The following is a 56,244-nucleotide window of genomic DNA, read 5'->3' on the forward strand; positions in this document are numbered from 1 at the left end:
AACCGCGGCACCTTGACGACCACGTAGTCCAGGCTCGGCTCGAAGCTGGCCGGCGTCTCCTCGGTGATGTCGTTGGGGATCTCGTCGAGGGTGTAGCCGATCGCGACCTTGGCCGCGATCTTGGCGATCGGGAAGCCGGTCGCCTTCGACGCCAGCGCGCTGGACCGCGACACCCGCGGGTTCATCTCGATCACGATCACGCGGCCGTCGACAGGGTTGACGGCGTACTGGATGTTGCAGCCGCCGGTGTCGACGCCGACCTCGCGGATGATCGCGATGGCCAGGTCGCGCAGGTGCTGGTACTCGCGGTCGGTGAGCGTCATCGCCGGCGCGACGGTGATCGAGTCACCGGTGTGGACGCCCATCGGGTCGAAGTTCTCGATCGAGCAGATGATCACGACGTTGTCGGCCTTGTCGCGCATCACCTCCAGCTCGTACTCCTTCCACCCGATGATCGACTCCTCGATCAACACCTCGGTGGTCGGCGACGCGTCGAGACCCGCGCCCGCGATGCGGGTCAGGTCCTCAGCGTCGTAGGCGATGCCGGAGCCGGTGCCGCCCATCGTGAACGACGGACGTACGACGACCGGGAAGCCGAGCTCTCCGGCGGCCTTCTCGCAGTCGTCGAGCGTGTGGCACACGAAGCTGCGCGCCACCTCGCCGCCGACCTTGTTGACGATCGCGTTGAAGAGCTCGCGGTTCTCGCCGCGGTGGATGGCGTCGAAGCTGGCGCCGATCATCTCGACGCCGTACTTCTCGAGCACGCCGTTCTCGTGCAGCGCGATGGCCGCGTTGAGCGCGGTTTGACCGCCCAGGGTCGGGAGCACCGCGTCGATCGGGTGGCCGTTGGCCGCTTCCCGCTCGATCACCTTCTCGACGAACTCCGGGGTGATCGGCTCGATGTAGGTCGCGTCGGCGAACTCCGGGTCGGTCATGATCGTGGCCGGGTTGCTGTTGACCAGCACCACCCGCAGGCCCTCGTCCTTCAGGACACGGCACGCCTGGGTGCCGGAGTAGTCGAACTCGCAGGCCTGGCCGATGATGATCGGCCCCGACCCGATGACGAGGACCGACTTGATGTCGTCGCGCTTGGGCATCAGGCGTTCGCCCCTTCAGCAGATCCGGCCATGAGGTCGATGAACCGGTCGAACAGGTAGGCCGCGTCGTGCGGACCGGCCGCGGCTTCTGGGTGGTATTGGACCGAGAAGGCCTTCAGCGTGCCGTCGGCCGAGCGGAGCTCGAGACCCTCGACCACGTCGTCGTTGAGGCACACGTGGCTCACCGTTGCCGAGCCGTACGGCGTCTCGCTGGCCTTGTCGAGAGGAGCGTCGACCGCGAACCCGTGGTTGTGGGCGGTCACCTCGACCTTGCCGGTCGTGCGATCCATGACCGGCTGGTTGATGCCGCGGTGGCCGTAGGTCAGCTTGTAGGTGCCGAACCCGAGCGCGCGCCCGAAGAGCTGGTTGCCGAAGCAGATGCCGAAGTAGGGGATCCCCCGCTCGAGCACCGCTTGGAGGGTGGTGACGTCGGCCGTGGCCGGGTCACCGGGTCCGTTGGAGAAGAACACGCCGTCGGGCCCGACCGCCAGCACGTCGTCGATCGACGCCGTCGAGGGCAGCACGTGGACCTCGATCCCGCGCTGCGCCATCAGGGCAGGCGTCATCCCCTTGATCCCGAGGTCGACCGCCGCGACAACGAAGGGCTTCTCCCCCGGTGCCAGATTCTGGGCCGGCACGACGTAGGCGTCCTTCGTGGACACCTCGCCCGCCAGGTCGGCGCCCTTCATCTGCGGCTGCTCGAGCACCCGGGCCAGCAGCGCCTCGGGGTCGGTCTCCGTCGTGGAGATGCCGCAGCGCATGGCGCCGCGGTCGCGCAGGTGCCGGGTCAGGGCGCGGGTGTCGATGCCGCTGATGCCGACGACTCCCTGCGCACGCAGCTCGTCGTCGAGCGAGCGGCGACTGCGCCAGTTGCTGGCGCGACGGGCAGGGTCGCGGACGACGTAGCCGGCCACCCAGATGCGGGTCGACTCCGGGTCCTCGTCGTTGACCCCGGTGTTGCCGATGTGCGGCGCGGTCATCACGACGACCTGCCGGTGGTAGGAGGGGTCGGTCAGCGTCTCCTGGTAGCCCGTCATGCCGGTGTTGAAGACCGCCTCGCCGTAGGTCTCCCCTTCGGCGCCGTAGGTCTCACCGTGGAAGGTGCGCCCGTCCTCGAGAACAAGAATGGCCATCAGGCGGTGCCTTCCCAGAGCTTGCCGTCCAGAACAGTGGGTCGTCCCCGCAGGAACGTCGCCTCGATCCTTCCAGGGAGCTCCATGCCGGCGTACGGCGTGTTCCTGGAGAGAGACGCGGACGCGGAGGCCTCGATGGTTCTGGTAGCCGCCGGGTCGTAGAGCGCGATGTTGGCGGGGTTGCCCACCGCGATCGGCTGCCCGTGGTCGGCGACGCGGCCGATCCGCGCGGGCGCGGAGGACATCCGCTCGGCGACACCGGCCCAGTCGAGCAGCCCGGCGTCGACCATCGTGTGCTGGACGATCGAGAGCGCGGTCTCCAGACCGAGCATCCCGAACGCCGCGGCGGCCCACTCGCAGTCCTTGTCCTCGTGCGGGTGCGGGGCGTGGTCGGTGGCGACGATGTCGATCGTGCCGTCGGCGAGGCCGGCGCGCAGCGCCTCGACATCCGCCGCCGAGCGCAGCGGCGGGTTGACCTTGTAGATCGGGTCATAGGTCGCCGCGAGCTCGTCGGTGAGGATCAGGTGGTGAGGGCACGCCTCGGCGGTGACGTTCCAGCCCTTGCGCTTGGCGTCGCGGACGATCTCGACGGAGCCGGCGGTCGAGACGTGGCAGACGTGCAGGCGCGAGCCGACGTGGGCGGTCAGCAGGCAGTCGCGGGCGATGATCGCCTCCTCGGCGACCGCCGGCCACCCGGCTAGGCCGAGGCGCCCGGAGAGCTCGCTCTCGTTCATCTGCGCGCCCTCGGTGAGGCGCGGGTCCTGGGCGTGCTGGGCGACGACGCCGTCGAACGCCTTGACGTACTCGAGAGCCCGGCGCATCAGCAGCGGGTCGCTGACGCAGTGCCCGTCGTCGGAGAAGACGCGGACCCGGGCGGCCGAGTCGGCCATGGCGCCGAGCTCGGCGAGCTGCTCGCCCTTGAGCCCGACGGTGACGGCGCCGACCGGGTAGACGTCGCAGTAGCCGGCCTCGCGACCCAGGCGCCAGACCTGCTCGACGACGCCGGCGGTGTCGGCCACCGGGTTGGTGTTGGCCATCGCGTGCACCGCGGTGAAGCCGCCCATCGCGGCCGCCCGGGTGCCGGTCTCGACCGTCTCGGCGTCCTCACGACCCGGCTCGCGCAGGTGCGTGTGCAGGTCGACCAGACCCGGAAGCGCGATCAGGCCCTCGGCCTCGACGACCTCGGCACCCTCGGCCGACAGCCCGACCCCGATCTCGGCGATCACGCCGTCCTTGATCAGGATGTCGGTCGGCTCGCCCCCGAGGATCCGCACGTTCTTGAGGAGATAGGGCGTGGTCATTCAGTGCTCTCGCTTTCGGATCCTCCGAGGAGGAGGTAGAGGACGGCCATCCGGACGGCGACGCCGTTGGTGACCTGCTCGACGATGACCGACCGGTCGGAGTCGGCGACGTCGGCAGTGATCTCCATGCCGCGCACCATCGGACCGGGGTGCATCACGATCGTGTGGTCCTGGAGGGTCGCCATCCGGCGACCGTCGAGGCCGTAGCGCCGCGAATACTCCCGCGGCGTCGGGAAGAAGCCGCCCTGCATCCGCTCGCGCTGGACGCGCAGCATCATCACGGCGTCGACCTTCGGGATCACCGCGTCGAGGTCGTACGAGGTCTCGACCCCCCACGACTCCACGCCGACCGGCAGCAGGGTCGGCGGGCCGACCAGCGTGACGTCGACGCCGAGGGTCTTCAGCAGCAGCGCGTTGGAGCGGGCGACCCGACTGTGCAGGATGTCGCCGACGATCGCCACGCGGCGACCTTCGAGGCCGCCCTTGCGCTCCTCGCCGAGGTGCCGCCAGAGGGTGAACGCGTCGAGCAGCGCCTGCGTCGGGTGCTCGTGAGTGCCGTCACCGGCGTTGACCACGCTGGAGCGCACCCAGCCGGAGTTGGCGAGCCGGTGCGGCGCACCGCTCGCGCCGTGCCGGATGACGACCGCGTCGGCACCCATCGCCTCCAGGGTGAGCGCCGTGTCCTTGAGGCTCTCCCCCTTGCTGACGCTCGAGCCCTTGGCGGCGAAGTTGATGACGTCGGCCGAGAGCCGCTTGGCGGCGGCCTCGAACGAGATCCGGGTGCGGGTGGAGTCCTCGAAGAAGAGGTTGACCACCGTGCGGCCGCGCAGCGCGGGCAGCTTCTTGATCGGACGGTCGGCCAACGACCGCAGCTCGGCCGCGGTCTCCAGGACCAGCTCGGCGTCGTCGCGGGTCAGGTCGGCCGCACTCAGCAGGTGCCGCTTCATTCCGTCACCTCCAGCTTCGCCTCGATGGAGACGGCGTCGATGCCGTCTTCCTCGAGGTCCGCGAGCCGCACACTGACCCGCTCGCTGAGCGAGGTCGGCAGGTTCTTGCCCACGAAGTCGGCCCGGATCGGCAGCTCGCGGTGGCCGCGGTCGACCAGGACCGCGAGCTGGACGGCGCGCGGGCGGCCGACGTCGTTGAGTGCGTCGAGCGCGGCGCGGATGGTGCGGCCCGAGAAGAGCACGTCGTCGACCAGCACCACGACCTTGCCGTCGATGCCGCCCGGCGGGATCTCGGTCGGGAGCAGCGCACGCGCCGGCTTCAGCCGCAGGTCGTCGCGGTACATCGTGATGTCGAGGGAGCCGACCGGTACCTCGACGTCCTCGACGGTGGAGATGCGGGAGGCGATCCGGTGCGCCAGCGGGACACCGCGGCGCGGGATGCCGAGGAGCACGAGGTCGCCCGCGCCCTTGTTGCGCTCGAGGATCTCGTGGGAGATCCGCGTGAGGGCCCGGCCGATATCACGGGCGTCGAGAACAGTGCGGCCCTCAGGGGCCAGCGGGGCGGCAGGCATCAGCGTGCCGGACCTCCTTCTCCGCCTCACAGGACGGCTCGTTAAAGGATGTCGAACGGCGCCCACCTTACCCCGTGGCTTCGCGCCTCCACCAACCGACACGGGACGGCGAGACGCCCGAGAAATGGCGAGAGGCCCGGAACCGACCGGGCCTCTCGCCACACAGGACCGTCAGGTCAGCGGAAGGCGTCCTTGACCTTCTCAGCGGCTTGCTTGAGGTTGGCCTTGGTCTGGTCGACCTTGCCCTCACGCTCGAGGCTCTCGTCGTCGGTGACCTTGCCCAACGCTTCCTTCGCCTGTCCGACCTTCTCGTTGGCGGCGTTCTCGAGCTTGTCCTGGTTAGCCATGGCGTTCCTCTCGATCGGATGTGCGTTCACGCTGGCAGTACCCCGTCCGGGGATCGTCAGCCGGTGAAGACGCCCGCGACCAGGTTGATGGTCGTGGCGAGAATGGCCGCGCCGAAGAGGTAGGACAGCAGGCAGTGGCGCAGCACGACGGCGCGGAACTTCGAGCCCGTGACCGCGGTGTCGGACACCTGGTAGGTCATGCCGAGGTTGTAGCTGAAGTAGAAGAAGTCGCGGTAGGCCGGCGGCTCGTCGTCGTTGAAGTCGATCCCGCCGACGGGGTCGGTGTAGTAGAGGTGGGCATAGCGCGAGGCGTACATCAGGTGCAGCTCGGCCCAGCTCATGAAGACGGCCAGCAGGGCAACAGCAGCGCCAGTGGCGCGCCCGTCGTGGCCAGGGGTGAGCAGCAGCGCGACCGTGCCTCCGAGCCCGCCGAGGGCGGCGACCACGACCACCAGCTCGTCGACGGACGGCCGGAAGTCCTCGCGGCCGACGTTGGCGCGGGTGGCTGCGGCGTCGAGCGGCCAGAGCGCCAACCAGCCCGTTGCGACCGCCACCGTCGCGGCCGACGCGATCCCGATGAGCACTCCGAGCTCGACCCACCACACGAGGGTCCCGAGGACTCCCGCCGCGAAGCCGACCGCGAGGGCGGCGAGCAGCCGCGCCTTGATGCTTATCGGCACGCCGGCGCCTCCAGTCTTTCGGCTCCCGCGTAGACGTTCATGGTGGTGCCGCGGAGGAAGCCGACCAGCGTGAGCCCGCTCTCCTCGGCGAGCTCGGCGGCCAGCGACGAGGGTGCCGACACGGCTGCCAGCATCGGGATGCCGGCCATGACCGCCTTCTGCACGAGCTCGAAGGACGCGCGGCCACTCACCACGAGCACCGTGTCACGCAGGGGCAACAAGCCCTCCCGCGCCGCGTGGCCCACCACCTTGTCGACCGCGTTGTGCCGCCCGACGTCCTCGCGCAGCACCAACAGCTCCCCGGCCGACGAGAAGAGTCCCGCGGCGTGCAGCCCACCGGTGCGGTCGAAGACCTCCTGCGCGGCGCGCAAACGGTCGGGCAACGCGACCAGGACGGCGGGGTCCACGCGGAGCGGGTCGTCGGCGACTGACCAGGCCGACGCCGTACGGACGGCATCGAGGCTGGACTTGCCGCACACGCCGCAGGACGAGGTCGTGTAGAAGTTCCGTTCGAGCGAGGCGTCGGGCGCGGGCATACCGGGGGCGAGCTGCACGTCGACGACGTTGTAGGTGTTGAGACCCTCCTCGGTCGCCCCGGCGCAGTAGCGCGCGGTCACGACGTCCTCGGTGGCGTGGACGACACCCTCGCTGACGAGGAAGCCGACGGCGAGGTCGAAGTCGTCCCCCGGCGTCCGCATCGTCACCGTGAGGGGACGACCGTCGACGCGGATCTCCATCGGCTCCTCGGCCGCGAGCGTGTCCGGACGCCGCGAGACCTCGCCGTCCCGGATCCGTACGACGGAGCGGCGGGCCGTTACTCGTCCCACGGCTCGAACCGCACCACGATGCCCTTCGAGGTCGGGGTGTTGCTGTCAGCCGCCACGCTCTCGAGCGGGACGAGCACGTTGGTCTCCGGGTAGTAGGCCGCGGCGGATCCGCGAGCTGCTGGGTAGCCCAGGAGCGTGAAGCCCTCGGCCCGCCGCTCGCTGCCGTCCTCCCAGACGCTCACGATGTCGACCGTGCCGCCGTCGGTGAGCCCGAGCTCCTCGAGGTCGGCCGGGTTGACCATCACGATCCGCCGGGCGTTGTGGATGCCGCGGTAGCGGTCGTTCATCGCGTAGGGGATGGTGTTCCACTGGTCGTGGGACCGCAATGACTGCAGGATCAGGTGGCCGGGCGGCGCCTCGAGCCAGTCGAAGTCGTTGGCGGTGAAGGTCGCCTTGCCGCTGGGCGTGCGGTAGACGTGCTCGTTGACGGGGTTGGGCAGCGTGAACCCGCCCGGCTTCTTGATGCGCTTGTTGAAGTCACCGAAGCCCGGCACCACCCGCCCGATGCGGTCCCGGATCGTGTCGTAGTCGGCCTCGAACTCCGACCACGGGATCGCCGGTGCCTCGCCCAGCGTCGCCTGGGCCAGGCGGCACACGATCGCCACCTCGCTGAGCAGGTCCTTCGACGCCGGGGGCAGCTTGCCGTGGCTGCGGTGCACGCAGCTCATCGAGTCCTCGACGGTGACGTATTGAAGCCCGCTCGCCTGCACGTCGCGGTCGCTGCGGCCCAGGGTCGGCAGGATCAGGGCGGTCTCCCCCACCACCGTGTGCGACCGGTTGAGCTTGGTCGAGATCTGCACGGTCAGGCTGCACCCGCGCAGGGCCTCCTCGGTGGCCGCGCTGTCGGACATCGCCCGGACGAAGTTGCCCGCCACGCCGACGAAGACCTTCGCCCGTCCCTCACGCATGGCGTGAACGCCGTGGACGGAGTCGAAGCCGACGGCCTTGGGCGAGGAGAACCCGAACTCGGCCTCCATCGTCTCGGTCCACGGGGGCGGCTGCTCCCAGATGCCCATCGTGCGATCGCCCTGCACGTTGGAGTGGCCGCGGACCGGGCACACCCCTGCGTTCGGCTTGCCGATGTTGCCGCGCAGCATCAAGAAGTTGACGATCTCGCGGATCGTCGGGACCCCGTGCCGGTGCTGGGTCAGCCCCATCGCCCAGCACACGATCACCGACTTGCTGGCCAGCACCTGCTCGTGAACCTGCTCGATCTCCGCCCGGGTCAGGCCGGTGGCCTCGAGCACCTGCTCCCACGTCACGCCCCGCAGGTGGGCCGACAGCTCGTCGAACCCGGTCGTGTGGGTCGCGATGTAGTCGTGGTCGAGCACGTCGCCAGTGGTGTCGTCGGACTCGAGGAGCAGTCGGTTGAGCATCTGGAAGAGCGCGAGATCGCCGCCCGCGCGGATCTGGAGGAACTGGTCGGCCAGCTTGGTGCCGTTGCCCACCACGCCGCGCGGCGTCTGCGGGTTCTTGAAGCGCATCAGTCCCGCTTCCGGCAGCGGGTTGACCGCGATGATGCGGCCGCCGTTCTTCTTCGTCTGCTCCAGGGCGGTCAGCATCCGCGGGTGGTTGGTGCCGGGGTTCTGGCCAACCACGAAGATCAGGTCGCTGTGGTGGATGTCGTCGAGCTGCACGCTGCCCTTGCCGATGCCGAGCGTCTGCCCCAGACCCGCGCCGCTCGACTCGTGGCACATGTTGGAGCAGTCGGGCAGGTTGTTGGTGCCGTAGGCACGGGCGAAGAGCTGCAGCAGGAAGGCGGCCTCGTTGTTGAGGCGCCCGGACACGTAGAACATCGCCTCGTCGGGAGAGGCGAGCCCGTTGAGCTCGTCGCCCATCAGCTCGAACGCGTCGTCCCAGCCGATCGCCTCGTAGTGCGTGCCACCCGGCCGTTTCACCATCGGCTCGGTGAGCCGACCCTGCTGGTTGAGCCAGTAGTCCGAGCGCTCGTCGAGGTCGGCGACGGAGTGCTCGGCGAAGAACTCCCGGGTGACCCGCCGCGAGGTGGCCTCGTCGTTGACGTGCTTGGCGCCGTTCTCGCAGTACTCGTTCTTGTGCCGGTGCTTGTCCTCCGGCCACGCACACCCCGGACAGTCGAAGCCCTTGACCTGGTTGACGGCCATGAGCGTGAGCGCCGTACGCCGGGGGCTGGTCTGGCCCAGGGAGTACTGCATCGCGTGGGCGACCGCAGGCACGCCGGCCGCCCAGGTCTTCGGGCGCGAGACCTCCAGGTCGTCAACGGGGTCCTCGATCTCGCTCACCTTTGCACAATAGTGCGCGGCGCTAGGGTCGGGCCGTGGCAGAGACGCGTGACCGATCCCACACCGCGGTGGCAGAGCTGGTCGCCAGCCTGCCCGCGGGAGTCGTCGTCACGAGTCCCGACGAGATGGAGAAGTACCGCGAGGACTTCGCTCGCGACGGCTCGGCCGGGATGCCCGTCGCGGTGGTGCGAGCAGAGCACGCCGACCAGGTCCAGGTCGCCGTCCGGTGGGCCGCCGAGCACCGGGTGCCGGTTGTGCCCCGCGGTGCCGGCAGCGGGCTGTCAGGTGGCTCGTCGGCCGTCGACGGAGGCATCACCATCTCGCTCGACCGGATGCGAGCGGTCGAGGTCGACCCTGCGAGCCAGGTGGCGATCGTCGAGCCGGGCGCCTTCAACGTCGAGGTGAAGCGCGCGGCGGCCGAGCACGGACTCTGGTATCCGCCCGACCCCTCCTCCTTCGAGATCTGCTCGATCGGCGGCAACCTCGCGACCAACGCCGGCGGCCTGTGCTGTGTGAAGTACGGCGTCACGACCGACTACGTCCTCGGCATGGACGTCGTGCTGGCCGACGGCACGCTCGTCCGCCTCGGCGGCAAGCAGATCAAGGACGTCGCTGGGCTCTCGCTGCTCAAGCTCTTCGTCGGCAGCGAGGGGACGCTGGGCATCATCACCCGGGCCGTTCTCCGGCTCATCCCGGCGCAGGTCGCCGGCGCCACCCTGGTCAGCACCTTCCCCACGATGACCGCCGCTTCGCACGCGGTCGTGGCGATCCGGGGCAAGGTGCGCGCGTCGATGCTCGAGCTGATGGACAACACGTCGATCAACGCGGTCGAGGACTGGCGGTCCCACGGCCTCGACCGATCGGCGGGAGCCCTGCTGATCGCGCAGTCCGACGCACCCGGCGACGCCTGCAGCGCCGAGATCGCCATCGTCCGCGACTGCTGCGAGGCGGCAGGAGCCGACGAGGTCTTCACCACGACCGACCCCGAGGAGGCCGCGCTCCTCGTCGCCGGCCGCCGCAACACCTTCCACGCGCTCGAAGCGCGGGGCACCGTCTTGTTCGAGGACGTCGGTGTGCCCGTGCCGACCCTCCCCGCCTTGGTCGACGGGATCGCGGAGATCGCTCGGGAGTGCGGTGTCGAGATCGCCCTCGTCGCGCACGCCGGCGACGGCAACACCCACCCGGTCGTCGTCTACGACGCCGCCGATGCCGCCTCGGTCGCCGGCGCCCGCACCGCCTTCGACGAGGTGATGGCGCTCGCCATCCGGCTCGGCGGCACGATCACCGGCGAGCACGGCGTGGGCCGCGCCAAGCGCGCCGCCCTCCCCGACCAGGTCGGCCCCGACGTGATGGCCCTGACCCGTCGCATCAAGGCCGCCCTCGACCCCGACTGGATCCTCAACCCCGGAGCGATCCTCCCGCCGACCCCCTCCTAGAGGTCGAGGTCGTTGATCGCGTTCTCGATCGCGCGGTGGAAGGTCGGGTAGGCGTAGTGCATGGTGCGCAGCTTCTCGATCGGTACGGCGGCGTGGACCGCCGTGGCGAGCAGGCCGATCATTTCCCCACCGCTGGGACCGACCGTGGTCGCGCCGACGAGCACGCCGCGGTCAGCGTCGGCGACCACCTTGATGACGCCGTGGTTGCCGACCTTGTGGATCCAGCCGCGGCTCGAGACCGGCAGGTCATAGGTCCCCGTGACCACCCGGAGCCCGGCGTCGCGGGCCTGGGCCTCGGTGAGCCCGACCGACCCGACCTCGGGGTCGGTGAAGGTCGCCCGGCTGACGGCGGTGTAGTCGGCCCAGGGCCCGTCCTTGCCGAGGACGGATCGCACCGCGATCTCCGCCTGGTACATCGACACGTGGGTGAACTGCCCCTTGCCGGTGATGTCGCCGACCGCCCACACGCCCTCCGCAGCGCGCATCTGCTCGTCCACGTCGACGAACCGCGCTGACGGATCGAGGCCGACGGTGTCGAGCCCGAGGTCGGCGAGGTTCGTACGCCGCCCCGCGGCCACCAGCAGCGCCGCGCCGTGCAGCTGCTCGCCACCACCGAGAGTCACTGCGAAGCCCGAGGAGGCGTCGTGGTCGACCCGGTCGATCGTCACGCCAGCACGCACCGAGATCCCCTCGGCCTCCAGCGACTCGGCGACGACCTTGCTCGCCTCGGGCTCCTCGGGCCCCAGGATGCGGGGCGCGACCTCGAGGATCGTGACCGCGACACCGAAGCGCGCGAACGCCTGGGCGAGCTCACAACCGATCGCTCCCCCGCCGATGACGACCAGGCTCGCCGGCAGCTCGTTGACCTGGACGATGTCGCGATTGGTCCAGTACGGCGTCGCGGCGAGCCCCTCGATGGGCGGTACGGCCGGGGACGTGCCGACGTTGAGCACCACGCCGCGCCGTACGTCGTAGTCGACGGGACCCTCGGCGGTCTCGACGGTGATGCGGCCCGGCCCGGCCAGACGCCCGTGACCACGGACGAACCGGCCACCGTTGTCGACGAGCCGGTCGACGGCGACCTGGTCGTTCCACGCGTCGGTGGCCTCGTCGGAGATGCGCTTCGCGACGGGTGCCCAGTCAGGGGTGACCTCGACCGAGCCACCCAGCTGCGGGATCCGCCGGGCCTCGGCGAGCGCGTCAGCGGCGCGGATCATCATCTTCGACGGGATGCACCCGTAGTAGGGGCACTCTCCGCCGACGAGGTGCTTCTCCACCCCGAGGACGGTGAGTCCGGCCTTCGCCAGCTGGGCAGCGACGTGCTCCCCTCCCGGCCCGAGCCCGATGACGGCGACGTCGACGCTTTCGCTCATGCGCCGACATTAGTCGGCGCGCGCGCAAATCAAACGAGGGTCGGCTTGCTCCGGAGGATCGCGCCGAGGACGCCGTTGACGAAGGCCGGCGACTCGTCGGTCGAGAGCTCACGGACCAGCGCCAGCGCCTCGGTCACCGCGACCGCGTCGGGCACGTCGTCGACGTAGAGCATCTCGAAGACACCGAGTCGCAGCACGTTGCGGTCGACGGCGGGCATGCGGTCGAGCGTCCAGCCCTGGGCGAAGCTGGCGAGCACCTCGTCGATGCGCGCGAGGTGCTCGACGACGCCGCGGACCAGGGTCTCGGTGTAGGCGTTGGTCGGGCCGGAGCCCTCGTCGATCGCGCGGTCGAGGGTGTCGACGCCCGTCTCGCTGCGGAGGTCGGCTGCGAAGAGCAGGTCCAGGGCGCGCTTACGGGCCTTGGAGCGAGCTCCTCCGGCACCGCTGGACATCAGGACTTCACGCGCGAGAGGTAGGAGCCACCGTCACGGGTGTCGACCTTGATCTTCTCGCCCTGCTCGATGAAGAGCGGCACCTGGATCTCGGCGCCGGTCTCGAGGGTCGCGGGCTTGGTGCGGCCGGTGGCGGAGTCGCCGACGACGCCCGGCTCGGTGTAGGAGACGGTCAGCTCGACCGACGCGGGGAGCTCGATGAAGAGGACGCGGCCCTCGTTGGTCGCGATGACGACGTCCTGGTTCTCCAGGAGGAAGCCGGCGGCCGTGCCGACGATGGCCGGGTCGACCTCGACCTGGTCGTAGTCCTGGACGTCCATGAAGACGAAGTTGGTGCCGTCGTTGTAGAGGTACTGGAACGAGCGGCGGTCGACCGTGGCGGTCTCGACCTTGGTGCCGGCGTTGAAGGTCTTGTCGACGTTCTTGCCCGACTCGACGTGCTTGAGCTTGGTGCGGACGAAGGCCGGGCCCTTGCCGGGCTTCACGTGCTGGAACTCGACCACCTGCCAGAGCTGCCCCTCGAGGTTCAGCACCATGCCGTTCTTCAGGTCGTTCGTCGTTGCCATGCGCCAGCCTTCTTCGATGCAGATGTATGAGGTCCGAGGCCCCGGGGGCCAGCGGATGAGTCTAGTCGCCGGTGTCGGCGGCGATGAATTCGAGAGCCTGACGGTAGCCATCGACGCCCTGACCGGCGATCACCTTCGCGGCGTGCGGGGTGACGACCGACGTGTGGCGGAACACCTCGGGCCGCTGCTCGGGGTCGGAGATGTGCACCTCGACGAGCGTGGCGGTGAGCTGGGCGCACGCGTCGAAGATCGCGTAGGAGTAGTGGGTCCACGCCGCGGCGTTGAGGACGACCGGGGTCTCGGTGTCAGCGGCGTCGTTGAGCCAGTCGAGGAGCTCGCCCTCGTGGTTGGTCTGGCGCACCTCGACCTCGAGCCCGAGCTGTTCGCCCCAGCTGCGACACAGGTCGGCGAGGTCGCCGTGGGTCGTGTGGCCGTAGATCTCCGGCTGACGGCGGCCCAGGCGCCCGAGGTTGGGCCCGTTGAGGACCAGCACGGTCGTCACGCGGCACCTCCTGCCATGACGTCGTAGGCGGCCCGCAGGTGCTCCTCCGACGGCCCCGTCAGGACCACCGGCTTCGCCACCTCGTCGAGTACGACGAAGCGGAGCGTGTTGCCCCGGGACTTCTTGTCCACGCGCATCGCGGCGAGCAGGTCGTCGAAGCCCGCACCGGAGTAGGTCGTCGGGAGCCCGACGGCGCCGAACGCGGTCGCGTGCCGGGCGGCCGTCGCGTCGTCGAGGTGGCCGGCCAGCCGCGCGAGCTCGGCGACGTAGCAGCAGCCGATCGCGACCGCCTCGCCGTGCCGCATGGAGTAGCGCTCGGCCCGCTCGATGGCGTGGGCCATCGTGTGGCCGTAGTTGAGGACCTCGCGACCCGGGTGGCCGTCGCTGCCGCCCGTCTCCTTGAGGTCGGCGACGACGACGTCGATCTTCACGCGGATGGCGCGCTCGACGAGCTCGGGCAGCACCGGACCGTGCGGGTCGGTCGCTGCGTCGGGATCCTTCTCGACCAGGTCGAGGATCACGGGGTCGGCGATGAAGCCGCACTTTACGACCTCGCCCATCCCCGCGACGAGCTCCTCGCGCGGGAGCGTGAGCAGGGTGTCGAGGTCGACGAGCACACCGGCCGGCTCGTGGAAGGACCCGACCAGGTTCTTGCCGGCACCGGTGTTGATGCCGGTCTTGCCGCCGACGGCCGCATCGACCATCGCGAGCAGCGTCGTCGGCACGTGGACGACCCGGACGCCACGCAGCCAGGTCGCGGCCACGAACCCGCCCAGGTCGGTGGTCGCACCGCCGCCGAAGGTCACGACGGCGTCGGAGCGCGTGAAGCCGGCCTCGCCGAGCGCGTCCCAGCACTCGTTGGCCACTTCGGCGGCCTTGGTGGCCTCTCCTGACGGGAGCCCCAGGGCGAGGACGTCGTAGTGCTCGCGCAGCACGCGGAGCACGGGCTCGGCGAGCTCGGTCAGCTCGGCTGCGTGGAGGAAAGCGACGCGCTGCACCGCCTCGCCGAGGATCCCCGGGAGCCGGTCGGCCAGCGCCCGGCCGACCACCACGTCGTAGGGCGAAGCGCCGCCCACGTGCAGGACGGTGTGAGTCCCCTGGTCAGTCATCGCGCCTCCCTCAGCCTCTCCGCGACCTCAGCCACGACATCTTGGGGGCTGCGGTCGTCGGTGTCGACCGAGATCGTGGCCAGGCCCTCGTAGACCGGGGTGCGCTCGTCAAGGAGCTGCTTGACCCGGGACCGGACGTTGCCGAGCAACAGCGGGCGCCCCGCCCCGAGCCCGACCCTCTTGACCGCGTCAGACAGCCCCACCCGCAGGAAGACGACCCGGTGGTCGGCGAGGAGTGCTCGCGTGCCGGCGTCGAGCACGGCTCCCCCGCCGAGCGCCAAGACGCCGTCGTGACCGGCGAGCGCGGCCGCGACCGCCTCACGCTCCAGCGCACGGAAGGCGGCCTCGCCGTCGTCGACGAAGATGTCCTGCACGGCCTTGCCGGCGTGCTCCTCGACCGCGTGGTCGCTGTCGAGGAAGCCGACGCCGAGCTCGTCGGCGAGCAGGCGACCGACCGTGGTCTTGCCGGCACCCATGGTGCCGACGAGCACGGCGACCGGCTGGGTCACCGGTACCTCAGGGAGGCCAGGTAGCTCTCGGCGTTGCGCCGTGTCTCCTGGACCGAGTCGCCACCGAACTTCTCGATGACCGCGTCGGCGAGCACCAGCGCGACCATCGCCTCGGCCACGATCCCAGCGGCGGGCACGGCACAGACGTCGGAACGCTGGTGGTGGGCGACCGTCGCCTCGCCGGTCGCGACGTCGACGGTGCGCAGCGCACGGGGCACGGTGGCGATCGGCTTCATCGCCGCGCGGACGCGCAGGATCTCGCCGGTCGTCATGCCGCCCTCGGTGCCGCCGGAGCGACCCGAGACGCGTCGCAGGCCCTCGTCGGTCGAGATGATCTCGTCGTGCGCGAGCGAGCCCGGCGTCGCGGCCAGCTCGAAGCCGTCACCGACCTCGACACCCTTGATCGCCTGGATGCCCATCAGCGCGCCGGCGAGGCGCGAGTCGAGGCGGCGGTCCCAGTGGACGTGCGAGCCGAGGCCCGGCGGGAGGCCGTGCACGACGACCTCCACGACGCCACCGAGGGTGTCGCCGTCCTTGTGGGCCTGGTCGATCCGCTCGACCATCAGCTGGGAGGTCTTCTCGTCGAGGCAGCGCACCTCGTCAACGTCGAGCCGGGCGACGTCGTCGGGATCGGGCCAGAGCCCGGCGGGCGCACGGACGCCGCCGAGCTCGATGACGTGGGAGACGATGCGAGCGCCGACGGCCTGCTCGAGGAAGTTGCTCGCGACGCGGCCGAGGGCGACGCGAGCGGCCGTCTCACGCGCCGAGGCGCGCTCGAGGATCGGCCGGGCCTCCTCGAAGTCGTACTTCTGCATGCCGGCGAGGTCGGCGTGGCCGGGCCGCGGGCGGGTCAGGGGCGCGTTGCGACCGGTGTCCTTGAGCAGGTCCGGGTCGACCGGGTCGGCCGACATCACGGTCTCCCACTTCGGCCACTCGGTGTTGCCGACCTGGATCGCGACCGGTCCGCCCTGGCTCTTGCCGTGCCGGACGCCGCCGATGATGGTGACCTCGTCCTGCTCGAACTTCATCCGGGCACCGCGGCCGTAGCCGAGGCGCCGCCGGGCGAGCGAGTCGGAGATGTCGTCGGTCGTCACCTCGACGTGGGCCGGCAGACCCTCGAGGATCGCGACCAGGGAGGGTCCGTGGGACTCCCCCGCGGTCAGCCAGCGCAACATGGGCCCCATCCTCCCATCCCGGCCCGCTGGGCCGGCCTCAGCCCCGGAGCGCCGAGACGAGCGGTGGGCCGACGATCCCGACCCAGGCGCCGACGAGGAGGAACGGGCCGAACGGGTAGGCCCGCTTGAGCACGGAGCGGTCGCGCTTGGCGATCGCATAGGCGACACCGAGCACGGCGAAGAGCAGGAACGCCGCGTAGAGGCCGACGAGGAGCTGCTGGGCGTCCAGGTAGCCGAGGACCAGCCCGAGCAGGGCCGAGAGGCGTACGTCGCCGAAACCCATGCCCGCCTGGCGGACGAACCAGAGCACCCAGAAGACGGTCCGGACCGCGACCATGCAGATCACGCCGGTCACGAAGTCGTGCCGCTCGCCGGTGAACGCCCACTCGGCGCCGCCGTAGGCCAGTGCGACGAGGGTCGCCGGGAGCACGACAATCGAGGGCAGCAGTCGGGTGTGGTGGTCGACGACGCCCAGCAAGGTCCCGATCGGCACCAGGGCGAGCAGCAGCGGGAGCAGCCAGTCCCAGCCCACCGCAGCACCCACGCCGGCGCCGGCGACCGCGGACAGGGCGCCCGCGACCTGGGCCAGGCGGGGGCGGCGGCCGAGGTCGGCGTACAGCTCCTTGGGGCCTTCGTCGCGCAGCACCTGCTGGGCGGCCGTCAGCTCGGCGCCCTCCTCGGGCTCCGGTACTGGCGGCGGCTCCGGCAGCAACCGGATGAGGTACGGCGTCAGCGCGCCTCCCAGGCCGCAGACCAGCAGGCCGACCAGCGCCGCCGCGAGGTGCTCGTTCACGACGAGCGCTCCTGCAGCGCGGCCTTGCCCGCGGCCCGCATCGCGTCGAGCGGCGCCGCCACCCCCGTGAAGGCGGTGAACTGGAGTGCGGCCTGGTGGACCAGGAGGTCGAGACCCGACACGACGACGCCGCCGACCGCTGACAGCGGCGTCGGCCACGGGTCGTAGATGACGTCGAAAAGCAGCGCGACACCTGCGCAGGCGGCGACCAGCCGGTCGACCTGCGCAGCCACCGGGATCGTCGACACGATCGCGTCGGTGTCGTCGTCGACGTCGGCGAGGGAGACGATCTCGACCTGCGGCGCCGTCGGGTGCGCTGCGACGCGTTCGGCAGCCTCGCGCGCCCGGTCCGCGTCACGTACGGCGATCCGCAGCCACGTCGCTCCGAGCTCGACCATCGCCAGTCCGGTCGACGCGGCGGTCGCGCCGCCGCCGAGGATCGTGGCGGTCCGGATCACGCCGTCGTAGCGCTCGCGCACCGCGGCAACCGCCCCGGGAAGGTCGGTGTTGTCCGCGTGGACCTCACCGCCGGCGAGCAGCAGCGTGTTGGCCGATCCCACCAGCCGGGCCCGCTCGCTGACGACGTCGGCACGCGCGAGCGCCTCACGCTTCAGCGGCGCTGTCACCGACAGCCCGCGCCAGTCACCGTCGAGACCGGTCACGAAGTCGGCCAGCCCGCCCGAGGCGACCTGCACGGCGTCGTAGGACCAGTCGAGGCCGACGGCGGCGTAGCCGGCCCGGTGCAGGGCGGGCGACAGCGAGTGGGCGATCGGGTCGCCCAGGACGGCACACCTCATCGGCTGGTCAGCACGCCTCGGACTTCGTCGCGCAGTACTCCTGCAGCTCGGCGCGGTACTGCTCGAACTCCGCGTAGGTCTCCGCGAACTTCGTCTCGCCGGTCTTCAGGTTGACCGTGACGTAGTAGTACCAGTCGCCCTTGGTCGGGTGGAGTGCCGCCTTGATCGCCTCGTCGCCGGGGTTGCCGATCGGACCCGGCGGCAGTCCCGCGACCCGGAAGGTGTTGTAAGGCCCGGGCGCGGTCTCGCGCTCGTCCTGGGTGAGGCCGACCGACAGCGGGCGACCGAGCGCGTAGTCGACCGTCGCGTCGATCTGGAGCCGTCCGATCTGCCCGGCCGTGCCCGGGTTCTCCACCCGGTTGTAGATCACCTGGGCGATCTTGGCCATGTCGCGCCCCCTGCCCTCGGCCTGGACCAGGGAGGCGACGGTCATGATCTCGTGGGGTGTGTAGCCCAGCTCGTCAGCCGCTGCCTCCAGCCCCAGGTCGCTCGCCGACTGCTTCCAGCGGGTGACCATCGTGCGGAGGATCGACTCCGGGGTGTCTTGCGGCGTGACGACGTAGGTCGCCGGGAAGAGGTAACCCTCCGGGTCGCCCTTGGCGTAGTCGGGCAGTCCCAGGGCGTCGGCGTCGGCGAGGGCGCGCTCGAACTGCTTCTTGGTGAAGTCGGTGTTCTTGGCCAGCGTCGCGACGATGTCGGCGGCGCGGAGGCCCTCGGGGATCGTCACCGTGTCCTGGGCCAGGTTGCCCGGGTCGACGAGGACCTCGACCACGTCGGAGGCCTTCATCTCCTTCTTCAGGAGATAGGTGCCGGCTTGGATACCGGTGGCCGCGGAGTTGTCGGACGCCGCGTCGACGAAGGCGTCGGAGGACGCGACGACGTCGAGCTTCTCGAGTTCCTCCCCCATCGAGGAGATGCTTTGGCCGGGGTCGACCACGAACGTCACGCGACCCTTGCCCGGCCCGGGGTAGTCGTCGGGATCGCCGAAGAGGTCCTCGACCCAGGGCCCGGCGACGTACTTGATGGCCGCACCGATCAGGAGGACGGCGACGGCCACGAAGAGCAGCATCGGAAGGCATCCGGAGAAGCGCCGCTTGCGACGGCGGGTGCCGACGGGCGGGGCGTCGTCCAGGACGTACGGGTCACTCATGCGTCTCCTCGACGTCGTTGCCGGGGTCGGCGGTGGCGGTCCCGAGCGCCACGACCTCTCCGGGCGCGTTCCCTGTCGCGCGCTCCGTGTCGAGAGCGTGCTGCAGAATCACGACGGCCGCGACCTGGTCGACCACGGCGCGTCGCTGTTGTCCCTTGCGTTGATCGCGGAGCATAGCCTCCGCCGAAACTGTGGTGAGGCGTTCGTCGACGAGCCGCACCGGCACCGGCGCGATCCGCTCGGCCAACTGCGCGGCGAAGACCCGCGTCTTGACTGCTGCCGGTCCCTCTCCCCCGGAGAGTGAGCGCGGCAGGCCCATCACGACCTCGACCGCCTCCTCGGCGGCGACGAGCTGGCGCAGACGCCGCAGGTCACCCTTGCCGCGCCGGACGGTCTCGACCGGGGTCGCCAAGATCCCGGAGGGGTCGCAGCGTGCGACACCGATCCGAGCGTCGCCCGGGTCGACACCGAGGCGCACACCCCTCCTCATCGAAGGGGCCTCACCCGGCGGCCGCCGCCGTCACCGCAGCGAGCGCCTCGTCGAGGCGGGTCGCGTCGGTGCCGCCACCCTGGGCGATGTCGTCCTTACCGCCACCGCGGCCGTCGATGAAGGGAGCCACGGCCCGCACGAAGGTGTTGGCCGAGAGCCCGCGGGCCTGGCCCGCGTCGTTGACCGCGGCAACGACCGCGACCTTGCCGTCGGCGACCCCGAGGACCACCGCCACACCGGGCACATCACCGGGCAGTCGCCCGCGGACGTCGAGCGCGAGCGTGCGGACGTCCGCGCCGCCGGCGCCCTCGACCTTGTGGGCGACGACCCGCACGCCGTTGACGTCCTGCGCACCGGCGGCGAGATCGCCCCCGGCCGCCAGCAGCTGACCGACGCGGATCTTCTCGATCTCCTTCTCGGTCTGCTTGAGACGGTCGACGAGGTCACCGACCCGGCCGACGAGGTCGTCGGGCTGGGCCTTCAGCAGCGTGGTGAGCTGCGCGACGACGTCGCGCTCCTTGGCGAGGTAGGCGAAGCCCTCCACGCCGGTCAGCGCCTCGATGCGGCGGTTGCCGGAGCCGACGCTGGACTCGCCGGTCACCACGACGGTGCCGATCTGGCTGGAGTGGTCGACGTGGGTGCCACCGCACAGCTCGCGCGACCAGGGACCGCCGATCTCCACGACGCGGACCTTGGTGTTGTCGTAGGTCTCGCCGAAGAGGGCGAGCGCGCCCCAGTCCTTGGCCTCGGCCAGGGTCATGTAGTCCCACCCGACCGCGAGGTCGGCGCGCAGCGCGTTGTTGGAGACCTGCTCGATCTGGTGGAGCTGCTCGGGGGTGAGGGAAGAGAGCCAGCCGAAGTCGAGGCGCAGGTAGCCGGGACGGTTGTAGGAACCGGACTGCAGCGCGCTGGGCCCGAGCACCTCGCGCAGCGCCGCGTGGACGACGTGGGTGCCGGAGTGGGCCTGGCGGGCGCCGGTGCGCCAGTCGGGGTCGACCCGCGCGTGGAGCACCGAGGTGGGGTCGAGCTCACCGTCGACGACGCGCACCTGGTGCACGACGAGGCCACGCACCGGGCGCTGGACGTCGAGCACCTCGAGCCGACCGCCGTCGAACTCGATCGTGCCGGCGTCGGCCACCTGCCCGCCGGACTCGGCGTAGAACGGCGTGCGGTCGAGCACGATCTCGCCGACCTCACCGTTGGCGAGGCTGCGGACAGCCGCACCCTCCCGGAGGAGGGCCAGGGTGCGCGACTCGGTCTCGAGCGTCTCGTAGGCGAGCCACTCCGTCGGGCCGTTGGCATCCAGGATGCCGCGGTAGACCGACGTGTCGGCGTGCTGGCCCTTCTTCGACTTCGCGTCGGCCTTGGCTCGCTCGCGCTGCTCGGCCATCAACTGCCGGAAACCGGGCTCGTCGACGGTCAGCCCCGCCTCGGAAGCCATCTCCAAGGTGAGGTCGATCGGGAAACCGTAGGTGTCGTGCAGGGCGAACGCCTTGGCCCCGGGCAGGACGGTCGAGTCCTGCTGCTTCACCTCGGTGGCGGCCAGGTCGAAGATCTGGGTGCCGGCCTGGAGCGTCTTGCGGAAGACCTCCTCCTCGGCATAGGCCACCCGCGAGATGCGGTCCCAGTCGGTGACGAGGTCGCCGTAGGTCTCCCCCATCTTGTCGCGGCTGACCGGCATCAGCTGCGGGAGCGCCGGGTCGTCGTAGCCGAGGAGGCGCATCGAGCGCACCGCACGGCGCAACAGGCGCCGCAGGACGTAGCCGCGCGCCTCGTTGCCCGGCGTCACGCCGTCGCCGATGAGCATCATCGAGCTACGGATGTGGTCGGCGACGACCCGGAAGCGCACGTCGTCGGCAGGATCTGCGCCGTACCTCTTGCCGGTGAGCTCCTCTGCCATCTGGATGACGGGGAACATGACGTCGATCTCGTACATGTTCTCCTTGCCCTGGAGCAGGAAGGCGACACGCTCGAGACCCATGCCGGTGTCGATGTTGCGCTTGGGCAACGACCCGGCGATGTCGAAGTCCTCCTTGCTGCGGACGGCCGAGAGCTCGTCCTGCATGAAGACCAGGTTCCAGATCTCGAGGTAGCGGTCCTCGAGCTCGGTCGGCATCGCCAACCGCTCGGTGGTGGCGAACTCGCCGTCGGGGCCGTAGGAGGCGCCACGGTCGTAGAGGATCTCCGAGCACGGACCACCGGGGCCGGGCACACCCATCGACCAGTAATTCTCGCGCTTGCCGAGCTTGACGATGCGCTCAGCCGGCAGGCCGGTGACCTTCATCCAGAGCTCGAGCGCCTCGTCGTCCCCGTGCAGGATCGAGGGCCACAGCCGGCCCTCCTCGAGCCCGAAGCCGCCGTCGGCGATGGACTTGGTGACCAGCTCCCAGGCGAGCTCGATGGCGCCCTCCTTGAAGTAGTCGCCGAAGGAGAAGTTGCCACACATCTCGAAGAAGGTGCCGTGGCGCGTGGTCTTGCCGACGTCCTCGATGTCCGGCGTGCGGATGCACTTCTGCACGCTCGTCGCACGGTCGTAGGGCGGCGTCTCCTGCCCCAGGAAGTAGGGCTTGAAGGGCACCATGCCGGCGTTGACGAAGAGCAGGTTGGGGTCGTCGAGGAGCAGCGACGCCGAGGGCACCGCCGTGTGACCGGCTGCCTCGAAGTGCGCCAGGAAGCGAGCGCGGATCTCCGCTGTGCTCAGGCCGCCGTCCATCAGTCCTCGCCTCTCTCTAGCTCCCGTTGGGGAGCCGCTGCGACCTCGAACCGGTGCCGGAGGTCGGTTTCTGCCTCGTTCTTGCCGTACTGGAACTCGGCGCGGAACATCTGCGCGCCCAGGTTGGCCGCGTGGGCGCGGTCGCGGATCCCGTCGGCGGTGAAGGCCTCGGCGACCCGCCGTGCCTTCACCATCCCGTAGACCCCCGCAGCGGCGCCGGCGACGAACCAGACCCCGCGCCTCACGGCGCTGTCCTCATCGGCTGACTTCCGAGGACCCGATCGCCGTGCGCTGACGTGCCTGCCACTCGCGGTGGGCCTGCTTCATGTCGGTCTTGCGCTGCTTGCGGGACCGCTTGACGTCACGCTTCATCTCGAAGCGGATCCGGTTGCGGACCTCCGGCGCCAGCGCGCGACGCAGCCCGGCGGCGAGCGAGGCGGTGCGGATCAGGCTCTCGCGCAGCAAAGCGTCGACGATCGGCGGGCCGGGGACGGTGGGGACCAGGGCCAGGGGGCCGCCCGCGCTCCTGCGCTGACCGAGCTCGGTGATGACGTAGTCCTTGTCGTCGACGATGGTGAGGTCGGACAGGCGCAGCGTACGGCGCGCCTCCTCGAGCCGCTCGGCCTCCTCGAGGAGCTGGTGCTGCAGCTCGTCGAGCTCCTCCCGGAGCGCTTCGACGTCGGCAGCGGCGTTGGAGAGCACCTCTTCGCCCTGCTCCTGGGTGCGCCGCAGCTCGGCCATCAGCCAGCCGACAGCGGCCACCAGGCCGATGACAAGCAGCACGGTGAAGAAGGCCAGCCAGCCTGGGACCACCATCGCGCTCGTCATGGGACCCAAGCCTATCCGCCCGCGTCAGCCGCGCTGACCGCGGATGATCCGACGGACCCGCTCCCACCGCTGCTTGACGGCTGCTTCGGCCCCGAGGTCGGTGGGCAGGTAGTACTCGGCGTCCAGGACGACGTCCGGGGCGTACTGCTGCTCAGCCACTCCGAACGGCTCGTCGTGGGAGTAGACGTAGGTGGTGCCGTGCCCGAGCTTCTTCGCGCCGGCGTAGTGGGCGTCGCGCAGGTGCGGCGGGACCGTGCCGATCTTCCCGGCACGGACGTCGGCGATCGCGGCGCCGATCGCGGTGGTGACCGCGTTGGACTTGGGTGCCACGGCGAGCGCGATGGTGGCGTGGGCGAGCGTCAGCTGCGCCTCCGGCATACCGATCAGCTGCACCGTCTGGGCCGCGGCGACCGCCGTCGGGAGGGCCATCGGGTCGGCCAAGCCGATGTCCTCGCTCGCCAGGATCATCAGCCGACGGGCGATGAACCGGGGGTCCTCCCCCGCCTCGAGCATCCGGGCGAGGTAGTGCAGGGCCGCGTCGGCGTCAGACCCGCGGACCGACTTGATGAACGCGCTGACGACGTCGTAGTGCTGGTCGCCGTCGCGGTCGTAGCGCACCGCGGCCTGGTCGGCCGCCGTCTCCGCGAGCTCGAGGGTGATCACGTCGCTGCCGTGCAGACCGGCCGCGCCCGCCGCCGCCTCCAGGTAGGTCAACGACCGCCGGGCGTCGCCGCCGGCGAGCCGGACGATGTGGTCGCGCGCCTCGTCGTCGAGCTGGTAGCGACCGTCGAGGCCGCGCTCGTCGGTGACCGCGCGCAGGACGACCTCCCGGATGTCGTCGTCGGTGAGCGACTCCAGCCGGAGGAGAAGGCTCCGCGACAGCAGCGGAGAGATCACGCTGAACGACGGGTTCTCGGTCGTCGCCGCCACGAGCGTCACCCAGCGGTTCTCGACGCCGGGCAGCAGCGCGTCCTGCTGGGCCTTGCTGAACCGGTGCACCTCGTCGACGAAGAGCACCGTCTCCTTGCCCGACCCGACCAGGGTCGACCGCGCCGCGTCGATCGCCGCACGCACCTCCTTGACGCCCGCCGACACCGCCGAGATCTCGACGAACCGTCGGCCCGTCTGGCGGCTCAGGATCGAGGCGATCGTGGTCTTCCCCGTCCCCGGCGGCCCCCACAGCAGCAGCGACATCGACTGGTCGCCCTCGACCAGCTGGTGCAGCGGCGAACCCGATGCGCGCAGCTGCGGCTGGCCGACGAGCTCGTCCAGACCGCGTGGCCGCATCCGTACGGCGAGCGGCGCGGCCCCGTGGACAGCGTCGCTCAGTGAGCCGCCGGCCGCGGAGCGGCCGGCGTCGGGGGCATCGAAGAGCGCGTCATCGGACACGCCGCCATTGTGTCCCGTCTCCGGATGGACCGGTCAGGGGGCCGTCAGGCACGTCCGATCGTCTTGCCGTCGAGGTCGAACCACGTGTCGGAGTAGCCGGGGTGCTCGACCAGATCAGTCACCGGGCTCGCACCCGGGTCGGGCTGGCCGACGGAATCGACACCGAGCAGGCGCGCCGTGAGAGGCTCGCGCGGGTGCTCGCCGAGACGACCCGGGAAGTGGCAGGCGACCTTGTGGCGCTTGCCGATCTGCAGCAGGGGCGGCTCGTGCTTGGCGCAGATCTCCTGGGCGATCGGGCAGCGCGTACGGAACCGGCAACCCGAGGGCGGGTCGATCGGGCTCGGCACCTCGCCGGTGAGGCGGATCCGGTCGCGTCGCTCCCCGGTCACCGCCTGCTTCACGTCGGGCACGGCCGAGAGCAGCGCCTGCGTGTAGGGGTGGTGGGCGTTGCCGTAGATGCTCTCGCGGTCACCGACCTCGACGATCTTGCCGAGGTACATCACGGCGATCTCGGGGCAGAAGTGCCGCACCACCGCGAGGTCGTGCGCGATGAAGAGGAAGGCGACGTCGAACTCGTTCTGGATGTCCTGGAGCAGGTTGATGACCTGCGCCTGGATTGACACGTCGAGCGCGGAGACCGGCTCGTCGGCCACCATCAGCTTCGGCTGCAGGGCGAGAGCGCGGGCGATGCCGATGCGCTGACGCTGACCGCCGGAGAACTCGTTGGGGTAGCGGTTGTAGTGCTCCGGGTTGAGGCCCACGACCTCGAGCAGCTCCTGGACGCGCGACAGCACCTTGTTCTTCGGCACGACGTTGTGCACGCGCAGCGGGCTACCGACGATCGAACCGACGGTGTGGCGCGGGTTCAGCGAGCTGTAGGGGTCCTGGAAGATCATCTGCACCTCGCGGCGCAGCGGCTTCATCGCCTTGTTGCTCATCGAGCCGAGGTCCTGGCCCTCGAACATCATCGTGCCGCCGGTCGGCTTGTAGAGCCGCGTGATGAGCTGGCCGGTGGTGGACTTGCCACAACCGGACTCCCCCACAAGACCGAGTGAACCGCCCTTGGGCACCACGAACGAGACGCCGTCGACCGCCTGGACGTGCCCGACCGTACGACGCATCAGCGGCGTCTTGATCGGGAAGTACATCCGCAGGTTCTCGACCGTCAGGATCGGCGGAGCGTCGGCCTTCAGCTCGCTCGCCGCGTGGCCGACGACCTCCGGGATGGCCGGAGCGTCGAGCGTGGTGTCGCTGACGGGTTCGGTCGTCATCGGAGCTCCTCCGCGAGGTCAGGCGCGATCTCGGGCAGCACCTCGGTCGCATAGATCGTGTCGGGGTCGGCCAGGTGGCAGCGCTTCACGTGGTTCGCGCCGCGCACACCCGGCAGGAGCTCGGGCAGCGTCGTGGTGCACAGGTCACCGGGCACCTTGTCGCGATGGACGCAGCGCGGGTGGAACGCGCAGCCGGTCGGCGGCTCGAGCAGGCTCGGCGGGTTGCCGGGGATCGGGATCATCCGCGCACTGGTGTCAGCGGTGACGTCGGGGACGCTGGAGAGCAGACCCCAGGTGTAGGGCATCTCCGGGTGCACCAGGATGTCGCGGCACGGGCCGTACTCGACGGCGCGGCCGCCGTACATCACCAGCACGTCGTCGGCCATCTCGGCCACGACGCCGAGGTCGTGGGTGATGATGACGATCGCGGAGTTGAACTCGCTCTGCAGGTCCTGGAGCAGGTCGAGGATCTGCGCCTGGACCGTGACGTCGAGCGCGGTCGTCGGCTCGTCGGCGATGAGGAGCGACGGGTCGTTGATCAGACCCATCGCGATCATCGCGCGCTGCCGCATGCCGCCGGAGTACTGGTGCGGGAACTGGTCTACGCGACGATCAGGCTGCGGGATGCCGACGCGGTCGAGCATCTCGATCGCTCGTTGGCGGGCCTCGCGCTTGGTGGCTTGGGGGTGGTGGACCAGGTAGGCCTCACCGAGCTGCTTGCCGACCTTGTAGAACGGGTGCAGCGCCGCCAGGGCGTCCTGGAAGATCATCGCGACCTGGTTGCCCCGGAGCGAGCGCATCTTCGACTCGGAGAGGCCGACCACCTCGGTGCCGCCGACCCGGATCGAGCCCTGGATCTGGGCGGAGCGGGCGTCGTGGAGGCCGAGCACGGCCATGCTCGACACCGACTTGCCCGACCCGGACTCACCCACGATGCCGAGCGTCTTGCCGAGCTCGACCTGATAGCTGAGCCCCGTGACGGCCTGGACCAGGCCGTCGGCCGTCGGGAACTTGACCGTCAGGTCGTCGACCACGAGGAACGGCGCGCCGCTCTCCACGTTGCCGGTGTTCTCGGGGGCGCTCACGCAAGCCTCACTCTCGGGTCCAGGAAGCTGTAGACGATGTCGACCAGGATGTTGCCCACGACGACGCACACGGCGAGCATCAGGGAAGTCGCCTGGACGACGGGCAGGTCCTTGATCACGGTGGCTTCGACGCCCCACTTGCCGATGCCCTCGAGCTGGAAGATCTTCTCGGTGAAGACCGTCCCGGAGAGCAGGAAGGCGACGTCGATGCCGAAGATCGTGACGACCGGCACCAGGGCGGAGCGCAGCGCGTGCTTGATCACCACGGTCCGCGCCGGCAGGCCCTTGGCCTTGGCCGTGCGCACGTAGTCCTCGCTCAGCGCTTCGACCATCGACCCGCGTGAATATCGGGTGTAGGACGTCGAACCGAAGAGTCCGAGCACGAGCCACACGAGCAGGAGTCCGCTGACCCACTGGAGCGGATTGTCGAAGGGAGAGATGTATTCGACCTTCGGGAAGACACTCGTGCTGATGGTCAGCACGAGCATGCTGATCAGGGCGACGAGGTAGTAAGGGATCGAGCTGAACACCAGGGTCGACGAGACCAGCATCTTGTCGGCGACCGTGCCTCGTCTTCGGGCAGCGAGGACGCCGACGGAGACCCCGATGGCGAGGTAGAGGAACGATGCCCCGACAGCGAGGCTGAGGGTCACCGGGAACTTGTCCTTGAACTGTTCGGTCACCAGGGTGCGGTCACGGTAGGACAGCCCGAGGCACGGCGCGGGGCATTTGTACTCGGTCGCGCCGATCGTGATCGTGCGTTCGGCGACCAGGCCCTTGGCCCACTTGCCGTACTCGGTGTAGATCGCGTTGTGGTAGCCGAGCTTCTCTTCGTAGTCGTAGAGCTTCGGCGAGGTCGGGCCGCACCGGCCGTGGTTGTCGCGGCGGCAGAGCTCGAGCCCCGGGTGCTGCGGGCCGTAGAAGAAGAGCGTGTAGACCATCATCGACACCAAGATGATGATCATGCTCCCCGCGAGGATCCTCTTGACGAGGAAGGCGAACATGTCTGACCTCTCAGAAAACTCTGCCGACGCGAACTGTGCCGACTGACCAGACCGGGCGGGGTCGAGGACCCCGCCCGGCCGGGTGCTTCAGTTGTGCGCTACCGCACCTTCTTCAGTTACCTGTCAGTGACAGGTCACTTGACGAAGATGGTCCGGTAGTCAGGGGCACCGCCGACGGTGGTGTCGTTGGCGAACCCACCGATGTCGGAACCGATGGCGTAGGTGCCCTGGTAGAAGCCCGCGTTGATCACGGGCTGGAACTCGGTCATCACCTTGTTCTCGAGCGCGCCCCAGGCGTCAGCCTGCTCGTCGACCGGGAGGGTCCGGATGCGGTCCATCTCGGCGTCGATCGACTCCTCGGAGAAGTTGCCGGTGTTGTAGGGCTGGCCGGTCTCGAGGATCGGCGGCACGAAGGTCGCAGCCGAAGGCCAGTCCTGGCACCAGGCGGTACCGAGCAGGTTGATCTTCTTGTAGAGGGCGTTGTCCGGGTCGGTCCAGACGTCGTAGAGGCTGCCGGCGGTGTAGGGGTAAGCCTTCACCGAGAAGCCGGACTCCTCGTAGCCGAGCTCGCGCTGCTTGGCAGCGTCCTTGCCCTCCTGCGAGGTGGCGTCGTAGACGAAGGAGACCTCGTACTCGCCGGGCTCGTAACCCGCCTTGGCCAGGAGCTCCTTGGCGTGCTCCGGGTCGTACTGGATGGTCTCGCCGTCAATCTCCGGGTTCCACGGAATGCGACCGGCCATGCCCGGGGGCAGCAGACCGAAGCCGAGCTCGGGGTCGGTCACGCCGTTGGCGCGGGTGACACCGGGCAGGTAGCCGCCGGCGGACCAGATGTCCTCGTAGGCGTAGGCGAAGGCGAGGGCCTGACGGACCTCGAGCTCCTTGACCTTGTCGTAGTTCGGCATCACGAACGACGTGCACGGCTGCGGGCCGACGAGGACCTGGTCCTGCAGACCGTCCTCGATCGCCTTGGTGTAGTCGTTGGACAGCATCGCGGTCGAGATCGTGGTCGAACCCGAGTCGCTCAGCGCCGTCTTGTCGGCAACGGCGTTGTCGCCACCGAACTCGAAGGTGTACTTGTCCGGGAACTGGTTGCGAGCCGGGTCAGTCGCCGGGTCCCACTGGTCGTTCGGGACCAGCACGAGCTCCTGGTTGGGGACGTACTTCTCGATCTTGTAAGGACCGGTCGACAGCGGCTTGAGGCCGTAGTCGGCGGCCGGCGCGTCGAGCGGCACCGGGCCCATGGCCGGGAAGATGCCGTAGTAGTCCATCTCAGCGAACGGCGTGCTCATCTTGAGGGTGAGCGTGTTGCCGTCGACGGAGATCGCCGGGAAGTCCTCGGCGCCCTTGGCGTAGGGACCGTTGTAGGTGTCGCCACCCTCGAAGTAGGGCTTCGAGTAAGCGGCACCCGGGCCGGTCGCGAACGTCTCGGCGTCGAACGAGCGCTCCATGCCGAACTTGACCTCTTCAGCGGTGACCGGGTCGCCGGTCTCCCACTTGATGCCGTCCTTCAGCGTGAAGGTCCACTCGGTGAAGTCCTCGTTGGGCGTGCCGAGGTCGGTCGCGAGGTCGGGAACCAGCGTGTACTCGCCGGTCTCCGGGTTCTGCTGCCAGGTCGTGAGCGACCGGAACAGGAGGTCCTGAGCGATGGCGTTGTCGGTCACCGACCAGAGGCCGGCCGGGTCCAGGCTGGTCGGACCGTCGTCGGGGTCGGGAGCGAGGATCGTGATCTCGCCTCCAGTCTGGGCACCCTCAGGCTGCGGCGCGGGGCCGACAGCGTCAGGGTTCTTTCCGCCCGACTGCAGGGTCTCGTTGAACTTGTCCTTGCTCGACTTGTCGTCGTCGCCGCCACCACAGGCGGCGAGCGTGAGTGCCAGGGTTGCCGCACTTACACCGGCGACCAGGGCCTTCTTCCGATTCATGTGTCCAGCCTTTCCTTTGTTGTGGCCGATGCGGCTCCCGCACGACCGACATTCATGGGTGCTCAGCGTCGAGTCTTGGGATCGAACGCGTCGCGGATGGCGTCGCCGAGCAGGTTGAGCGCGACGACGAGGACTGCGATGCCGATGACCGGCTCCAGCAGGAACAGGGGGTAGATCTCCCAGTAGGAGGTGGCGCCGTTGACCGTCTGGCCCCACGACTCGCGACCGAAGACGCCGATGCCCAGGTAGGACAACCCAGCCTCTGCAGCGACGTAGCCCGGCAGGCTCAGCGAGACCGACACGACGATCGGGGCCAGCAGGTTGGGCAGGATCTCGCGGACCAGGATGCGGCTGGTGGGCACGCCGATCACCCGGGCGGCCTTGACGAACTCCCGCTCGCGCAGTGACAGGACCTCGCCGCGCACCAGTCGGGCGACACCCATCCAGCCGAAGATGACGAGGATGAACACCAGCGAGTAGAAACTGACGACCCGCAGCTTGTCGATGTCGGTGCCGTAGCGCTCACTGATGATCGGCGCCACTGCCAGTGCACCGAGGAGGAACGGGAACGACAGGAACAGGTCGGTGAAGAACGAGATCACCGCGTCGACAGCGCCACCGACGAAACCGGCCACCAGGCCGAGCGTCACGCCGATGAAGGTCGACAGGACCGTGGCGACCGTGGCCAGGAACAGCGACGTGCGACAACCCTCGATCCAGACCGCCAGGTTGTCGGTGCCCGAGCCGGGCGCGACACCGAACGGGTGGTCCATCGTGAACCCGTGGTTGGGCGGGCCGATCTTGGGCAGTCGGGTGACCAGGTCGATCCGCGTGCTGGCCAAGACGGTGTCGGTCGAGACGCCGAAGAGGCTCTGGACCCACGGCGCGAAGATCGCGATGGCAGCGAAGAACAAGACGATGACGAAACAGATGACCGCGATCGGGTCCTTGCGGAGCCGGTCGAACGCGATCCGGGTCGGAGACCGACCGGCGATCGACTTGCGCGCCGCCTCCGTGGGCGGTGCAGAAGAACTCTCGCCGTGGACCGCGAGGTCCGCCGCCGGCAACGTCATCCAGCCCTCCGCTCGCGCGTGCCGAGTCGCCCCGGCAGCCCCGCCCGATGCGGCGCCGTCCGAGACTCTAGGCGAGCAGGACAGTGTTCTCGGTCACCAAGCGGTAACGATCTGGTCTCGTTGACCGCGTCCGGCCGAGGCCGGATCTGCCGACGTCTTTGCCGAGAGATCAGGCCTCCGCCGGGACATCCTTCTCCGGAACGGCGTCGACCCCGGCCTCCTTGCGCTGGGCAGGGGTGATCGGCGCAGGGGCGGCCGTCAGCGGGTCGAACCCGCCTCCCGACTTCGGGAAGGCGATGACCTCACGGATGGAGTCGGTGCGGGCGAGCAGGGCGCAGATCCGGTCCCAACCGAAGGCGATGCCGCCGTGCGGGGGTGCGCCGTACTTGAACGCCTGGAGCAGGAAGCCGAACTTCTCCTCGGCCTCTTCCTCGCCGATGCCCATCAGCGAGAAGACCCGCTTCTGGATGTCCTCGCGGTGGATACGGATCGAGCCGCCGCCGATCTCGTTGCCGTTGCAGACGATGTCGTAGGCCCAGGCCAGGGCGTTGCCCGGGTCCTGGTCGAACGTCTCGGGCTCCTGGGGACTCGTGAAGGCGTGGTGGACCGCGGTCCACTCCCCCTGGCCCACGGCGACGTCACCGGCTGCGGTGGCGTCGGAGGCCGGCTCGAGGAGCGGGGCGTCGACGACCCACAGGAAGCTCCACGCGCTCTCGTCGATGAGGCCACCGCGGCGGCCGATCTCGAGGCGGGCGGCGCCGAGCAGCGCCCGGCTGGACTTGGTGGCACCGGCCGCGAAGAAGACGCAGTCGCCCGGCTGGGCACCGACGTGGGCGGCCAGACCGGCCTTCTCCTCGTCGGAGAGGTTCTTGGCGACCGGGCCGCCGAGCTCGCCGTCCTCCTGGACCAGCACGTAGGCGAGGCCGCGCGCACCGCGCTGCTTGGCCCACTCCTGCCAGGCGTCGAGCTGCTTGCGCGGCTGGCTGGCGCCGCCGGGCATGACGACCGCGCCGACGTAGTCGGCCTGGAACACGCGGAACGGGGTGTCCTTGAAGTAGTCGGTGCACTCGACCAGCTCCAGGCCCATCCGCAGGTCGGGCTTGTCGGAGCCGTAGCGCGCCATCGCGTCGGCGAAGGTCATCCGCGGGATCGGGCGCGGGATCTCGTAGCCGATCAGCTGCCAGAGCGCCGCGAGGATCTCCTCGGCGACGGCGAGCACGTCGTCCTGCTCCACGAAGCTCATCTCGACGTCGAGCTGGGTGAACTCCGGCTGGCGGTCGGCGCGGAAGTCCTCGTCGCGGTAGCAGCGCGCGATCTGGTAGTAGCGCTCCATACCGGCGACCATGAGCAGCTGCTTGAAGAGCTGCGGGCTCTGCGGAAGGGCGTACCAGCTGCCGGGCTGGAGGCGCGCGGGCACCAGGAAGTCGCGAGCACCCTCGGGCGTGCTGCGCGTCAGGGTCGGCGTCTCGATCTCGACGAAGTCGTGGGCGTCGAGCACGGCACGGGCCGTTTTGTTGACCTGGCTGCGGAGCCGGAGCGCGGCGCCGGGCGCCGTACGCCGCAGGTCGAGGTAGCGGTGCTTGAGGCGCACCTCCTCGCCCACCTCGACGTGGTCGCTGATCGGGAACGGCAGCGGGGCAGCCGCCGAGAGCACCTCGACGCCCTCCTCCCCTGCCGCAGCGACGATCTCGATGGCACCGGTGGGCAGGTTGGGGTTGTCGTTGCCCTCCTTGCGGGCGGTGACCTCGCCGACGATCTTGAGGCAGTACTCGGCGCGCAGGGCGTGGGCGACCGCCTCGTCACGGATCACGACCTGGACGACGCCGCTGGCGTCACGGAGGTCGATGAACGCCACCCCACCGTGATCGCGCCGGTTGGCGACCCAACCGGCGAGGGTCACGGTCTGGCCGACGTGCTCGACGCGCAGGGCGCCGGCGTCGTGGGTGCGGATCACTTTGTTCTTCTCCTGGTGGTTGAGGTGCGAGGCCGGCTACGGCCGAGCCTCGAAACCGATGATGGCGGGCCGGAGGTCCTCCACAGGAGGCTCCCAGGTCGCCGGGTCGGCCGGCACCTGGTTTCCACTGCGGATGTCCTTGACCTCGTGGGTGGTGGCTCCGGACTCGTCGGTGCTCGAGAACCACACGTAGGGGATGCCGCGCCGGTCGGCGTGGCGGATCTGCTTGCCGAACTTGGCCGCCGTCGGGGCGACCTCGCAGGGGATGCCGCGGGCGCGGAGCGCGGTCGCGACGTCGTCGGCCTGCTGACGGGTCTCCTCGTCGGAGACCGACACCAGCACAGCGCTCGGCACGGAGCGGTCGCCGGTGACGACGCCGCGCTGGACCAACGGCACCAGCACGCGACTGACGCCCAGGGAGATGCCGACGCCGGGGTAGGTCGTACGGCCATCGCTCGCGAGCGCGTCGTAACGACCGCCCGAGCAGATCGAGCCGAGCGACTCGTAGCCGTCGAGGCGGGTCTCGAAGACCGTGCCCGTGTAGTAGTCGAGGCCGCGCGCGATCGAGAGATCGGCTTCGATGCGGACCGTGTCGGTCGCCAGGCCGGCCGTGCCCCGCAACAGCTGGGCGAGCTCGTCGAGACCCTCGTCGAGCAGCGGGTGCTCGACGCCGAGGGCGCGCACCCGGTCGACGAAGGAGTCATCGGGCGTGCGGATGGTCGCCAGCGCGAGGCACTGCTGGGCCTGCTCGTCGGTGAGGCCGGCCTCGGCGACCAGCAGCTTGGCCACCTGCTCGGGTGCGAGCTTGTCGAGCTTGTCGACCAGCCGCATGACCTCGTCGACGTCGCTCGCGCCCAGACCGAGGTAGAAGCCCTGGATCAGCTTGCGGTTGTTGACCTGGAGCCGGAAGCCGGGGAGGAAGGACAGCTTGGCCAGCGCGTCGAGCATCACCCGGGTGACCTCGATGTCGTGGTGGAACGGGAGCACGTCGCGACCGACGATGTCGATGTCGGCCTGGAGGAACTCGCGGAAGCGACCCTCCTGCGGGCGCTCGCCGCGCCAGACCTTCTGGATCTGGTAGCGGCGGAACGGGAACTCGAGCTTGCCGGCGTTCTCCAGGACGTAGCGGGCGAACGGCACCGTGAGGTCGAAGTGGAGGCCGATGCCGGCATCCCCGGTCTCGTCGTGCAGGCGCTTGAGGACGTAGACCTCCTTGGAGGTGTCGCCCTTGCGCAGGAGCTGGTCCATCGGCTCGACCGCACGCGTCTCGACGTTGGCGAAGCCGTGCAGCTCGAAGGTCGCGGCGAGGGTCGCGACGACGTGCTGCTCCACGACCCGCTGGGCAGGGAGGAACTCGGGGAAGCCGCTCAGCGGCGCAGGCTTGGCCACGTCACAGCCCCCGGCTGACTCGTCCGGCGGTGCCGCCATCGACGGGGTCCTGGAGCTCGAGCAGGAAGGGGTTGGTCGCACGCTCGCGACCGATGGACGTCTGGCCGCCGTGGCCCGGCAGCACGACGACGTCGTCGGGCAGCGTCAGCACCTTGCTGGCCAGGCTGCGCAGCATCGTCAGGTGGTCACCCCCCGGCAGGTCGGTGCGGCCGATCGAGCCCTCGAACAGCAGGTCGCCGGAGAACATGACCTCGCTGACGTCCGCGTGGTCGGCGTACGGCGTCCGGAACGTCACGGAACCCGGGGTGTGTCCGGGCGTGTGGTCGACGACGAAGCGCAGGCCCGCGAGCTCGAGGTCGACGCCGTCGGCGAGCTCACGCACGTCATCAGGCTCCGCGAACTCGAACTTGCCCTCGGGCATGCCGAGCATCATCGCGGCCGTCTCACGGGAGATGCCGGCCAGCGGGTCGGCGAGGAGGTGGCGGTCCTGCGGGTGGATCCACGCGGTCGCGTCGTAGGTGCCGGCAACCGGCGTCACGCTCCACATGTGGTCGATGTGGCCGTGGGTGAGGAGGATCGCCACGGGCTTGAGCTTGTGCTCACGGATCACGTCGGCGATGCCGGGAGCGGCGTCCTTCCCGGGGTCGATCACCACGCACTCCGCGCCTGCAGAAGTGGCGGCGACGTAGCAGTTGGTGCCCCATGGTCCTGCGGGGAAGCCGGCGATCAGCACCGACCCAGCCTATCGGCCAGCCTGCTCTCCTTTAGCATTGCCCATTGTGACTGCGAGCGAGTGGGGCAGAGTCGACAACGACGGCACTGTCTATGTGAAGACGGCCGACGGCGAACGGTCAGTCGGACAGATGCCGGACGCCACTCCGACGGAGGCGATGGAGTTCTACACGCGGCGCTTCGAAGCGCTCGCGGTGACCGTCGAGCTCCTGCACAAGCGGGTGCTCTCGGGGGTGTTGTCCCCCGACGAGGCGATGCACGCCATCAAGTCCCTGCGCGAGCAGGTGACCGACGCCCACGCCGTCGGCGACCTCGCGCAGCTCGGTGCGCGGCTCGACGAGCTCGGCCCGGTCCTCGCGGCTCAGCGGGAGGCGCGTCGTACGGAGAAGGCACGACGCTCCACCGAGGCAGCTGGCGAGAAGGAGAAGCTCGCCGTCGAGGCCGAGGCGATCGCCCACGGCAACGACTGGAAGCACGGCGCCAACCGGCTCCGCGACCTCCTCGAGCAGTGGAAGAAGCTGCCCCGGATCGAGAAGGCCGCCGACGACGCGCTGTGGAAGCGCTTCTCCTCGGCGCGCTCGGCCTACACCAAGGCCCGCAAGGTCCACTTCGCCGAGCTCGACGAGAAGGGCGAGGCCGCGCGCATCATCAAGGAGCGCCTCGCCAAGGAGGCCGAGGGCCTCTCGAGCTCCACCGACTGGGGCCCGACCGCGGGCCGCTACCGCGACATGATGCGCGACTGGAAGGCCGCCGGATCGGCCCCCAAGGGCATCGACGACGAGCTCTGGAAGCGCTTCCGTGGCGCCCAGGATGTCTTCTTCACTGCCCGCGACGAGGCCAACGCAGCGCTCGACGCAGAGTTCGCCGCCAACGCGGTGGTCAAGGAACAGCTGATCGTCGAGGCTGAGGCGCTCCTGCCCGTTACCGACCTCATCGCCGCCAAGGCCGCCTTCCGCGACCTCGCCGACCGCTGGGACGAGGCCGGCAAGGTCCCCCGCGACCGCATCAAGGAGCTCGAGGGCCGCATGCGCACCGTCGAGCAGGCGATCCGCAAGGTCGAGGACGAGCACTGGAAGCGCACCGACCCCGAGAAGTCCGCCCGTGCCGACGACATGGTGTCCAAGCTCGAGGCCGCCATCGCCGACCTCGAGGCCAAGCTCGACAAGGCCCGCGCGGCCGGTGACGCCAAGAAGGTCAAGGATCTCGAGGAGAACCTCGAGGGTCGCAGGTCCTTCCTCGACATGGCCAAGCAGGCCAGCGCCGACTACAGCTGAGAGCGGCTACTGCCGGACGCTCACGTGCAGGAATCCCCGGTGCACCGGGGATTCCTGCAGTTTTGGGGGGTTGCAAACCCCTGGAACCGCGGGAACGGCCTGGGTGCTGTGACACGAGGGGCTCAGAGAGATTGTTCCAGCCGCTATGCGGCGCCCGCCGATGCCTCGATCAGCCGTTGGAGCCGCGCTGCCAACTGGTCCGGGTGCTCCAGGTCCCACCATGTGATCCGAAAGGGACGCCAGCCCGTTAGCTCCATGATGCGCTCCTCGCGGCGCTTCTCCCGAAGGACCGCCGCGGTCACGTCCTCGCCGGGTCGCAGATGCCGCTGGTACTTGACCTTCCCATCGAACTCGATCCACACCTTCTGGTCGGGCAGGGCGAAGTCGAGGAGCGCGACCAGTTCGTCGGCATCACGAACTTCGAACTGAGGAACGGGTCGCGGGAAGTGACGGCGCCACAGGAAACACAAGGTGCGGGTCTCGCCGACCGACTCGATCCGCGGATCCGACAGCCGGATGACCAGGTCGGTTCGCAGGGAGAAGGGCCAGCCGACGATCGCGATCTCAAAACGTTCCTGCAGTTCGGCCTTGGTGAAGTCGCCGCGATGGAGGAAGTGGTTGGCCACCACCAACGTGCTCTCCACGCTACCCACGGTCGCTGCTTCGAGGGTGGCGCGTAACGGCGAGCTGATGGCGACGCCGTACGCCGACTGGCAGTCGCCCTCCAGAACCCTGCCGCAATGCTGCTGAATGCCGGCCTCGCGTCGCCCAGCCTTGCCATCGTCGCGGGTCAGGTGCACATCATCGAGGCCGAATCCCCAGACAGGGGCGTCCAGTAGGGGTAAAGCAGAAACGTGGCTGAGGAACACAGCGGTCTGCGCCTGTCGGTAAGCCGCTCGGCTACGAACTGCGTACTGCTGTTCGGCCGTCATCGACCTCCACGAGGGCCCATCGGTGTAGGCACCACGCCGCGGTCTCGCCAGTGCGCCAGAAGCAAGGGCCTTTGCAATCGTTCGGTCGGACTCGCCGCCCGCAATCAGCTCGCGACGAAGGCTAACCGGGGCCAGGCGTGGGTCCTCGGGATTGATGAGCATGCGCAGACCCTCGCGGAGGGTACGGCTCCGCACCGATGACCGAGTTCAGACCTGTGGACGGCTGGCGTTCGCCGCTTGGCAAGGGACGGATTCTGGCGCTTCTGGGTGGTTGCAACGGCCCAGAACTGCAGGAATCCCCGGTGCACCGGGGATTCCTGCAGTCACGCCCCGCGACGGCGGCTACTGCGTGACGCGGTAGGCGTCGAACACGCCGGGGATGCTGCGGACGTTCTTGAGCACGGTGTCGAGGTGCTTGGCGTCCGCCATCTCGAAGGTGAAGCGGGTCTTGGCGACCCGGTCACGCGTGGTGGTGAGGTTGGCGGACAGGATGTTCACGTGGGCGTCGGACAGCACCATGGTGATGTCGGACAGCAGCCGTGAGCGGTCGAGGGCCTCGACCTGGATGTTGACCAGGAAGGTCGTCTGACCGGTCGGGGCCCACTCGACCTCGAGCACCTTCTCCGGCTGCTCGAGCAGGTTGGATGCATTGGTGCAGTCCTTGCGGTGCACCGAGACGCCACCCCCCTTGGTCACGAAGCCCAAGATGGCGTCGGGCGGGACCGGGGTGCAGCACTTGGCGAGCTTCACCCAGACGTCCGGAGCACTCTTCACGATGACGCCGGCGTCGGTGCCGGGCGCGAGGCGCCGGGGCCGGCTGCGGCGACCGGTGATGGTGATGGCCTCGGCGAGGTCCTCTTGGGCTCCCTCGTCACCGCCGTGCAGCTCGATGACGCGTCGTACGACGGCCTGGGCACCCAGGTTGCCCTCGCCCACCGCGGCGTAGAGCGCCGTGACGTCGGCGAGGCGGAAGTGCTCGGCGATCAGGTTGAGCGAGTCGTGCGTCAGGAGTCGTTGGAGGGGCAGGCCCTCCTTGCGCATGAGCTTGGCGATCTCGTCCTTGCCGTGCTCGATCGCCTCCTCGCGGCGCTCCTTGGTGAACCACTGCTTGATCTTCGAGCGGGCACGGGGCGACTTGACGAAGTTGAGCCAGTCACGGGAGGGAGCGGCTGTCGGCGACTTGGAGGTGAAGACCTCGACGACGTCGCCGTTCTCCAGGGTCGACTCCAGCGGGACCAGGCGTCCGTTGACCCGCGAGCCGATCGTGCGGTGGCCGACCTCGGTGTGCACCGCGTAGGCGAAGTCGACGGGCGTCGCGTTGGACGGCAGCGCGATGACGTCGCCTCGCGGCGTGAAGACGTAGGTCTCGGTCTGGTTGATCTCAAAGCGCAGGGACTCGAGGAACTCGCCCGGGTCCTCGACCTCGCTCTGCCAGTCGAGGAGCTGGCGGACCCAGCTCATGTCGTCGAGATCGGCGCGCTTGTCGGTGTCGGTGCCGGTGCGGCCGTCCTCCTTGTACTTCCAGTGGGCCGCGACACCGTATTCGGCTCGCCGGTGCTGGGAGAACGTGCGGATCTGCATCTCGACCGGCTTGCCCTGCGGACCAATGACCGTCGTGTGCAGCGACTGGTACATGTTGAACTTCGGCATCGCGACGTAGTCCTTGAACCGCCCGAGCACGGGGTTCCAGCGCGAGTGCAGCACGCCGAGGACGCCGTAGCAGTCGCGGTCCTCCTCGACGAGGATCCGGATGCCGACCAGGTCGTAGATGTCGGAGAAGTCGCGGCCTCCGACGATCATCTTCTGGTAGATCGAGTAGTAGTGCTTCGGCCGCCCGGTGACGGTCGCCTTGATCTTGGCGTCGCGCAGGTCCTTCTCGACCTGGGTGATCACTTCGGCGAGGAACTGGTCGCGCGACGGCGCCCGCTCCGCGACCATCCGCACGATCTCGTCGTAGATCTTGGGGTGCAGGGTCGCGAACGCGAGGTCCTCGAGCTCCCACTTGATCGTGTTCATGCCGAGCCGGTGCGCGAGCGGCGCGTAGATGTCGAGCGTCTCGCGAGCCGTGCGCTCCTGGCTCTTCTGCGGCACGTAGCGCAGCGTGCGCATGTTGTGGAGCCGGTCGGCGAGCTTGATGACGAGCACCCGGATGTCGCGCGACATCGCGACGATCATCTTGCGGATCGTCTCCGCCTGCGCGGAGTCGCCGTAGACGACCTTGTCGAGCTTGGTCACGCCGTCGACGAGGCGCGCGACCTCGTCACCGAAGTCCCGGCGACACTCCTCCAACGTGTAGGGCGTGTCCTCGACCGTGTCGTGCAGCAGCGCCGCCACCAACGTCGGCTCCGTCATGCCGATGCCGGCGAGGATCGTCGTCACCGCGAGCGGGTGGGTGATGTAGGGATCACCGCTCTTGCGCATCTGGGTGCCGTGCAGCCGCTCGGCGGTGACGTAGGCACGCTCGAGGAGCGCCAGGTCGGCCTTCGGGTGGCTGGCACGTACGGCGCGGAACAGCGGCTCGAGCACCGGGTTGGACGTCGACGTACGACTGCCCATCCGGGCCAGGCGGGCGCGCATGGTGCGGCCACCACCGCCGATGTCGCTCGGGGCGCTCGGGACCTCCGGAGCGCGCGCAGGAACGGGCCGATCGCCCGCCCGTTCCTCACTCATGTCGGGAGTCTATTAGCCAGGCGGCTGTGACTGGTCGGCGGTCAGACGACCGACAGCGCCGTGACGGCGACGTCACCGACGGTCGCTCGCCCCGGGAGGAAAGACAGCTCCATCAAGAACGCCATGCCCGCAACCGTCCCACCGCAGGCCGCGACGAGGTCGGCCGTGGCGCGAGCGGTGCCACCAGTGGCGAGCACGTCGTCGATCACCAGCACCCGCTCCCCCGCCGCGACGGCGTCGCAGTGGATCTCGAGCACGGCGTCGCCGTACTCGAGCGCGTAGGCGACGGCGTGGGTCTCGCCGGGCAGCTTGCCGGCCTTGCGCACGGGGACGAACCCCACACCGAGCTCGAGGGCGACGGGCGCACCCAGGATGAACCCGCGTGCCTCCATGCCGACGACCTTGTCGACGGCCGGACGACCGTCATCGTCGCGGCCGGCGTCGGCCAACCCCGCAACGACCGCGCGCAGTCCGTCGGGGTCGGCCAGCAGCGGGGTGATGTCCTTGAAGACGATCCCCGCCGTCGGGAAGTCCGCGACGTCGCGGACCAGGCGCGCCAGTGCGTCGGCCCCGGCGGCCTGCGCCGCCGTCAGCTCCCCCACCGGACGGCCTCTACTTCTTGCCGCGCTTCGACCGCGCCTGCCGCGTCGGCTGCTGACGGCCGGCACTGCTGCTCGGGGCGATCGGACGCGTCGGGGCTGGAGCGTTGCGGCCCTTGCCCATGGCGTCGTCGGACGACTGGGCGACGTTGCCGCCCTCGGCCGATGAGGCACGCTCGGTCTGGTCCGACTTGCTCGGCCGGTCGTCGCGCGGCTCGTCGGCGACCGGCATGTTGTCCTTGAAGACCGGCACCGCGGCGTAGCGGTCGGCCAGCGCACGCTGCTTCGCCTTCGCGCGACGGGCCTGCTCCACGACCTCGGTCTCGCGCGACTTCAGCTGCACGAGGACCCGCGGTGCGAGCATGACGGAGGAGTAGACACCCGCACCCATGCCGACGAACTGTGCGAGGGCGAGGTCCTGCAGCGAGCTGGCACCGAGCTGGACGGCACTGACGTAGAGGATCGCGCCGATCGGGATCAGCGCCACGATGCTGGTGTTGATCGACCGCACCAGCGTCTGGTTGACCGCGAGGTTGGCGGCGTCGGAGTAGGACTGGCTGCTCTTGCGGAGCTTGGTGGTGTTCTCCTTGATCTTGTCGAACACGACCACCGTGTCGTAGAGGGAGAACCCGAGGATCGCGAGCAGACCGGTGACCGCGGCAGGCGTCACCTGGAAGCCGGACAGGGCGTAGACACCGATGGTCAGCGCGACGTCGTGGAACAGCGCCACGAGAGCCGCGACCGACATCTTCCACTCGCGGAAGTAGGCCCAGATGAAGAGCACGACCAGCACCAGGAACACGGCGATACCGATGAGCGCCCGCTGGGCGACCTCACGGCCCCAGCTCGGACCGACCTGCTGGACCGAGATGTCGCTGTCGACGTCGACATCGGGGAACAGGTCGGTGATCGCGGCGGTGACGTCGTCCTCACCCGCCTGCGAGAGCTCCTCGGTGGTGAGCACCAGGGCGTCACTGCCCGCGGTGCTCACCGACGGGTTCTCCGCACCCTTGATGTCGGCGTCGGCGATCGACTCGCGCAGCTCGTCGGCATCGTCTTGGTTGACGCCCTGGGAGACGGTGACCTTGATCTCCGTGCCGCCCTTGAACTCCACGCCGAAGTTGAGCGGCTTGACGATCACGAACGTGATCGCGAGACCGACCAGGACCGCCGTGACGCCGTACCAGAGCAGGCGTTTGCCGACGAAGTCGATCGACTTGTGACCGTTGTAGAGCTCGTTGCCGAGCCGCGACATCTTGCCCATCAGGCGTTTCCTCCAGCCGTGCGGACCTTCGGCGTGTCCATGCCCAGCGTCTCAGGGCTGAGGCCGGACAGCTTGTGGCCCGAGTTGAACGCCTTGAACTGCGCCAGCCACGACACCAGCGGCTTCGTGAACCAGAACAGGACGGCGAGGTCGACCAGCGTCGAGAGACCGAGGGCGAAACCGAAGCCCTTCACCGCGCCGGTCGCGAAGATGTAGAGCACCACCGCGGACAGGATCGAGACGGTGTTGGCCGCGACCCGGGTGACCCGCGCGCGAGCCCAACCGGTCTCGACGGCGACGCGCATCGACTTGCCTTCGCGCATCTCGTCGCGGATGCGTTCGAAGTAGATGACGAACGAGTCGGCTGTGATACCGACCGCGATGATCAGACCGGCGATGCCGGGCAGCGTCAGCGTGAAGCCCGCGGCCTCGCTGAGGAGCAGTACGGCGGCGTAGGTGATGCCCGCCGCGACGAACAGTGAGCTCACGACGACCAGGCCCAGCCCGCGGTAGTAGAGCAGGCAGTAGAGCATGACGAGCGCGAGGCCGATGCCGCCCGCGAGGAGGCCCGCGGAGAGCTGGTCACCGGCGAGTGACGGACCGATGTCCTCGGTCGTCACGTCCTTCTCGAACGCGATCGGGAGGGCACCGAACTTGAGGCTGGTCGCCAGGTTCTGCGCCGACTCCTCGGTGAAGTCACCACTGATCTGGGAGTTGCCGTCCGAGATGACGGCCTGCATGACGGGGGCCGACAGCACTTGGCCGTCGAGCACGATCGCGAACTGCCCGCCGTTGGAGACCAGCGCGCGCGAAATCGTCTCGAAGTCGTCCTCGCCGCCGGCCGAGCCCTTGGGGTAGGCCTTGTCCTTGTCGTTGCCGATGTCGAGGGTCACCACCCACTTCAGCTCGCCCGTCGGGATCGTCGCGCCAGCGTCGGTGAGCTCGGTGCCCTCGATGACCGAGCGCGACAGGAGGTACTTGATGACCGAGTCGCCACGGACCTCGCAGGCGACGAGCGGCTGGTCGGGCTCGTCGGGCTGCGGAGCAAGGACTTTCGCGCCGTCCTTGTCGACCGTGTAGAGAGCCGCGTAGGGGACCGTCTTGTCTTCCTTGTCGCCGTTGCACTGCAGCGAGTTGAAGAGAGCGATCGACTCCTGGTCGGGCGCCTGGACCCACGCGAGTGCGTCCTCGGCGGTGTTGCCGCTGTTGGCGGTCTCCTCGTCGGTCCCGTCACCGCCGTCAGTAGCGGTGTCGGTCGGCGAGGCCGTGTCGCTGGGGCTGGCCGTGTCGGAGGGCGACGCCGTGTCGCTGGGGCTCGCCGTGTCGCTGGGGCTCGGGTTGTCGGACGGCTCGCTGGACTTGTCGCCCTCGCCGCCCTTCTTGCCCGGCTTGTCCGTCGGGTCCTCGAGGGACAGCGGCACGCGGCCGAGGCCGCCGCCCGTGGTGGCGCAAGGGCCCGAAGAACCTTCCTCGCACGCGACCAGGCGGAAGCGCAGCTGGGCCTGCTTGCGGACCAGGTCCTCGGTCTCGCGGCGGTTCTCGGTGGAGCCGGGGATCTCGACCACGATGTATTTGCCGGACTGCGTGGTGACCTCGGCCTCGACGATGCCCGAGCCGTTGACGCGCTGGTCGATGATCCGGCGCGCCTCCTCGAGGTTGGCATCGCTCGGGCTGCCGTCTGCGGTGAGCGTGATCCGCAGACCGCCCTGGAGGTCGAGGCCGAGCGACGGCTTCCAGGTGCCGTTGAGGGCGACGAGGCCGTACATCACGGCCACGCCCAGGACGAAGATGATCAGGGACCGGCCGGGCCGGTAGCGACGGGCCGCCACGTCAGCGCTCCTCGTTGTCGTCGTCGGTGGTCGCAGGGTCGTCCTGGACCGCAGGTTCGTCGGACTCGTCCTCGGGCTCGTCCTCGAGTTCGTCGTCAGGCCGGATGACCGAGCCGACCGCGCCTCGGGCGACCTTGATGGCCACGCCCGGCGCGATCTCGACATGCATCGTCAGGTCGTCGACCTCGCTGACCGTGCCGAAGATGCCCGAGGTGAGGACCACGGTCTCACCGGGGGCGATGGACGACTGCACCTGGGCGATCTCCTTCTGGCGCCGCTGCGCCGGACGGATGATCAGCAGCCAGAAGATCACCGCGATCGCGAGGATCCACAGCACTGAATAAATCACCAAAGAGCCTTCCGGGCGTCCAACGGGGAGGTGGCCCGCAGAAGTTCCGGGCATGCGCACGGAAACCCTGGGTCGGGCCGTCGGGAAGTGTAGCCGCGGGTGTTGCGCAGCCCACATCGCCGTCGGCGATTGTGGCCTGCGGGTCGACTACTCCTCGAAGAGCGTCGGATCGACCGGCTCGACCGCGAGCGGCGGAGGCGTCAGACCGAGGTGCTCCCAGGCTGCGGGCGTCGCGATCCGGCCGCGCGGGGTGCGGGCGAGGAAGCCGATGCGGACCAGGAACGGCTCGGCCACCTCCTCGACCGTCTCGCGCTCCTCTCCGACGGCAACCGCGAGCGTCGAGACACCCACGGGGCCACCGCCGAACCGGCGGCACAGCGCATCGATCACGGCGCGGTCGAGGCGGTCGAGGCCGAGCTGGTCGACCTCGTAGAGCTCGAGCGCCGACTCTGCGACCTGGTGGGTGACGACGCCGTCGGCGCGCACCTGCGCGAAGTCGCGCACCCGGCGGAGCAGGCGATTGGCGATGCGGGGCGTGCCCCGTGACCGGGACGCGATCTCTGCGGACCCCTCGACGGTCAGGTCGACGTCGAGCAGGCCGGCGGAGCGGTGCACGATGCGGTCGAGGTCGGCGGACTCGTAGAACTCGAGGTGAGCGGTGAAGCCGAAGCGGTCGCGCAGTGGCCCGGGCAACAACCCGGCGCGCGTGGTGGCGCCCACGAGCGTGAAGGGCGGGATCTCCAGCGGGATCGCCGTCGCGCCCGGCCCCTTGCCGATGACCACGTCGACCCGGAAGTCCTCCATCGCCATGTAGAGCATCTCCTCGGCGGGCCGCGACATCCGGTGGATCTCGTCGACGAACAGCACGTCGCCCTCGTTGAGCCCCGAGAGGATCGCAGCGAGGTCGCCGGCGTGGGTGATCGCGGGCCCGCTCGTGAGCCGCAGCGGCGCCTGCATCTCGTGGGCGATGATCATGGCCAAGGTGGTCTTGCCGAGGCCGGGCGGACCGGAGAGCAGCACGTGGTCGGGGGCGCGCCCGCGGCGGCGCGCGGCTTCGAGCACCAGGCCGAGCTGGTCACGCACCCGCGTCTGCCCGACGACCTCGTCGAGGCTCCGCGGCCGGAGCGCGGCCTCGACGGCCCGCTCGTCACCTTCGGCCTCGAGCGCGGTCAGCGAGCGCAGGTGCGACTCCTCCGCGATCTCGAGCTCGTCCTCGTGAAACGGCATGACCGATCAGGCCTTCGAGAGCGAGCGGAGCGCGGCACGCAGCAGCGAGCCGACATCAGGGAGGTCGCCGGCGTCGTCGGCGACGGCGTCGACGGCCTTGTCCGCGTCCTTGGCGTTGTAGCCGAGGCCGATCAGACCCTGGGCCACCTGGTCGCGCCAGGGCGCCGCAGCGGCAGCGAGCGGCGCGGCGATCCGTCCGCTGGGCGAGCCGATCCGGTCCTTGAGCTCGAGGATGATCCGCTGCGCGCCCTTCTGACCGATGCCCGGCACCTTGGTCAGGGTCTTCACGTCGTCGGCCGCGATGGCGGTGCGCACCCCGTCCGGAGACAGTACGGCGAGCATGGCCTGCGCGAGCTTCGGACCGACTCCCGATGCGGTCTGCACCAGCTCGAAGACGGTCTTCTCGTCCTCGTCGGCGAAACCGAACAGGGTCAGTGAGTCCTCACGGACGACCATGCTCGTGGGCAGGGTGGCCTCGTGACCGGTGCGGAGTCCGGCGAGCGTGCCAGGCGTGCACATGAGCTCGAGCCCGACTCCCCCGACCTCGAGCACCGCGCTCGACAACGTGATGGCCGCGACCTTGCCCCGGACGTGAGCGATCACCGACAGACACCTCCTGCGGCCGCCACGGCCGCGTCGATCCTGGCCTGGGCCCCGCCCCGCCAGATGTGCGTGATGGCTAGGGCGAGCGCGTCGGCGGCGTCGGCCGGCTTGGGCATCGCGTCGAGCCGCAGGATGCGCGTCACCATGGCGCCGACCTGCGCCTTGTCGGCGCGACCGTTGCCCGACACCGCGGCCTTGACCTCGGTGGGCGTGTGGAGGGCGATCGGGAGGCCCCGTCGCGCCGCGCACACCATCGCGATCCCGCTGGCCTGGGCCGTGCCCATCACGGTGCTCACGTCGGCGCGGGCGAACACCCGCTCGACCGCGACCGCGTCGGGGCGGTGCTCGTCGAGCCACGCCTCGATGCCCTGCTCGATGGACACCAGCCGCTCGGGCACCGGCAGGTGCGACGACGTACGGATCACGTTGACGTCGATCAGCTTCAACGGCCGACCGACATCACCCTCGACCACGCCCATCCCGCAGCGGGTCAGTCCGGGATCGATCCCGAGGACGCGCATCCGCCCACCTTCCTGTCGAACATGTGTTCGCAGGCTAACGCGGTCCCCCGCTGACGCGGCGGAGACACGCCCGGTGGCGCTAGGCGTCGATCGCGTCGAGGACGTCGTCGGGGACGTCGGCGTTGGAGAAGACGTTCTGCACGTCGTCGAGGTCGTCGACGGCGTCGATCAGGCGGAAGACCTTGCCCGCGGCGTCGGGGTCGGCGACGGGGATGTCCATCTGGGCGACGAACTGGACCTCGGCGGAGTCGTAGTCGATGCCGGCGTCCTGGAGCGCCGTACGGACCGCGACGACGTCGGTCGCCTCGGACTGCACCTCGAAGCCGTCACCGAGGTCGGCGACCTCCTCGGCCCCCGCGTCGAGGGTGGCCTCGAGCACGTCATCCTCGGAGATCGACTTGCCCTCCTGGGCCTTCGGTACGACCACGACTCCCTTGCGGGTGAAGAGGCGGGAGACCGAGCCCGGGTCGGCCATCGTGCCGCCGTTGCGGGTGACCGCAGTGCGGACCTCCATCGCGGCGCGGTTCTTGTTGTCGGTGAGGCACTCGACGAGGAGAGCGACGCCCTGAGGCCCGTAGACCTCGTACATGATCGTCTCGTAGTTGACGCCGCCACCCTCGAGACCACCGCCGCGCTTGACCGCGGAGTCGATGTTCTTGTTGGGGACCGACTGCTTCTTCGCCTTCTGGATGGCGTCGTAGAGGGTCGGGTTGCCAGAAGCGTCAGGACCACCCATCTTCGCGGCGATCTCGATGTTCTTGATCAGCTTCGCGAAGAGCTTGCCGCGCTTGGCGTCGATCGCGGCCTTCTTGTGCTTGGTGGTCGCCCATTTGGAGTGGCCCGACATGTGTCCCTCTTCCGTCCCGTCCTGCTACCAGCGCGCGAGTCTACCTAGCGGATCTGCTCGAGAAAGAGTCGGTGGATGCGCCCGTCGCCGTCGACCTCCGGGTGGAAGGACGTGGCGAGCAGGTGCCCCTGCCGTACGGCGACCGGGTGACCCTCCGCCTCGGCGAGGACCTCGACCTCGGGCCCGACCTCCTCCACCCACGGTGCCCGGATGAAGACCGCGTGGACGGGCTCGTCGAGGCCCACGACGTCCACCTCGGACTCGAAGGAGTCGACCTGGCGGCCGAACGCGTTGCGCCGAACCGTGACGTCGAGGCCGCCGATCGTCTCCTGGCCGACCGCGCCGTCGAGGATCCGGTCGGCGAGCAGGATCATCCCGGCGCACGTGCCGAAGGTCGGCATGCCCGAGGCGACCCGCTCGCGCAGCGGCTCGAGCAGCTCGAAGGTACGCGCGAGCTTGGCCATCGTCGTCGACTCGCCGCCCGGCAGCACGAGCGCGTCGCACCGGGCGAGCTCCTCGGGGCGACGCACGGAGAACGCGTCGGCGCCCAGCTCGGTCAGGGTCGCGAGGTGCTCGCGGACGTCTCCCTGCAGCGCGAACACTCCGACCGATTTCACCCCCCGAGATTAGTCACCGGCGGCGGTCGCTCAGTTGGCGGCCCCGCAGGTCAGGCTGATGCCGAGCAGCCCGATCGTCACCGGCTGGTTGGAGGTATCGGTCCACGTGCCCCCCGGGGCAGGCAGCGACGCAGTGACCCGCACGTTGTAGGTGGCGTTGAGGACCGTCGAGAGGAGCCCTGCGGAGAACTGCGTCTGCCGGGTGGCGCCGTTGTCCGTGACGACCATCGACTGGCCGGTCTCGACGATGATCGCGCTGTAGTTGAGCTGGTAGGGCGTCGAGACGTCGGCCCACACGATCGTCGCTGTCTTCTGCCCGAGGGCCGGCCCGGTGACGGTGCAGCTCTGGATGGTCGGCTTCGGTACGTCGTAGGCGGTGAAGGCGGAGCCGCTGACGGCGACGTCGTCGGTCCACGGCGTCGCGTCCGCCGGGCCCTGCGCGCCGACCGTGACGACAGCAGCCGTCGCGGCTGCGGCAGTACGTCGGCCGCGGCTCCCCCGCCGACTGCCCCGATGCGCAGTGCGCGGCAGGCCCTGGCGTGGCGCGTTGCCGCGCAGGGTCAGCAGGACGAGCAGCGCGCTGAGGCCTCCGATCACCACGAGCCCGACCGGAGTGTTGACCGCCATCAGCAAGTAGCCCACGTAGGGAACGTCAACGACCGCCTTGCCGACCTCGGTCGCCGGGTAGGAGACCGGGTCGGGGTCGGCGTTGGCATCACCCTTGAGGCGCAAGGTGACCACCCCGCCGTCGCCCGAGATCTCGACGACGCGGTGGGTCACCCGGGAACCGGTCGTCGTACGCACCGTGACGACGTCGCCGACGGCCACGTCGTCTGCTGACACCGAGCGGGAGACGACCATCGCGCCGGTGCTGATGGTCGGCTCCATGGAGCCGGACGTGATCACGACCGGACGCACGCCGACGGCGAGACCGCCGACCATCACCAGGAACACCGCGGTCCCCAGCACCGCGCCCACCGACAGCATCAGGTCCCGGAGGCCCGCGATCCGGTGCCGGGACGTCATGACACGTCCGAGGTGCCGGTCGCGGTGAAGACGGCGCTGACCGCGACGCCCTGCAGGGAGGAGGGCGCACTCGAGTCGAAGGTGACCTGGAAGCACAACGACTCCGTCGCCGCCGTCACCAGCGCCGAGGCGGGGCGCCGGGTCAGGATCGACGTGGTCGTGGTGCTGGTCAGGGCGGTCGGGCCGTAGATCGTCGTACCTCCGGTGCAGGTGCTGGTGTTGCCGGATCCCGACTTCGTCCCGTTGAGGACGATGGTCAGGCGCAGCGCCGCCGCCGTGTTGTACGCCGACGCGCCACCGCCACTGAGCCCACCCACCAGGGTGTACTTCAGCGGCGCGGTACCGGCGTTCTTGACCGTGAGGACCTGGGCGGACGTCGCACCGGGCACCATGTCTGTCATCGACAGGACGGTGGCTCCAGTGAAGGGATCCGCGTTGTCGACCTCGAGGTCGAGCGTCGCCGCGGTGAAGGTCGAACCGGAGATCGCGACGTCGTCGGTCCAGTAGGCGAGGCTCGTCGCAGTCGCGACGCCGGCGAGCAGGCCGAGGCACAGAGCCGCCCGGACCCGACCCGTACGACGGGGCGCGCTATGCCTGCTCATCGCGCCTCCTGCCCCGCGCGACCGCCACCAGGGCAACGCCGCCGAGGATGCTCGCGACGGCGGAGGCGAGCAGCCACCAGGAGACGTTGCTGCCGACCCCCGGCAGGGTGCCGTCCCCGACCTGCGCGGACGTGTCCTGGCGGAGAGTCACCTCGATCCGGAGTGGCACCTGGTCCACCATCGACTCGTTGGTCGACCGCCAGCGGAAGAGGGCGCGCAGGTCGACCCGGACCGCCTCTCCCTGCGCGAGGGCGCCGCGCACCAGAGGCGTGACGTCGCCTCCGTTGTCGACGCTCCTCCAGCGCCCTCCGGCGGCCCGGGCCGACAGCACGACGTCGTCGTCCGAGATCAAGTGGTCGCCGTCCTGGGTGCGCAGCGACACGAGCATCCGGGCACCGGTGGGCCCGTCGTTGCGCACGTAGAACGAACGGACCTCGAGGTCGCCGGGCACCCAGACGTGGTTGCGGGTGAACAGAGGCGAGCTCAGCGCGTGGCCCCAGGTCACTCCGTCGGCGCTCAGGCCGATCGCGTCGTCCGAGGCGCGTGCAGGAGCGGCCCCGGTCGCGAAGGCGACCGACGCCAGCAGTGCTCCGAGCACGAGCAGCCTCGGGTTCATGACGAGACGAGCTCCCCTTCCTCGATCGGGGCATCCGCAGGTGTCGCCCGCCGATCGCGCGCTGCGCCGATGAACATCCACCCCGCGTAGCCGAGCAGCCCGATCACCGCGGCCAGGAGCGGCCATCCACTGCGCCGCGTCACGAGGTCGTTGAAGTGGCCGGCGTACGGCACGGAGTACCAGAGCGCGCCGCGCACCTGGACCGGTCGGACCGGCGCTGGGTCGATCGCGTCGTTGGCGTCACCTTGAGTGCGGAAGACGCGCTCGCCCGCCCGGTTGATGCCGATCTCGGTCACCCGGTGCGTCACGACGGTCGGCTCACCCGACTCGAGCTGGTAGGTGACCACGGTGCCGATACCGATCTGCTCGGGCGCGACGGGGCGGACGACCACGAGCGTGCCGGGAGGCAGGCCGGGCCGCATCGACCCGGTCTGGACGTCGTAGGACGTCGCCCCGGCCAGCCGTGGCACCACCACGGTCGCCAGCAGCACGCTGCTGGCGCCGAGGATGACGCACCAAGCGAGCACGAGGCGCACGAAGGCGAGCGCCGCGCGCATCGACTCAGCTGTGGACCTGGGTCGCCGTCACGGTGATGTCGTCCAGCACCGCGCTGATGTCCGTGTCCGGATCGTTGTAGGTGTTGTCGGCCGTGCCCGGATCGGTGAAGGTCACCGTGACCGAGACTCCGAGCGCGCTGCCGTCGTCGGCCTCGGTGAACTCGGTGGCCGGGCTGCCGCCGACGGTGAGGCCGACCGCATCGATGTCGAGCCCAGCAGCCAGGCTGCCCGTCAGGCTCGGTGCACTGGCGGCGACGGTCGCTCGCAGGTGGTTGCCCTGCGCGTCGATGGTGAACGCGCAGTCCATGGTCAGGACGTCGCCAGGGACCAAGGGATCCCCGTCGTTCCAGGTGACCGGTGCCTGTTCGCCCGAGTCGAGCTCCCAGTCGCCGCACCCGGTGTTGGTGACGTCGGTGGTCAGGTCGAGGTGGCCGGCGTCGATGGTGCCGCCGGGCACGCTCTCGTCGTCGGTCCAGAACGCGAGCGTCCCGGCACCGCCGACCAACAGGGCTGCAGCCGCTGCGGCTGCAAGGGCGCCCTTCGTTGACTTCTTCATTTTGTCCCTCCCCTGAGCGCCCCTCCCAAGGCACTCCTTGAGACGATGGTCCCCCTTCGTCCTGCTTTCCTCATCGGAACGCGGAATCTGACTCTGAGGGGGAAGCCGATGCCGATCCGGCGCATGGGTTGCGTCGCGGTCCTGCTGATCACGGCCACCGGGGTTCTCGGTGCCTGCAGTGACGACGCGAAGAAGGACGAGCGCAGCGCCTTCGCCGACACGACGGGCTCCCCGTCGACCACCGCCAGTCCCTCGACGCCCGACGAGATCGACCGCAGCGACAACCCGGCGTCGGCGTACTCGGCGTGGATCGGTGCGCTCGCCGACCACGACGCGGCCACGGCCTGCACCCTCCAGGCGCCGGACTACACGATCCAGCTGCGCTACGACGCGATCCTCGTCGAGCGCGCCGAGCTCGGCGACCCGTGCGTCGACTTCGAGGCGCTGCTCTGGGAGGACCCCGACTTCGACAGCGCGATCAAAGACGTCGCCGTCACCCAGGTGACCGCCGAGGATGCGCTGCTCGAGGTGCACCTGGCGACGGGCTCACGCACGGTGCGGATGGTCTACCACCGGGCGCACTGGCGCGTCTTCTCGGTCACCGACCGCACGGACACCTCGCCGGATCCGACCGCCGGACCAGCCCGGTGGCTCTCCGCCTGGTGCGGCCTGTCGGCCGACCAGACCCGCGAGGAGATCGTGGCGTCGATGGGTGAGCCGTCGGGTGAATACACCGTGTCCGACGGCGGCGAACCGCAGCTGTGGTGGGCGCAGGACCAGTACGACTTCCGCGTCTACCTCGACGTCGACGGCTCCGTCTTGGAGCTCGTCGGCGACTACGACGCCCTCAGCGACGAGGACCGTGCGCAGCTCGCGTGTCCGGAGCTGCGCAACTAGCGACTGCTACCAGCCGCGCTCGGAGAGCCGGTGCGGCTGCGCGAGCTCCTCGACGTTGATGCCCACCATGGCCTCACCCAGGCCGCGCGAGACCTTCGCGACGACGTCGGGGTCGTCGTGGAAGGTGGTGGCCTTCACGATCGCCTCGGCACGCTGGGCCGGGTTGCCGGACTTGAAGATGCCCGAGCCCACGAAGACGCCCTCGGCACCGAGCTGCATCATCATCGCCGCGTCGGCCGGGGTCGCGATGCCACCGGCGGTGAAGAGGACGACGGGCAGCTTGCCGTTGCGCGCCACCTCGACCACGAGGTCGTAGGGCGCCTGCAGCTCCTTGGCGGCGACGTAGAGCTCGTCGTCGGCCAGCGAGCCGAGACGGCGGATCTCGCCACGGATCGTGCGCATGTGGGTGACGGCGTTGGACACGTCACCGGTGCCGGCCTCGCCCTTGGAGCGGATCATGGCCGCGCCCTCGGTGATGCGACGCAGGGCCTCTCCCAGGTTGGTCGCACCGCACACGAACGGCACGGTGTAGGCCCACTTGTCGATGTGGTTGGCGTAGTCGGCCGGGGTGAGGACCTCGGACTCGTCGATGTAGTCGACACCGAGGCTCTGCAGCACCTGCGCCTCGGCGAAGTGGCCGATGCGGGCCTTGGCCATGACAGGGATCGAGACGGCCTCGATGATGCCGTCGATCATGTCGGGGTCGCTCATCCGCGAGACGCCGCCCTGGGCCCGGATGTCGGCCGGGACGCGCTCCAGCGCCATGACGGCGACGGCGCCGGCGTCCTCGGCGATCTTGGCCTGCTCGGGGGTGACCACGTCCATGATCACGCCGCCCTTGAGCATCTCGGCCATGCCGCGCTTGACCCTGGTCGTGCCCAACTCGTGCTGCTCGCTCATGAGCACGATTCTAGGTGGCGGTGGGCGCTTCCCCTGCATCGGCCTCCGCTGCCGACGGGCCCTCTGACTGGGCGTCGAGAGCAACCGCCTGGAGGTAGACCTTCCGGACCCGGAAGACCACTGTGTAGGCGCTCGCTGCGGCCAGTGCCCACAGCGTGACGTACATCAGGATCGGCAGGTCGAACAGGGCTCCCAGCCCGGTCATGACGAGGATCGAGACGAGTCGGTCGGCCCGCTCGGCGAGACCGCCCTTGGCATCCATGCCGAGGGACTCCGCGCGAGCGCGGGCGTAGGAAGTCACCGAGCCCATCACCAAGCACCACAGGCTCACGCACAGGTAGAGGTAGCCGTAGTCACCGTCGTAGTTGTCGCTGGCGAAGTAGAGGGCCAGGCCGCCGAAGATCGCGCCGTCGCCGACGCGATCGAGCGTGGAGTCCCAGAAGGCCCCGAAGCGCGACGACCGTCCGAGGGTCCGCGCCATCTTGCCGTCGATCAGGTCGCTGAAGACGAAGGCGGTGACGAAGAGGACGCCCCAGAGAAGCTCACCCCGTGGGAAGAACGCCAGCGCACCGACGCAGACACCGACAGTGCCCACGAAGGTCACCGTGTCGGGACTGATCCCGAGCTTGATGAAGAGCTTGACGAAGGGCATGAGAACGACGCCCTGCCAGAAGTCCTTGAAGCGGTCGAGCACGCGTGAACGGTAACGAACATCGCCCCGACCCTTGACATCCCGGCGAGCCGCGAGCATTCTCCTAACTGTGTTAGGAACACCTACTCGTGATCGGAAAGCCGAACGTCGTGCGGCCGTACGGCGAGAGATCCTCGACGCCGCCTGGGCGATCGCCCGCGAGTCCGGGCTGACCCAGATCACGCTGCGCGACGTCGCGCAGCGGATCGGCATGCAGGCGCCGTCGCTCTACACGCACTTCGACTCGAAGATGGCGATCTACGACGCAATGTTCGCCGAGTCCTGGGCGGCCTACGGATCCACGTTCGACGAGCTTCGCACCGAGTTGTCGCCCGACCCGCGCACCGCATTGCACCAGTTGTTCAGGCACTTCTACGACTACGCCATCGCCGACCACCCGCGCTACCAGCTGATGAACGAGCGGGTGATCCCCGGATTCGAGCCGAGCGCCGAGTCCTACGCACCCTCGCAACAGGTGTTCGCGCAGGGGCACAGCACGGTGACCGGACTCGGCAACATCACCGACGCCGATTTCCTGATCTTCATGTCGCTGCTGGGCGGCCTCGTCAACCAGCACTTCGCCAATGACCCCGGCGGCACCAGGGTCACCGCTGTCCTCGAACGTGCCGTCGACATGTGGGCCGACGCTGTCGGCCTTCCTCCCTCCCCCGCCTGACGACCCACCGCACCTTACGGAGCACCGCCATGATCGCCACCACCCCGCCGTCTACCGACGGCATCGTCCGTCCGCAGCTCCCCCGCCGGCTCGCGATGCGGCTCGCCGCCGACGAATACCGACGGATGGCCGACGCCCTGGCCGCGCTCGGCCCCGACGACTGGAGCCGCCCGACGCCCTGCGCGGCGTGGGACGTGCGCCAGCTCGGCTGTCACATGGTCGGCATGGCCGCGATGGTCGCCACTCCGTGGGAGATGAAGCGCCAGCAGGACCGGGCAGCCGCCGACGCAGCGGCCCAGGGCATCCCGGGGATCGACGCCCTCACCGGGCTACAGGTCACCGAGCGAGCCGACTGGACGCCCGAGGACGTCGTGCGCGGCGCCCGGTCGATCGGTCCCCGCGGTGCCCGCGGCCGGAAGTTCACGCCGGGCCTGATCCGGCGCCGGGCCTTCCCCGACGTGCAGGTCGTCAACGGCACGCCGGAACGCTGGGTGATCGGCTTCCTCAGCGACGTCATCCTCACCCGCGACCCCTGGATGCACCGGATGGACATCGCCGCTGCGACGGGCACGACGCCGTACCTCACGGCTGAGCACGACGGCGCGATCATCGCCGACGTCGTCGCCGAGTGGTCGCGCCGGCACGACGCCGCCTACGAGCTCGAGCTGACCGGCCCTGCCGGCGGCCACTGGCACCGGGGCACTGGCGGCGAGAAGATCGTCATGGACGCCGTCGACTTCTGCCGCGCCATCTCCGGGCGCGGCGAGGCCCCCGGCCTGCTGGCCGTCGAGGTCCCTTTCTGAGCCTTGCCTGGTGCTCAGTCGACCCAGGCGTCGATCAGCAGATCGCGGGTCTGGTCGAGCAGCTGAGGCAGCGTCTTGGTCCCGTTCATCACGGTGATGAAGCCGGCGTCGCCGGACCACCGCGGCACGATGTGCTGGTGGAAGTGGCCTGACAACGAGCCGCCCGCGGCGGGTCCGAGGTTGATGCCGATGTTGAAGGCGTGCGGGTTCGACACCTGACGGATTGTCGCGAGCGCCTGCTTCGTGATCGCCGCGACCTCCGCGGTCTCGGCGTCGTCGAGCTCGGTGTAGTCCGCTACGTGCCGGTAGGGAAGCACCATCAGGTGGCCGGGGTTGTAGGGATACAGGTTGAGGACGGCGTACGACGTCTCCCCCCGCCGTACGACCATCCGGTCGTCGTGGGACGTGGCGGGGTCACGGCTGATCCGGCAGAAGGGGCACGTGGGCAGGTCGGGGTCGGTCAGTCCCTCGTCACCGGCGGTCTGGACGTAGGCCATCCGATGGGGCGTCCACAGACGCTCCAGGCCGTCGGGATCCCTCACTGCTCGGACTGCTCCATGACGTGGAACAGCTCGACGAGCGGCACGTCGGGAACCACCAGGCCCCGGAGCTTGGCCATGGCGTCGATCTGCACCCAGATCGACTCCGCGAGCATGTGGGCGAACGCCGCGCCGTCGGGCGTGACCTCGAGTCGCGACTGCCACCGCTTCACACCGGAGAAGACCGCGCCGATGAGAGCGAAGACCCAGGGGTCGAGGCTGGCGCGATCGTTGGCGCTCAGCTCGACGCCGAAGTGGTCGACGACGGTGTTCATGATCGTCTCGATCTGTTCGGCGATCTGCTCGATCGCGACCGACAGCGGGTGCGGACCCGGCCCCGGCAGCTCAAGCTCGACGAACCAGAACAAGGTGGGGTGCTCGACCGCCCAACTCACGACCCCGGTCACGGCGTCGCGGATGATCTCGAACGGTCGGCCTTCGTAGGTCAGCGTGCCGAGGAGCTGGTCGCCGATGTCCTTGCAGATCGCCTGCTGCACGGCGAGATCGAGGTCGACCCGGTCGTGGAAGTGCCGGTAGAGCACGGTGCGGGCCAGGCCCGCCTCCTCGGCGATGAGCTGGACCTGGACGTCGTCGCCCGGCTCCGTGCGCTCCAGCACACGGATCGCGGCGTCGATGATGACCCGCCGTCGCGCCTGGTTGTGCGCGAGCCAGCGCAGTCGGCGACCGTCGCCGGCGTAGTCGAGGTCGTTCTGCTCCTCAGCCATGCGCTCCGTTTCTCGTGCGTGGTTCCCCCAGAAAGGGTAACCGGGTGTCG

At 69.6% G+C, this 56,244-nt stretch carries 57 protein-coding genes (1 of these 57 only partly in view); 5 read left to right on the plus strand and 52 right to left on the minus strand.

The window, feature by feature from the left end; translation table 11 throughout:
• The 9 genes from carB to F0U44_RS21675 all read right to left on the minus strand — a co-directional run.
• Positions 1–1,097: the 5' end (the start) of a carbamoyl-phosphate synthase large subunit gene (carB, locus tag F0U44_RS21635; RefSeq protein WP_149730474.1), read on the minus strand. It extends 2,209 nt beyond the left edge of the window; 1,097 of the gene's 3,306 nt are visible here — the first part of the coding sequence; the start codon lies at positions 1,095–1,097; its stop codon lies off the left edge, out of view.
• On the minus strand, positions 1,097–2,230 hold the full coding sequence (gene carA / locus F0U44_RS21640; protein WP_149730475.1) for a glutamine-hydrolyzing carbamoyl-phosphate synthase small subunit: 1,134 nt from the start codon (positions 2,228–2,230) through the stop codon (positions 1,097–1,099). The genes carB and carA overlap by 1 nt, the downstream gene beginning before the upstream one ends.
• On the minus strand, positions 2,230–3,531 hold the full coding sequence (locus F0U44_RS21645) for a dihydroorotase (RefSeq protein WP_149730476.1): 1,302 nt from the start codon (positions 3,529–3,531) through the stop codon (positions 2,230–2,232). Before F0U44_RS21645 ends, carA begins: the two co-directional genes overlap by 1 nt.
• Positions 3,528–4,478 (minus strand): aspartate carbamoyltransferase catalytic subunit, encoded by a 951-nt coding sequence (locus F0U44_RS21650; RefSeq protein WP_149730477.1) that lies wholly within the window; start codon positions 4,476–4,478, stop codon positions 3,528–3,530. Before F0U44_RS21650 ends, F0U44_RS21645 begins: the two co-directional genes overlap by 4 nt.
• On the minus strand, positions 4,475–5,050 hold the full coding sequence (gene pyrR, locus F0U44_RS21655; RefSeq protein ID WP_149730478.1) for a bifunctional pyr operon transcriptional regulator/uracil phosphoribosyltransferase PyrR: 576 nt from the start codon (positions 5,048–5,050) through the stop codon (positions 4,475–4,477). The genes F0U44_RS21650 and pyrR overlap by 4 nt, the downstream gene beginning before the upstream one ends.
• Before the next feature lie 176 nt (positions 5,051–5,226).
• Positions 5,227–5,397, minus strand: a complete 171-nt coding sequence (locus F0U44_RS21660) for a CsbD family protein (protein ID WP_149730479.1) — start codon at positions 5,395–5,397, stop codon at positions 5,227–5,229.
• Positions 5,398–5,453: 56 nt separating this feature from the next.
• On the minus strand, positions 5,454–6,077 hold the full coding sequence (locus tag F0U44_RS21665) for a DUF1345 domain-containing protein (protein WP_223163794.1): 624 nt from the start codon (positions 6,075–6,077) through the stop codon (positions 5,454–5,456).
• Positions 6,068–6,904, minus strand: coding sequence for a formate dehydrogenase accessory sulfurtransferase FdhD (gene fdhD, locus F0U44_RS21670; RefSeq protein ID WP_149730480.1), 837 nt, complete (start codon positions 6,902–6,904; stop codon positions 6,068–6,070). The genes F0U44_RS21665 and fdhD overlap by 10 nt, the downstream gene beginning before the upstream one ends.
• Positions 6,892–9,165: an FdhF/YdeP family oxidoreductase gene (locus F0U44_RS21675; protein ID WP_149730481.1), complete on the minus strand. Its 2,274-nt coding sequence runs from the start codon at positions 9,163–9,165 to the stop codon at positions 6,892–6,894. Before F0U44_RS21675 ends, fdhD begins: the two co-directional genes overlap by 13 nt.
• A 35-nt stretch (positions 9,166–9,200) precedes the next feature.
• Here F0U44_RS21675 and F0U44_RS21680 point away from each other — a divergent pair, with 35 nt between their 5' ends.
• Positions 9,201–10,601: an FAD-binding oxidoreductase gene (locus F0U44_RS21680; protein WP_246160750.1), complete on the plus strand. Its 1,401-nt coding sequence runs from the start codon at positions 9,201–9,203 to the stop codon at positions 10,599–10,601.
• Here F0U44_RS21680 and F0U44_RS21685 read toward each other — a convergent pair.
• The 23 genes from F0U44_RS21685 to F0U44_RS21795 all read right to left on the minus strand — a co-directional run bounded on the left by F0U44_RS21685 (position 10,598) and on the right by F0U44_RS21795 (position 34,875).
• Positions 10,598–11,974: a dihydrolipoyl dehydrogenase family protein gene (locus F0U44_RS21685; protein ID WP_149730482.1), complete on the minus strand. Its 1,377-nt coding sequence runs from the start codon at positions 11,972–11,974 to the stop codon at positions 10,598–10,600. The two genes, F0U44_RS21680 and F0U44_RS21685, sit on opposite strands and share 4 nt — an antisense overlap.
• Positions 11,975–12,003: 29 nt before the next feature.
• The gene (gene nusB / locus F0U44_RS21690; RefSeq protein ID WP_149730483.1) at positions 12,004–12,426 is read right to left on the minus strand and encodes a transcription antitermination factor NusB; all 423 of its coding nucleotides are present in this window, start codon (positions 12,424–12,426) and stop codon (positions 12,004–12,006) included.
• Positions 12,426–12,992, minus strand: coding sequence for an elongation factor P (gene efp, locus F0U44_RS21695; protein ID WP_149730484.1), 567 nt, complete (start codon positions 12,990–12,992; stop codon positions 12,426–12,428). The genes nusB and efp overlap by 1 nt, the downstream gene beginning before the upstream one ends.
• A 61-nt stretch (positions 12,993–13,053) precedes the next feature.
• Positions 13,054–13,494 carry a type II 3-dehydroquinate dehydratase gene (locus tag F0U44_RS21700; protein WP_149730485.1) on the minus strand — a complete coding sequence of 147 codons (441 nt, stop codon included), beginning with the start codon at positions 13,492–13,494 and terminating at the stop codon, positions 13,054–13,056.
• Positions 13,491–14,603, minus strand: a complete 1,113-nt coding sequence (gene aroB, locus F0U44_RS21705) for a 3-dehydroquinate synthase (protein WP_149730486.1) — start codon at positions 14,601–14,603, stop codon at positions 13,491–13,493. Before aroB ends, F0U44_RS21700 begins: the two co-directional genes overlap by 4 nt.
• Positions 14,600–15,112 (minus strand): shikimate kinase, encoded by a 513-nt coding sequence (locus tag F0U44_RS21710; protein ID WP_438616540.1) that lies wholly within the window; start codon positions 15,110–15,112, stop codon positions 14,600–14,602. The genes aroB and F0U44_RS21710 overlap by 4 nt, the downstream gene beginning before the upstream one ends.
• Positions 15,109–16,287 (minus strand): chorismate synthase, encoded by a 1,179-nt coding sequence (gene aroC, locus F0U44_RS21715; protein ID WP_149730487.1) that lies wholly within the window; start codon positions 16,285–16,287, stop codon positions 15,109–15,111. The genes F0U44_RS21710 and aroC overlap by 4 nt, the downstream gene beginning before the upstream one ends.
• Before the next feature lie 37 nt (positions 16,288–16,324).
• A complete protein-coding gene (locus F0U44_RS21720) occupies positions 16,325–17,080 on the minus strand; it encodes a prepilin peptidase (protein ID WP_149730488.1) in 756 nt (251 codons plus the stop codon).
• Complete coding sequence (locus tag F0U44_RS21725) at positions 17,077–17,877, minus strand: shikimate dehydrogenase (protein ID WP_149730489.1); 801 nt, start codon at positions 17,875–17,877, stop codon at positions 17,077–17,079. Before F0U44_RS21725 ends, F0U44_RS21720 begins: the two co-directional genes overlap by 4 nt.
• Positions 17,878–17,884: 7 nt before the next feature.
• Entirely contained in the window at positions 17,885–19,027 is a 1,143-nt protein-coding gene (mltG, locus tag F0U44_RS21730) for an endolytic transglycosylase MltG (RefSeq protein ID WP_149730490.1), read from the minus strand.
• Complete coding sequence (gene ruvX / locus F0U44_RS21735; RefSeq protein WP_149730491.1) at positions 19,020–19,517, minus strand: Holliday junction resolvase RuvX; 498 nt, start codon at positions 19,515–19,517, stop codon at positions 19,020–19,022. The genes mltG and ruvX overlap by 8 nt, the downstream gene beginning before the upstream one ends.
• A 10-nt stretch (positions 19,518–19,527) precedes the next feature.
• Positions 19,528–22,230: an alanine--tRNA ligase gene (gene alaS, locus F0U44_RS21740; protein WP_149730492.1), complete on the minus strand. Its 2,703-nt coding sequence runs from the start codon at positions 22,228–22,230 to the stop codon at positions 19,528–19,530.
• On the minus strand, positions 22,230–22,475 hold the full coding sequence (locus F0U44_RS21745) for a DUF6167 family protein (protein WP_149730493.1): 246 nt from the start codon (positions 22,473–22,475) through the stop codon (positions 22,230–22,232). Before F0U44_RS21745 ends, alaS begins: the two co-directional genes overlap by 1 nt.
• A gap of 10 nt (positions 22,476–22,485) precedes the next feature.
• Positions 22,486–23,058, minus strand: coding sequence for a hypothetical protein (locus F0U44_RS21750; RefSeq protein ID WP_149730494.1), 573 nt, complete (start codon positions 23,056–23,058; stop codon positions 22,486–22,488).
• Between the two features lie 24 nt (positions 23,059–23,082).
• Positions 23,083–24,447: a replication-associated recombination protein A gene (locus tag F0U44_RS21755; protein ID WP_246160751.1), complete on the minus strand. Its 1,365-nt coding sequence runs from the start codon at positions 24,445–24,447 to the stop codon at positions 23,083–23,085.
• A gap of 44 nt (positions 24,448–24,491) precedes the next feature.
• Positions 24,492–25,718, minus strand: a complete 1,227-nt coding sequence (locus F0U44_RS21760) for an ABC transporter ATP-binding protein (protein WP_149730495.1) — start codon at positions 25,716–25,718, stop codon at positions 24,492–24,494.
• Positions 25,715–26,803 (minus strand): ABC transporter ATP-binding protein, encoded by a 1,089-nt coding sequence (locus tag F0U44_RS21765; protein ID WP_246160752.1) that lies wholly within the window; start codon positions 26,801–26,803, stop codon positions 25,715–25,717. The genes F0U44_RS21760 and F0U44_RS21765 overlap by 4 nt, the downstream gene beginning before the upstream one ends.
• Entirely contained in the window at positions 26,800–27,807 is a 1,008-nt protein-coding gene (locus tag F0U44_RS21770) for an ABC transporter permease (protein ID WP_149730496.1), read from the minus strand. Before F0U44_RS21770 ends, F0U44_RS21765 begins: the two co-directional genes overlap by 4 nt.
• A 134-nt stretch (positions 27,808–27,941) precedes the next feature.
• Positions 27,942–29,726, minus strand: a complete 1,785-nt coding sequence (locus tag F0U44_RS21775; RefSeq protein WP_149730497.1) for an ABC transporter substrate-binding protein — start codon at positions 29,724–29,726, stop codon at positions 27,942–27,944.
• Between the two features lie 62 nt (positions 29,727–29,788).
• Positions 29,789–30,799, minus strand: a complete 1,011-nt coding sequence (locus tag F0U44_RS21780) for an ABC transporter permease (protein ID WP_149730498.1) — start codon at positions 30,797–30,799, stop codon at positions 29,789–29,791.
• Positions 30,800–30,968: 169 nt separating this feature from the next.
• Positions 30,969–32,753: an aspartate--tRNA ligase gene (gene aspS / locus F0U44_RS21785; protein WP_149730499.1), complete on the minus strand. Its 1,785-nt coding sequence runs from the start codon at positions 32,751–32,753 to the stop codon at positions 30,969–30,971.
• A 36-nt stretch (positions 32,754–32,789) separates the two neighbouring features.
• The gene (hisS, locus tag F0U44_RS21790; protein ID WP_149730500.1) at positions 32,790–34,142 is read right to left on the minus strand and encodes a histidine--tRNA ligase; all 1,353 of its coding nucleotides are present in this window, start codon (positions 34,140–34,142) and stop codon (positions 32,790–32,792) included.
• Between the two features lies 1 nt (position 34,143).
• Entirely contained in the window at positions 34,144–34,875 is a 732-nt protein-coding gene (locus F0U44_RS21795) for an MBL fold metallo-hydrolase (protein ID WP_149730501.1), read from the minus strand.
• Positions 34,876–34,921: 46 nt separating this feature from the next.
• Between F0U44_RS21795 and F0U44_RS21800 the strand changes: the two genes are divergently transcribed.
• Complete coding sequence (locus F0U44_RS21800; protein WP_149730502.1) at positions 34,922–36,148, plus strand: DUF349 domain-containing protein; 1,227 nt, start codon at positions 34,922–34,924, stop codon at positions 36,146–36,148.
• Between the two features lie 143 nt (positions 36,149–36,291).
• Here F0U44_RS21800 and F0U44_RS21805 read toward each other — a convergent pair whose 3' ends face one another.
• The 16 genes from F0U44_RS21805 to F0U44_RS21880 form a co-directional block, all read right to left on the minus strand.
• Positions 36,292–37,242 (minus strand): hypothetical protein, encoded by a 951-nt coding sequence (locus tag F0U44_RS21805; protein ID WP_149730503.1) that lies wholly within the window; start codon positions 37,240–37,242, stop codon positions 36,292–36,294.
• A 180-nt stretch (positions 37,243–37,422) separates the two neighbouring features.
• Complete coding sequence (locus tag F0U44_RS21810) at positions 37,423–39,750, minus strand: RelA/SpoT family protein (RefSeq protein ID WP_188113619.1); 2,328 nt, start codon at positions 39,748–39,750, stop codon at positions 37,423–37,425.
• 41 nt (positions 39,751–39,791) lie between these two features.
• Positions 39,792–40,343 carry an adenine phosphoribosyltransferase gene (locus F0U44_RS21815; protein ID WP_188113624.1) on the minus strand — a complete coding sequence of 184 codons (552 nt, stop codon included), beginning with the start codon at positions 40,341–40,343 and terminating at the stop codon, positions 39,792–39,794.
• 19 nt (positions 40,344–40,362) lie between these two features.
• A complete protein-coding gene (gene secF, locus F0U44_RS21820) occupies positions 40,363–41,613 on the minus strand; it encodes a protein translocase subunit SecF (RefSeq protein ID WP_149730504.1) in 1,251 nt (416 codons plus the stop codon).
• A complete protein-coding gene (gene secD, locus F0U44_RS21825; RefSeq protein ID WP_149730505.1) occupies positions 41,613–43,442 on the minus strand; it encodes a protein translocase subunit SecD in 1,830 nt (609 codons plus the stop codon). The genes secF and secD overlap by 1 nt, the downstream gene beginning before the upstream one ends.
• Before the next feature lies 1 nt (position 43,443).
• Positions 43,444–43,779 carry a preprotein translocase subunit YajC gene (gene yajC, locus F0U44_RS21830; RefSeq protein WP_188113620.1) on the minus strand — a complete coding sequence of 112 codons (336 nt, stop codon included), beginning with the start codon at positions 43,777–43,779 and terminating at the stop codon, positions 43,444–43,446.
• Positions 43,780–43,938: 159 nt separating this feature from the next.
• Positions 43,939–45,018 carry a Holliday junction branch migration DNA helicase RuvB gene (gene ruvB, locus F0U44_RS21835; RefSeq protein ID WP_149730507.1) on the minus strand — a complete coding sequence of 360 codons (1,080 nt, stop codon included), beginning with the start codon at positions 45,016–45,018 and terminating at the stop codon, positions 43,939–43,941.
• 6 nt (positions 45,019–45,024) lie between these two features.
• Positions 45,025–45,621: a Holliday junction branch migration protein RuvA gene (ruvA, locus tag F0U44_RS21840; protein ID WP_149730508.1), complete on the minus strand. Its 597-nt coding sequence runs from the start codon at positions 45,619–45,621 to the stop codon at positions 45,025–45,027.
• Positions 45,618–46,142 carry a crossover junction endodeoxyribonuclease RuvC gene (gene ruvC / locus F0U44_RS21845; RefSeq protein WP_149730509.1) on the minus strand — a complete coding sequence of 175 codons (525 nt, stop codon included), beginning with the start codon at positions 46,140–46,142 and terminating at the stop codon, positions 45,618–45,620. Before ruvC ends, ruvA begins: the two co-directional genes overlap by 4 nt.
• A gap of 79 nt (positions 46,143–46,221) precedes the next feature.
• Positions 46,222–46,989 (minus strand): YebC/PmpR family DNA-binding transcriptional regulator, encoded by a 768-nt coding sequence (locus F0U44_RS21850; RefSeq protein WP_149730510.1) that lies wholly within the window; start codon positions 46,987–46,989, stop codon positions 46,222–46,224.
• A gap of 44 nt (positions 46,990–47,033) precedes the next feature.
• Positions 47,034–47,606 carry a pyridoxal 5'-phosphate synthase glutaminase subunit PdxT gene (gene pdxT, locus F0U44_RS21855; RefSeq protein ID WP_223163795.1) on the minus strand — a complete coding sequence of 191 codons (573 nt, stop codon included), beginning with the start codon at positions 47,604–47,606 and terminating at the stop codon, positions 47,034–47,036.
• 30 nt (positions 47,607–47,636) lie between these two features.
• Positions 47,637–48,632, minus strand: a complete 996-nt coding sequence (locus tag F0U44_RS21860; RefSeq protein WP_149730511.1) for a signal peptidase I — start codon at positions 48,630–48,632, stop codon at positions 47,637–47,639.
• Positions 48,629–49,234, minus strand: a complete 606-nt coding sequence (locus F0U44_RS21865; RefSeq protein ID WP_149730512.1) for a TasA family protein — start codon at positions 49,232–49,234, stop codon at positions 48,629–48,631. Before F0U44_RS21865 ends, F0U44_RS21860 begins: the two co-directional genes overlap by 4 nt.
• Complete coding sequence (locus F0U44_RS23320; RefSeq protein WP_223163796.1) at positions 49,221–49,850, minus strand: hypothetical protein; 630 nt, start codon at positions 49,848–49,850, stop codon at positions 49,221–49,223. Before F0U44_RS23320 ends, F0U44_RS21865 begins: the two co-directional genes overlap by 14 nt.
• Positions 49,847–50,407: a signal peptidase I gene (locus F0U44_RS21875; protein ID WP_149730513.1), complete on the minus strand. Its 561-nt coding sequence runs from the start codon at positions 50,405–50,407 to the stop codon at positions 49,847–49,849. The genes F0U44_RS23320 and F0U44_RS21875 overlap by 4 nt, the downstream gene beginning before the upstream one ends.
• Positions 50,408–50,411: 4 nt before the next feature.
• Positions 50,412–50,963, minus strand: a complete 552-nt coding sequence (locus F0U44_RS21880) for an alternate-type signal peptide domain-containing protein (RefSeq protein WP_149730514.1) — start codon at positions 50,961–50,963, stop codon at positions 50,412–50,414.
• 108 nt (positions 50,964–51,071) lie between these two features.
• Here F0U44_RS21880 and F0U44_RS21885 point away from each other — a divergent pair, with 108 nt between their 5' ends.
• The gene (locus F0U44_RS21885) at positions 51,072–51,860 is read left to right on the plus strand and encodes a hypothetical protein (RefSeq protein WP_149730515.1); all 789 of its coding nucleotides are present in this window, start codon (positions 51,072–51,074) and stop codon (positions 51,858–51,860) included.
• A gap of 6 nt (positions 51,861–51,866) precedes the next feature.
• On the opposite strand, the gene pdxS is transcribed toward F0U44_RS21885, so the two are convergent.
• Complete coding sequence (pdxS, locus tag F0U44_RS21890) at positions 51,867–52,760, minus strand: pyridoxal 5'-phosphate synthase lyase subunit PdxS (protein ID WP_149730516.1); 894 nt, start codon at positions 52,758–52,760, stop codon at positions 51,867–51,869.
• A 10-nt stretch (positions 52,761–52,770) separates the two neighbouring features.
• The gene (gene pgsA / locus F0U44_RS21895; protein WP_149730517.1) at positions 52,771–53,454 is read right to left on the minus strand and encodes a phosphatidylinositol phosphate synthase; all 684 of its coding nucleotides are present in this window, start codon (positions 53,452–53,454) and stop codon (positions 52,771–52,773) included.
• Positions 53,455–53,521: 67 nt separating this feature from the next.
• Between pgsA and F0U44_RS21900 the strand changes: the two genes are divergently transcribed.
• Together F0U44_RS21900 and F0U44_RS21905 are read left to right on the plus strand one after the other, a co-directional pair.
• Positions 53,522–54,127 (plus strand): TetR/AcrR family transcriptional regulator, encoded by a 606-nt coding sequence (locus F0U44_RS21900; RefSeq protein ID WP_188113621.1) that lies wholly within the window; start codon positions 53,522–53,524, stop codon positions 54,125–54,127.
• 29 nt (positions 54,128–54,156) lie between these two features.
• Complete coding sequence (locus F0U44_RS21905; protein WP_149730519.1) at positions 54,157–54,930, plus strand: maleylpyruvate isomerase family mycothiol-dependent enzyme; 774 nt, start codon at positions 54,157–54,159, stop codon at positions 54,928–54,930.
• A gap of 14 nt (positions 54,931–54,944) precedes the next feature.
• On the opposite strand, the gene F0U44_RS21910 is transcribed toward F0U44_RS21905, so the two are convergent.
• On the minus strand, positions 54,945–55,472 hold the full coding sequence (locus tag F0U44_RS21910) for an HIT family protein (protein WP_246160753.1): 528 nt from the start codon (positions 55,470–55,472) through the stop codon (positions 54,945–54,947).
• Positions 55,469–56,194 (minus strand): TetR/AcrR family transcriptional regulator, encoded by a 726-nt coding sequence (locus F0U44_RS21915; RefSeq protein ID WP_188113622.1) that lies wholly within the window; start codon positions 56,192–56,194, stop codon positions 55,469–55,471. The genes F0U44_RS21910 and F0U44_RS21915 overlap by 4 nt, the downstream gene beginning before the upstream one ends.
• Positions 56,195–56,244 lie beyond the last annotated feature (50 nt).

The sequence above is a fragment of the Nocardioides humilatus genome, assembly GCF_008373755.1.
Lineage (GTDB): Bacteria > Actinomycetota > Actinomycetes > Propionibacteriales > Nocardioidaceae > Nocardioides > Nocardioides humilatus.

Excerpts from the sequence above, each read along its gene's own strand:
- carA (WP_149730475.1), bottom strand. The coding sequence starts at position 2,230 with ATGGCCATTCTTGTTCTCGAGGACGGGCGCACCTTCCACGGTGAGACC.
- F0U44_RS21810 (WP_188113619.1), bottom strand. The coding sequence starts at position 39,750 with ATGAGTGAGGAACGGGCGGGCGATCGGCCCGTTCCTGCGCGCGCTCCG.
- secF (WP_149730504.1), bottom strand. The coding sequence starts at position 41,613 with ATGGGCAAGATGTCGCGGCTCGGCAACGAGCTCTACAACGGTCACAAG.
- F0U44_RS21725 (WP_149730489.1), bottom strand. The coding sequence starts at position 17,877 with ATGAGGTGTGCCGTCCTGGGCGACCCGATCGCCCACTCGCTGTCGCCC.
- F0U44_RS21885 (WP_149730515.1), top strand. The coding sequence starts at position 51,072 with ATGCCGATCCGGCGCATGGGTTGCGTCGCGGTCCTGCTGATCACGGCC.
- efp (WP_149730484.1), bottom strand. The coding sequence starts at position 12,992 with ATGGCAACGACGAACGACCTGAAGAACGGCATGGTGCTGAACCTCGAG.
- F0U44_RS21780 (WP_149730498.1), bottom strand. The coding sequence starts at position 30,799 with ATGACGTTGCCGGCGGCGGACCTCGCGGTCCACGGCGAGAGTTCTTCT.
- pdxS (WP_149730516.1), bottom strand. The coding sequence starts at position 52,760 with ATGAGCGAGCAGCACGAGTTGGGCACGACCAGGGTCAAGCGCGGCATG.
- aroC (WP_149730487.1), bottom strand. The coding sequence starts at position 16,287 with ATGTTGCGCTGGCTGACCGCGGGGGAGTCCCACGGACCCTCCCTGGTC.
- F0U44_RS23320 (WP_223163796.1), bottom strand. The coding sequence starts at position 49,850 with ATGAACCCGAGGCTGCTCGTGCTCGGAGCACTGCTGGCGTCGGTCGCC.
- ruvX (WP_149730491.1), bottom strand. The coding sequence starts at position 19,517 with ATGAGGAGGGGTGTGCGCCTCGGTGTCGACCCGGGCGACGCTCGGATC.
- alaS (WP_149730492.1), bottom strand. The coding sequence starts at position 22,230 with ATGGACGGCGGCCTGAGCACAGCGGAGATCCGCGCTCGCTTCCTGGCG.
- F0U44_RS21660 (WP_149730479.1), bottom strand. The coding sequence starts at position 5,397 with ATGGCTAACCAGGACAAGCTCGAGAACGCCGCCAACGAGAAGGTCGGA.
- mltG (WP_149730490.1), bottom strand. The coding sequence starts at position 19,027 with ATGAGTGACCCGTACGTCCTGGACGACGCCCCGCCCGTCGGCACCCGC.
- F0U44_RS21775 (WP_149730497.1), bottom strand. The coding sequence starts at position 29,726 with ATGAATCGGAAGAAGGCCCTGGTCGCCGGTGTAAGTGCGGCAACCCTG.
- nusB (WP_149730483.1), bottom strand. The coding sequence starts at position 12,426 with ATGTCCAGCGGTGCCGGAGGAGCTCGCTCCAAGGCCCGTAAGCGCGCC.
- F0U44_RS21905 (WP_149730519.1), top strand. The coding sequence starts at position 54,157 with ATGATCGCCACCACCCCGCCGTCTACCGACGGCATCGTCCGTCCGCAG.
- F0U44_RS21805 (WP_149730503.1), bottom strand. The coding sequence starts at position 37,242 with ATGCTCATCAATCCCGAGGACCCACGCCTGGCCCCGGTTAGCCTTCGT.
- ruvB (WP_149730507.1), bottom strand. The coding sequence starts at position 45,018 with ATGCCGTTTCACGAGGACGAGCTCGAGATCGCGGAGGAGTCGCACCTG.
- F0U44_RS21850 (WP_149730510.1), bottom strand. The coding sequence starts at position 46,989 with ATGTCGGGCCACTCCAAATGGGCGACCACCAAGCACAAGAAGGCCGCG.
- F0U44_RS21915 (WP_188113622.1), bottom strand. The coding sequence starts at position 56,194 with ATGGCTGAGGAGCAGAACGACCTCGACTACGCCGGCGACGGTCGCCGA.
- F0U44_RS21650 (WP_149730477.1), bottom strand. The coding sequence starts at position 4,478 with ATGAAGCGGCACCTGCTGAGTGCGGCCGACCTGACCCGCGACGACGCC.
- F0U44_RS21770 (WP_149730496.1), bottom strand. The coding sequence starts at position 27,807 with ATGTTCGCCTTCCTCGTCAAGAGGATCCTCGCGGGGAGCATGATCATC.
- F0U44_RS21645 (WP_149730476.1), bottom strand. The coding sequence starts at position 3,531 with ATGACCACGCCCTATCTCCTCAAGAACGTGCGGATCCTCGGGGGCGAG.
- ruvC (WP_149730509.1), bottom strand. The coding sequence starts at position 46,142 with ATGCGCGTCCTCGGGATCGATCCCGGACTGACCCGCTGCGGGATGGGC.
- F0U44_RS21760 (WP_149730495.1), bottom strand. The coding sequence starts at position 25,718 with ATGACGACCGAACCCGTCAGCGACACCACGCTCGACGCTCCGGCCATC.
- F0U44_RS21685 (WP_149730482.1), bottom strand. The coding sequence starts at position 11,974 with ATGAGCGAAAGCGTCGACGTCGCCGTCATCGGGCTCGGGCCGGGAGGG.
- F0U44_RS21860 (WP_149730511.1), bottom strand. The coding sequence starts at position 48,632 with ATGACGTCCCGGCACCGGATCGCGGGCCTCCGGGACCTGATGCTGTCG.
- F0U44_RS21880 (WP_149730514.1), bottom strand. The coding sequence starts at position 50,963 with ATGAAGAAGTCAACGAAGGGCGCCCTTGCAGCCGCAGCGGCTGCAGCC.
- F0U44_RS21875 (WP_149730513.1), bottom strand. The coding sequence starts at position 50,407 with ATGCGCGCGGCGCTCGCCTTCGTGCGCCTCGTGCTCGCTTGGTGCGTC.
- F0U44_RS21865 (WP_149730512.1), bottom strand. The coding sequence starts at position 49,234 with ATGAGCAGGCATAGCGCGCCCCGTCGTACGGGTCGGGTCCGGGCGGCT.
- F0U44_RS21750 (WP_149730494.1), bottom strand. The coding sequence starts at position 23,058 with ATGACGAGCGCGATGGTGGTCCCAGGCTGGCTGGCCTTCTTCACCGTG.
- aroB (WP_149730486.1), bottom strand. The coding sequence starts at position 14,603 with ATGACTGACCAGGGGACTCACACCGTCCTGCACGTGGGCGGCGCTTCG.
- pyrR (WP_149730478.1), bottom strand. The coding sequence starts at position 5,050 with ATGCCTGCCGCCCCGCTGGCCCCTGAGGGCCGCACTGTTCTCGACGCC.